Origin of the sequence: Kitasatospora mediocidica KCTC 9733 (assembly GCF_000744225.1) — a bacterium.
Classification (GTDB): Bacteria; Actinomycetota; Actinomycetes; order Streptomycetales; family Streptomycetaceae; genus Kitasatospora; species Kitasatospora mediocidica.
In genome coordinates this window covers 288,358-346,028 of record NZ_JQLN01000005.1, presented here as the reverse complement: position 1 = coordinate 346,028, position 57,671 = coordinate 288,358, and the positions used below count along the sequence as shown (strand labels likewise).

General features: G+C 70.9%; 46 protein-coding genes (2 of these 46 only partly in view). 18 read left to right on the top strand and 28 right to left on the bottom strand.

Features of this window, described 5'->3' with window-relative positions; genetic code table 11:
- Together BS80_RS15630 and mce are read right to left on the bottom strand one after the other, a co-directional pair.
- Nucleotides 1–2,522: the 5' portion of a hypothetical protein gene (locus BS80_RS15630; protein ID WP_035797916.1), read on the bottom strand. 2,383 nt of this gene lie to the left of the window's left edge; only the first 2,522 of its 4,905 coding nucleotides appear in the window; it begins with the start codon at nucleotides 2,520–2,522; its stop codon lies beyond the left edge, outside the window.
- A 449-nt stretch (nucleotides 2,523–2,971) separates the two neighbouring features.
- Nucleotides 2,972–3,409, bottom strand: coding sequence for a methylmalonyl-CoA epimerase (mce, locus tag BS80_RS15625; protein WP_035797913.1), 438 nt, complete (start codon nucleotides 3,407–3,409; stop codon nucleotides 2,972–2,974).
- A 207-nt stretch (nucleotides 3,410–3,616) separates the two neighbouring features.
- Here mce and BS80_RS15620 point away from each other — a divergent pair, with 207 nt between their 5' ends.
- Nucleotides 3,617–4,822 (top strand): acetyl-CoA C-acetyltransferase, encoded by a 1,206-nt coding sequence (locus BS80_RS15620; RefSeq protein WP_035797910.1) that lies wholly within the window; start codon nucleotides 3,617–3,619, stop codon nucleotides 4,820–4,822.
- 73 nt (nucleotides 4,823–4,895) lie between these two features.
- Complete coding sequence (meaB, locus tag BS80_RS15615; RefSeq protein ID WP_035797908.1) at nucleotides 4,896–5,858, top strand: methylmalonyl Co-A mutase-associated GTPase MeaB; 963 nt, start codon at nucleotides 4,896–4,898, stop codon at nucleotides 5,856–5,858.
- 39 nt (nucleotides 5,859–5,897) lie between these two features.
- Here meaB and BS80_RS15610 read toward each other — a convergent pair whose 3' ends face one another.
- The 5 genes from BS80_RS15610 to BS80_RS15590 form a co-directional block, all read right to left on the bottom strand.
- Entirely contained in the window at nucleotides 5,898–6,422 is a 525-nt protein-coding gene (locus BS80_RS15610) for a MarR family winged helix-turn-helix transcriptional regulator (protein ID WP_051966656.1), read from the bottom strand.
- A 39-nt stretch (nucleotides 6,423–6,461) separates the two neighbouring features.
- A complete protein-coding gene (locus BS80_RS15605) occupies nucleotides 6,462–7,310 on the bottom strand; it encodes an AIM24 family protein (RefSeq protein ID WP_051966655.1) in 849 nt (282 codons plus the stop codon).
- Nucleotides 7,310–7,960: an AIM24 family protein gene (locus tag BS80_RS15600; RefSeq protein ID WP_035797906.1), complete on the bottom strand. Its 651-nt coding sequence runs from the start codon at nucleotides 7,958–7,960 to the stop codon at nucleotides 7,310–7,312. The genes BS80_RS15605 and BS80_RS15600 overlap by 1 nt, the downstream gene beginning before the upstream one ends.
- The gene (locus BS80_RS15595) at nucleotides 7,960–8,598 is read right to left on the bottom strand and encodes an AIM24 family protein (protein WP_035797904.1); all 639 of its coding nucleotides are present in this window, start codon (nucleotides 8,596–8,598) and stop codon (nucleotides 7,960–7,962) included. Before BS80_RS15595 ends, BS80_RS15600 begins: the two co-directional genes overlap by 1 nt.
- Before the next feature lie 71 nt (nucleotides 8,599–8,669).
- Nucleotides 8,670–9,434 carry a DUF2127 domain-containing protein gene (locus BS80_RS15590; RefSeq protein WP_035797902.1) on the bottom strand — a complete coding sequence of 255 codons (765 nt, stop codon included), beginning with the start codon at nucleotides 9,432–9,434 and terminating at the stop codon, nucleotides 8,670–8,672.
- Nucleotides 9,435–9,649: 215 nt separating this feature from the next.
- Here BS80_RS15590 and BS80_RS15585 point away from each other — a divergent pair, with 215 nt between their 5' ends.
- The 4 genes from BS80_RS15585 to BS80_RS15570 all read left to right on the top strand — a co-directional run bounded on the left by BS80_RS15585 (nucleotide 9,650) and on the right by BS80_RS15570 (nucleotide 12,802).
- The gene (locus BS80_RS15585; RefSeq protein WP_051966654.1) at nucleotides 9,650–9,976 is read left to right on the top strand and encodes a DUF3817 domain-containing protein; all 327 of its coding nucleotides are present in this window, start codon (nucleotides 9,650–9,652) and stop codon (nucleotides 9,974–9,976) included.
- A gap of 61 nt (nucleotides 9,977–10,037) precedes the next feature.
- Nucleotides 10,038–10,556, top strand: coding sequence for a MarR family winged helix-turn-helix transcriptional regulator (locus BS80_RS15580; protein ID WP_035797898.1), 519 nt, complete (start codon nucleotides 10,038–10,040; stop codon nucleotides 10,554–10,556).
- 78 nt (nucleotides 10,557–10,634) lie between these two features.
- Complete coding sequence (locus BS80_RS15575) at nucleotides 10,635–10,970, top strand: DUF3817 domain-containing protein (protein ID WP_157536296.1); 336 nt, start codon at nucleotides 10,635–10,637, stop codon at nucleotides 10,968–10,970.
- Between the two features lie 128 nt (nucleotides 10,971–11,098).
- A complete protein-coding gene (locus BS80_RS15570; RefSeq protein WP_035797896.1) occupies nucleotides 11,099–12,802 on the top strand; it encodes an acyl-CoA mutase large subunit family protein in 1,704 nt (567 codons plus the stop codon).
- A gap of 58 nt (nucleotides 12,803–12,860) precedes the next feature.
- Here BS80_RS15570 and BS80_RS15565 read toward each other — a convergent pair whose 3' ends face one another.
- Nucleotides 12,861–13,487, bottom strand: coding sequence for a TetR/AcrR family transcriptional regulator (locus tag BS80_RS15565; protein WP_035797893.1), 627 nt, complete (start codon nucleotides 13,485–13,487; stop codon nucleotides 12,861–12,863).
- Between the two features lie 366 nt (nucleotides 13,488–13,853).
- Between BS80_RS15565 and BS80_RS15560 the strand changes: the two genes are divergently transcribed.
- From BS80_RS15560 to BS80_RS15545, 4 genes are all read left to right on the top strand, one after another.
- Nucleotides 13,854–14,846, top strand: coding sequence for a tetratricopeptide repeat protein (locus BS80_RS15560; protein WP_035797892.1), 993 nt, complete (start codon nucleotides 13,854–13,856; stop codon nucleotides 14,844–14,846).
- A 623-nt stretch (nucleotides 14,847–15,469) separates the two neighbouring features.
- Nucleotides 15,470–16,114, top strand: coding sequence for a DUF6230 family protein (locus BS80_RS15555; protein ID WP_035797889.1), 645 nt, complete (start codon nucleotides 15,470–15,472; stop codon nucleotides 16,112–16,114).
- Nucleotides 16,115–16,282: 168 nt separating this feature from the next.
- The gene (locus BS80_RS15550) at nucleotides 16,283–16,873 is read left to right on the top strand and encodes a DUF6114 domain-containing protein (RefSeq protein ID WP_035797888.1); all 591 of its coding nucleotides are present in this window, start codon (nucleotides 16,283–16,285) and stop codon (nucleotides 16,871–16,873) included.
- A complete protein-coding gene (locus BS80_RS15545) occupies nucleotides 16,870–18,282 on the top strand; it encodes a hypothetical protein (RefSeq protein WP_035797886.1) in 1,413 nt (470 codons plus the stop codon). Before BS80_RS15550 ends, BS80_RS15545 begins: the two co-directional genes overlap by 4 nt.
- Nucleotides 18,283–18,345: 63 nt before the next feature.
- Here BS80_RS15545 and pyk read toward each other — a convergent pair whose 3' ends face one another.
- The 7 genes from pyk to BS80_RS15510 form a co-directional block, all read right to left on the bottom strand.
- A complete protein-coding gene (pyk, locus tag BS80_RS15540; RefSeq protein ID WP_035797884.1) occupies nucleotides 18,346–19,776 on the bottom strand; it encodes a pyruvate kinase in 1,431 nt (476 codons plus the stop codon).
- Nucleotides 19,777–19,839: 63 nt separating this feature from the next.
- Nucleotides 19,840–21,045: an acetate kinase gene (locus BS80_RS15535; protein WP_035797882.1), complete on the bottom strand. Its 1,206-nt coding sequence runs from the start codon at nucleotides 21,043–21,045 to the stop codon at nucleotides 19,840–19,842.
- Nucleotides 21,042–23,165, bottom strand: coding sequence for a phosphate acetyltransferase (pta, locus tag BS80_RS15530; RefSeq protein WP_035797881.1), 2,124 nt, complete (start codon nucleotides 23,163–23,165; stop codon nucleotides 21,042–21,044). Before pta ends, BS80_RS15535 begins: the two co-directional genes overlap by 4 nt.
- Nucleotides 23,166–23,315: 150 nt before the next feature.
- Nucleotides 23,316–25,694: a 1,4-alpha-glucan branching protein GlgB gene (gene glgB, locus BS80_RS15525; RefSeq protein ID WP_083974764.1), complete on the bottom strand. Its 2,379-nt coding sequence runs from the start codon at nucleotides 25,692–25,694 to the stop codon at nucleotides 23,316–23,318.
- Between the two features lie 84 nt (nucleotides 25,695–25,778).
- A complete protein-coding gene (locus BS80_RS15520) occupies nucleotides 25,779–27,302 on the bottom strand; it encodes a maltokinase N-terminal cap-like domain-containing protein (protein WP_198045539.1) in 1,524 nt (507 codons plus the stop codon).
- A 230-nt stretch (nucleotides 27,303–27,532) separates the two neighbouring features.
- Nucleotides 27,533–29,236: a maltose alpha-D-glucosyltransferase gene (gene treS, locus BS80_RS15515; RefSeq protein WP_035797880.1), complete on the bottom strand. Its 1,704-nt coding sequence runs from the start codon at nucleotides 29,234–29,236 to the stop codon at nucleotides 27,533–27,535.
- Nucleotides 29,233–31,158 (bottom strand): alpha-1,4-glucan--maltose-1-phosphate maltosyltransferase, encoded by a 1,926-nt coding sequence (locus BS80_RS15510; protein WP_035797879.1) that lies wholly within the window; start codon nucleotides 31,156–31,158, stop codon nucleotides 29,233–29,235. The genes treS and BS80_RS15510 overlap by 4 nt, the downstream gene beginning before the upstream one ends.
- A 981-nt stretch (nucleotides 31,159–32,139) precedes the next feature.
- Here BS80_RS15510 and glgP point away from each other — a divergent pair.
- The 3 genes from glgP to BS80_RS15490 all read left to right on the top strand — a co-directional run bounded on the left by glgP (nucleotide 32,140) and on the right by BS80_RS15490 (nucleotide 37,655).
- Nucleotides 32,140–34,815 (top strand): alpha-glucan family phosphorylase, encoded by a 2,676-nt coding sequence (glgP, locus tag BS80_RS15500; RefSeq protein ID WP_035797877.1) that lies wholly within the window; start codon nucleotides 32,140–32,142, stop codon nucleotides 34,813–34,815.
- A gap of 136 nt (nucleotides 34,816–34,951) precedes the next feature.
- A complete protein-coding gene (locus BS80_RS15495; protein WP_035797876.1) occupies nucleotides 34,952–35,380 on the top strand; it encodes a WXG100 family type VII secretion target in 429 nt (142 codons plus the stop codon).
- A gap of 10 nt (nucleotides 35,381–35,390) precedes the next feature.
- Entirely contained in the window at nucleotides 35,391–37,655 is a 2,265-nt protein-coding gene (locus BS80_RS15490) for a DUF6571 family protein (RefSeq protein WP_035797873.1), read from the top strand.
- Between the two features lie 369 nt (nucleotides 37,656–38,024).
- Here the strand turns inward: BS80_RS15490 and BS80_RS15485 are convergent, their stop codons facing one another.
- The 8 genes from BS80_RS15485 to glgX all read right to left on the bottom strand — a co-directional run bounded on the left by BS80_RS15485 (nucleotide 38,025) and on the right by glgX (nucleotide 47,542).
- Nucleotides 38,025–39,155, bottom strand: coding sequence for a YCF48-related protein (locus tag BS80_RS15485; RefSeq protein ID WP_232246608.1), 1,131 nt, complete (start codon nucleotides 39,153–39,155; stop codon nucleotides 38,025–38,027).
- Nucleotides 39,156–39,547: 392 nt separating this feature from the next.
- Nucleotides 39,548–39,682, bottom strand: a complete 135-nt coding sequence (locus BS80_RS43540; protein ID WP_269676104.1) for a hypothetical protein — start codon at nucleotides 39,680–39,682, stop codon at nucleotides 39,548–39,550.
- Complete coding sequence (locus BS80_RS15480) at nucleotides 39,679–39,882, bottom strand: hypothetical protein (RefSeq protein ID WP_035797871.1); 204 nt, start codon at nucleotides 39,880–39,882, stop codon at nucleotides 39,679–39,681. The genes BS80_RS43540 and BS80_RS15480 overlap by 4 nt, the downstream gene beginning before the upstream one ends.
- Nucleotides 39,879–40,025, bottom strand: coding sequence for a hypothetical protein (locus BS80_RS40795; RefSeq protein WP_157536292.1), 147 nt, complete (start codon nucleotides 40,023–40,025; stop codon nucleotides 39,879–39,881). The genes BS80_RS15480 and BS80_RS40795 overlap by 4 nt, the downstream gene beginning before the upstream one ends.
- Before the next feature lie 565 nt (nucleotides 40,026–40,590).
- Nucleotides 40,591–41,544 carry a helix-turn-helix domain-containing protein gene (locus BS80_RS15470; RefSeq protein ID WP_051966653.1) on the bottom strand — a complete coding sequence of 318 codons (954 nt, stop codon included), beginning with the start codon at nucleotides 41,542–41,544 and terminating at the stop codon, nucleotides 40,591–40,593.
- A gap of 128 nt (nucleotides 41,545–41,672) precedes the next feature.
- Nucleotides 41,673–43,481, bottom strand: a complete 1,809-nt coding sequence (locus BS80_RS15465; protein WP_035797869.1) for an ABC transporter ATP-binding protein — start codon at nucleotides 43,479–43,481, stop codon at nucleotides 41,673–41,675.
- Nucleotides 43,478–45,280, bottom strand: a complete 1,803-nt coding sequence (locus BS80_RS15460; protein ID WP_035797868.1) for an ABC transporter ATP-binding protein — start codon at nucleotides 45,278–45,280, stop codon at nucleotides 43,478–43,480. The genes BS80_RS15465 and BS80_RS15460 overlap by 4 nt, the downstream gene beginning before the upstream one ends.
- 81 nt (nucleotides 45,281–45,361) lie before the next feature.
- Nucleotides 45,362–47,542, bottom strand: a complete 2,181-nt coding sequence (gene glgX / locus BS80_RS15455; protein ID WP_051966652.1) for a glycogen debranching protein GlgX — start codon at nucleotides 47,540–47,542, stop codon at nucleotides 45,362–45,364.
- A gap of 689 nt (nucleotides 47,543–48,231) precedes the next feature.
- Here glgX and BS80_RS15450 point away from each other — a divergent pair.
- From BS80_RS15450 to BS80_RS15440, 3 genes are all read left to right on the top strand, one after another.
- Nucleotides 48,232–49,467: a L,D-transpeptidase gene (locus tag BS80_RS15450; RefSeq protein ID WP_269676103.1), complete on the top strand. Its 1,236-nt coding sequence runs from the start codon at nucleotides 48,232–48,234 to the stop codon at nucleotides 49,465–49,467.
- A 223-nt stretch (nucleotides 49,468–49,690) separates the two neighbouring features.
- Nucleotides 49,691–50,920, top strand: coding sequence for a L,D-transpeptidase (locus BS80_RS15445; protein WP_035797867.1), 1,230 nt, complete (start codon nucleotides 49,691–49,693; stop codon nucleotides 50,918–50,920).
- Nucleotides 50,921–51,032: 112 nt separating this feature from the next.
- Complete coding sequence (locus tag BS80_RS15440) at nucleotides 51,033–51,554, top strand: ATP-binding protein (RefSeq protein ID WP_232246496.1); 522 nt, start codon at nucleotides 51,033–51,035, stop codon at nucleotides 51,552–51,554.
- 108 nt (nucleotides 51,555–51,662) lie between these two features.
- Here the strand turns inward: BS80_RS15440 and BS80_RS15435 are convergent, their stop codons facing one another.
- Nucleotides 51,663–51,932, bottom strand: coding sequence for a type II toxin-antitoxin system Phd/YefM family antitoxin (locus tag BS80_RS15435; protein ID WP_035797863.1), 270 nt, complete (start codon nucleotides 51,930–51,932; stop codon nucleotides 51,663–51,665).
- A 92-nt stretch (nucleotides 51,933–52,024) separates the two neighbouring features.
- Between BS80_RS15435 and BS80_RS15430 the strand changes: the two genes are divergently transcribed.
- Both BS80_RS15430 and BS80_RS15425 read left to right on the top strand, forming a co-directional pair.
- Complete coding sequence (locus BS80_RS15430) at nucleotides 52,025–52,483, top strand: helix-turn-helix domain-containing protein (protein ID WP_051966649.1); 459 nt, start codon at nucleotides 52,025–52,027, stop codon at nucleotides 52,481–52,483.
- Between the two features lie 3 nt (nucleotides 52,484–52,486).
- A complete protein-coding gene (locus BS80_RS15425; RefSeq protein ID WP_035797862.1) occupies nucleotides 52,487–53,038 on the top strand; it encodes a PIN domain-containing protein in 552 nt (183 codons plus the stop codon).
- A 177-nt stretch (nucleotides 53,039–53,215) separates the two neighbouring features.
- On the opposite strand, the gene BS80_RS15420 is transcribed toward BS80_RS15425, so the two are convergent.
- The 4 genes from BS80_RS15420 to gcvT form a co-directional block, all read right to left on the bottom strand.
- Complete coding sequence (locus tag BS80_RS15420) at nucleotides 53,216–54,583, bottom strand: L-serine ammonia-lyase (protein WP_035801307.1); 1,368 nt, start codon at nucleotides 54,581–54,583, stop codon at nucleotides 53,216–53,218.
- Nucleotides 54,584–54,748: 165 nt separating this feature from the next.
- Nucleotides 54,749–56,017 carry a serine hydroxymethyltransferase gene (gene glyA, locus BS80_RS15415; protein ID WP_035797861.1) on the bottom strand — a complete coding sequence of 423 codons (1,269 nt, stop codon included), beginning with the start codon at nucleotides 56,015–56,017 and terminating at the stop codon, nucleotides 54,749–54,751.
- Between the two features lie 82 nt (nucleotides 56,018–56,099).
- Complete coding sequence (gene gcvH, locus BS80_RS15410) at nucleotides 56,100–56,477, bottom strand: glycine cleavage system protein GcvH (RefSeq protein ID WP_035797860.1); 378 nt, start codon at nucleotides 56,475–56,477, stop codon at nucleotides 56,100–56,102.
- 76 nt (nucleotides 56,478–56,553) lie between these two features.
- A protein-coding gene (gcvT, locus tag BS80_RS15405) for a glycine cleavage system aminomethyltransferase GcvT (RefSeq protein WP_035797859.1) crosses the window boundary here: on the bottom strand, nucleotides 56,554–57,671 show its 3' portion. 4 nt of this gene lie beyond the right edge of the window; 1,118 of the gene's 1,122 nt are visible here — the last part of the coding sequence; the start codon falls outside the window, past its right edge; the stop codon is at nucleotides 56,554–56,556.

Sequence of the window (57,671 nt, the reverse complement as noted above, 5' to 3'; positions counted from 1 at the left end):
TGCGCCTGGGTGCGCAGCGCCAGCGCCTCGGTCTCCGCCTCGCTGCGGGCGGCCTCGGCTGCCGCGTCGGCCAGCTCCAGCTGCTCGGCGGCCTGGGTGCGCAGGGCCAGCGCCTCGGCCTCGGCCTCGGTGCGGATCCGGGCGGCCTCGGCCTCGGTGCTCTCGCGCAGCGCCTGGGTCTCGGCGGCCGTGCGCTCGGTCAGTTCGGTGGATGCGATCCGGGCGGACTCACGGGCGGCCTGGGCGGCCCGCAGCTGCTCGGCGACCTCCTCCCGCTCGCGCAGCAGCGCGGCGGCGGACTCCTCGGCGGCCCGGCGGCTCTCCTCGCGCAGCGCGTTCGCGGTCGCCTCGGCCTCGGCGCGCAGCTGCTCGGCGGCGGCCTGGGCCCGCTCGGTCAGGGCCTCGGCGGTGGCCCGCGACTCGGCCTCCCTGGCCTCTGCGGCGGCCTGTGCCTCGGCCTGCAGGGCGGTCGCCTCGGCCTGTGCCTCGGCCCGCACCCGCTGGTCGAACTCACTTGCCTCGCGGCGCAGTTCGGCGGTCTCCCGCTCGGCGGCAGCGCGGTTCTCGGCGGCCGCGGCCTTGGCGGCGGCGAGCGCGTCGCGCTGCTGCTGCTCGGCAGCGACGGTCAGCTTCTCGGCCTCGGAACGGGCCCGGACGAGCATCTGCTCGGCCCTGGCCTGCATCTGCCCGACCTGCTCCTTGGCCTCGGCGCGCAGCCGCTCGACCTCGACACCGGCCCCGGCCCGCAGCTCGTCCGAGTCGGCCTTGGCCTTGGTCAGCAGCTCCTCGGCGTTCTTCGCCGACTCCTCTATCTGGACCACGGCCTGCCGGCGGGCCTCGCCGCGTACCTTCTCGGCGTCGGCCGAAGCCTGTGCCCGCAGCTCCTCGGCCTCGGCGCGCAGCCGGGCGGCCTCGTCCTGCATCTGCTCCATGCGGGCCCGGATCCCGGCGGCGTCGTCCAGCGCGGCGTTCTGCGCCTGCTCGACGGACTCCTGGGCCTGCTCGCGCAGCCGCTCGGCCTCCGCGCCGGCCTCGCTGCGGATCCGCTCGGCCTCGGCGGCGGCCTCGGCGCGGGTCGCCTCGGCGTCCTGGCCGGCCCGGGCGAGTGCCTCCTCGGCGCTCTTGGCCGCCTTGGCGAGGTGCATGGTGGCGTCCTTGGCGCCCTCGGCCCGGCCCTGCTCACGGGCGTCGGCGCGCAGCGCCTCGGCGGCGGCCTCGGCCTGCGCCCGCATCTCGGCGGCCTCGGCCTGCGCGGCGGCCCGCAGCTCGGCGATCGAGACCTCGGCCTCCTGGCGCAGCTGGGCGGCGACGGACTGGGCCGCGCCGGTCAGCCGCTCGCTCTCCTCGGCGGCGGCGGCCTTGGCGGCCTCCGCCTCGGCCTGCGCGTTGTGGGCGCGGGCCTCGGCCTCGGCGGCGGTGGCCTTGATCCGCTCGGCCTCCTTGGTGGCGTTGGCGACCATCCGGGCCACCTCGGCCTTGGCGGTCTGCGAACGCTGCTCGCCCTTGGCCTCGCCGTCCGCCACCCGCTGCTCGGCGACGGCGGCCGCGTCGGCCTGCAGCTGCTCGGCGGCCCGTGCGGCCTGCGCCCGCAGCTCGTTCGCCTCCAGGCGGGCCCGCTCGGCCTCCGCGCGGACCTCCTCGCGCAGCCGCTCGACCTCGGCCTGGGCCTGGGCCTGCGCGGCCTCGGCCTGCTGCTGCGCCTCGGCGGCCTGCTGCTTGAGCCGGGCGATCTCGCGCTGGGCGGCGGCCAGCTGCTGCTCGGCGGCGGCCTGCGCGCCGGCCAGCTGCTGCTGGGCCTCGTTGGCGGCGCTGCCGCGCAGCTCCTGGGCCTCCGCGTTGGCCTGCTGGGCCTGCTGGGAGGCGGCCCGGAGCAGTCGTTCGGCGTCCTGCTGGGCGCGCAGCAGCGCGGCCTCGGCGGCGGCCTGGGCCTCGCCGCGGGCGGCGTCCACGTCGGCGGCGGTCTGCGCACGGGCCTGGTCGGCCAGCGCGGCGGCGGAGGCGCGGGCGGCGGCGACCAGCCGCTCGGCCTCGACCTGGGCGTCCTGGAGCAGGCGCTGGGCCTCCTGCTCGGTGCCGGCCCGGGTCTGCTCGGCCCAGTTGACGTTCTCCTTGACGTGCCGCTCGGCGCTGCGGCGCAGCTCTGCGAGCTCGTCGTCCATCTGCCGACGGCGGGCCTGGAGCTCGGCCTCGATGCGGGCGGTGCGCTCGGCGGCCTCGGCCATCAGCCGCTGGGTGGCCGCCTGGGACTCGCGCAACTGCCGCTCGGCGTCCGCGCGCAGCTGCTGGGCCTGGAGTTCGGCGGTGCGCAGGAGCTGCTCGGCCTGGCCGGAGACGGCGTCGAAGGCGCGCGGCTGCGCAAGCTGCCGACGAGATTCGTGCAGCTTGGCCCGGAGCACCTCCACCTGGTAGGCGAGGTCCTCGGCATGCTCGGCGGTCTTGTCCCGCTCCTTGCGAAGCCGGTCCATCTCGGCCTCGAACTGGGAGAGGTGATCGTCAACCTCGTAGCGGTCGTTGCCCCGCACTGCGCGGTCCCATCCATCTCCTGGTCGCGTCCTCGACCCGCGCGGCCCGAACACCGGCCTCGGGAGAGGCCGGCCGCGCTGGTCCTTGCATCCGCGCCCAGTCCCGAACGGGACCGGGTTCGGACGCCCCCGCCGTCGGGGGCGTCCGCCACGGTCGGAGCCCTGGCGGGTGGCGCGCGGCCGTGACCGCGCTCCGCCGACCGGGTGGACTCCTGGGCGAACTCTTGCCTTCTGGAGAATGGTGACAGATCCGAACACCGGCTTGCTCAGCCGTGCCCCGGATACGGACTCCCCTACGACCGGGACCGACTGTCACTGGTCAGTCGTCCCCGCCCTTGGCCGTGCCTTCCGGTCCCTCCTCGCGGAGGCCGTCACGCACCTGGGCATTGTAGTGGGCCGAAGCGGGACTTTGACCGCCGAGTCCGGCACTCGCGCAGGTTACCGGCCGGTCAGTGCGCTGCCCCGGGGTCGGCGGAGGTGACCAGCTCGGTCAGCACGCCACCGCAGTCCTTGGGGTGCAGGAACGTGATCCGCGATCCCATCGACCCGATCCGCGGCTCCTCGTAGAGCACCCGGACGCCCTTGGCCTTGATGTCAGCGGCATCGCCGTCGACGTCGGCGGTGCCGAAGGCGATGTGGTGGACGCCCTCGCCGTTCTTCGCCAGCCACTTGGCGACCGTGGAGTCCTCGCGGGTCGGCTCCAGCAGCTGGAGGTAGGAGGCACCGCCGTCGCCGGTGTCGTTGATCTTCAGCATCGCCTCGCGGACGCCCTGCTCCTCGTTGACCTCGCTGTGGTACACCTCGAAGCCGTACGTGGCACGGTAGAACTCGACGGTCTTGTCGAGGTCGAAGCAGGCGATGCCGATGTGGTCGATCCGGGTCAACACAGAAGCCTCCAGGGGTCGGTTGCAGTCAGTGCAGCGCACAACCGGCCCGCCGCGCCACTGGGCCTTGTGCGAGCCTGATCACACCGTTGCTCCGGTGACGCCCGGGTTACGGGTCAGTACATTGAGCTGCATCCCTCTCCCCGGGCCCTGCTGCCGTTAGACGCTCGGCAGGTCTCGCTGGCCAAGACGTGCGAAGGGGCTCGTTTCATGCCTACCGCTTCCACCGCTACAACTTCCGTCATCGTCGCCGGCGCCCGCACCCCGATGGGCCGGCTGCTCGGCTCGCTCAAGGGGTTCTCGGGTGCCGAGCTCGGCGGCTTCGCCATCAAGGCCGCCCTCCAGCGGGCGGGTGTGACCGGCGACCAGGTGCAGTACGTGATCATGGGCCAGGTGCTGCAGGCCGGCGCGGGCCAGATCCCCGCCCGCCAGGCCGCCGTCAAGGCCGGTATCCCGCTGAACGTCCCGGCGCTGACCATCAACAAGGTCTGCCTCTCCGGCTTGGACGCCATCGCGCTGGCCGACCAGCTGATCCGCGCGGGCGAGTTCGACATCGTGGTGGCCGGTGGCCAGGAGTCGATGACCAACGCTCCGCACCTGCTGCCCAAGTCCCGTGAGGGCTACAAGTACGGCTCGATCGAGCTGCTCGACGCGATGGCCCACGACGGCCTGACCGACGCGTACGAGAACATCCCGATGGGCGAGTCCACCGAGAAGCACAACACCCGCCTGGGCATCGCCCGCGAGGTGCAGGACCACATCGCGGCCCTCTCGCACCAGCGCGCCGCGGCCGCCCAGAAGAACGGTGTCTTCGACGCCGAGATCACCCCGGTCGAGATCCCGCAGCGCAAGGGCGACCCGGTGCTCTTCTCGCAGGACGAGGGCATCCGCGCCGAGACCACCGAGGAGACGCTGGCCAAGCTGCGCCCGGCCTTCGACAAGGCCGGCACCATCACGGCCGGCACCTCCTCGCAGATCTCCGACGGCGCTGCCGCGGTGGTCGTGATGAGCAAGGCGAAGGCCGAGGAGCTGGGCCTGAGCTGGATCGCCGAGATCGGCGCGCACGGCAACGTCGCGGGCCCGGACAACTCGCTGCAGTCGCAGCCGTCCAACGCGATCAAGCACGCGCTCTCCAAGGAGGGCCTGGGCGTCGAGGACCTCGACCTGATCGAGATCAACGAGGCCTTCGCCGCGGTCGCGTACCAGTCGATGAAGGACCTCGGTGTCGGCGAGGACAAGGTCAACGTCAACGGCGGCGCGATCGCGCTCGGCCACCCGATCGGGATGTCCGGCGCCCGGGTCGTGCTGCACCTGGCGCTGGAGCTCCAGCGCCGCGGCGGTGGCGTCGGCGCGGCCGCGCTGTGCGGCGGCGGCGGCCAGGGCGACGCCCTGATCGTCCGGGTCCCCAAGGCCTGACCCGTCCCGTAGCTCAACGAGCCGGTGCCTCGAACGCGAGGCACCGGCTTTGGACCGAGGAGACCCAAGCGCCATGATCGATGTGCCGACCCTGGTCGAGCAGGCCCGCGAGGGGCGCCCGCGCGCGGTGGCCCGGCTGATCTCGCTGGTCGAGAACGCCGCCCCGCAGCTGCGCGAGGTGATGGCCGCGCTCGCCCCGCACACCGGACGGGCGTACACGGTGGGCCTGACCGGCTCGCCGGGTGTGGGCAAGTCGACCTCGACCTCCGCGCTGGTGACCGCCTACCGGCGGCTGGGCAAGCGGGTCGCGGTGCTGGCGGTGGACCCGTCCTCGCCGTTCTCCGGCGGTGCGCTGCTGGGCGACCGGGTGCGGATGCAGGACCACGCCACCGACCCGGACGTCTTCATCCGCTCGATGGCCACCCGCGGCCACCTGGGCGGGCTCTCCTGGGCCGCCCCGCAGGCGCTGCGGGTGCTGGACGCGGCGGGCTGCGACGTGATCCTGGTGGAGACCGTCGGGGTCGGGCAGTCCGAGGTCGAGGTGGCCGCGCAGGCGGACACCACGGTCGTCCTGCTGGCGCCCGGGATGGGCGACGGGATCCAGGCCGCCAAGGCGGGAATCCTGGAGATCGGCGACGTCTTCGTGGTCAACAAGGCCGACCGGGACGGCGCGGACGCCACCGCCCGGGAGCTGGGCCACATGCTCGGCCTCGGCGAGTCCCGCGAGCCGGGGGACTGGCGTCCGCCGATCCTCAAGACGGTGGCGGCCCGCGGCGAGGGCGTCGACGAGGTGGTCGAGGCGCTGGAGAAGCACCGCGCCTGGCTGGAGGCGGGCGGCGAGCTGACCCTGCGCCGGCGGCGTCGGGCGGCCGAGGAGATCGAGGCGATCGCCCTGGCCTCGCTGCGCTCGCGGATCGGCGACCTGCGGGGCGACCGGCACCTGGACGCGCTGGCCGAGCGGGTGGCCGCCGGGCAGCTGGACCCGTACGGCGCGGCGGACGCGCTGGTGGCGGGCCTGACGGACGGCGGGTCCTGAGGGCGGCGGGGCCTGACGGACGGCGGGTCCTGAGGGCGGTCAGCCGCGTCCGCGCAGCCCGCGCAGGTGCTCGGCGATCGGCGCGAGCGCCTCGTACATGGCGTCCAGCTGGTCGCTGTCGAACAGGTCGATGAAGTGCGCGCGCACGCTGCGCACATGGTCCGGCGCGACCTTCTGCATGGTCTCCCAGCCCTGGTCGGTCAGGTGGGCGTAGAGGCCCCGGCGGTCGCCCGGACACTCCTGGCGGAGCACCAGTCCGGCGGTCTCCATCCGGGTGATCTGGTGCGAGAGCCGGCTCTTGGACTGCAGGGTGGCGGTGGCCAGATCGGTCATCCGCATCCGCCGCTTGGGGGACTCGGAGAGCACGACCAGGATCTCGTAGTCGTTGTTCGCCAGCCCGTGCGGCTGGAGCTCACGGCCGAGTTGGTACATCAGCAGCTGGCTGACCTCCAGATGGGCACGCCAGAGCCGCTGCTCCCGGGCGTTCAGCCAGGGGGTGTCGTCCGGAGCGGGGACGGCCTCGGGGGCCTGGGCTTCGGTCGGCTCAGTGGCGTGCGTGTCCATACCGACCATGATACGCAATATTGTTCAATATTCTACAAATCAGAGTCCGAACCTGCGCCCCAGGTCACCGAGGTTGCCCAGGCCCGGGACCTGAAGGTTCGGCAGCTGCTGGCCGCCGCCCTGGTGGCCGCCCTGGTAGCCCTGCTGCGGCAGCCCGCCGCCCGGCACGCCCGGCTCCGCGTCCACCTGCCCCACCGACCGCTCGGGCATCAGGGCCTCGCTCGACTGCAGCAGCACCTGCCCGGCCCCGACGAACTCGAACTGGTGCTCCTCGCCCGAGGCGCCGCCCAGCCCGGTCAGCCGCCGCAGCCCGCCCAGCACGCCCTGCATGTAGTGGTGGTCGTAGTGGTGGCAGGGCGCCGGGCAGTCGGCCCAGCCGACCAGTGCCTGCGGATCCACTCGAACGGGTGGCTCCATGAAGTGGACCGGGCCGTTCGACGCCGCCACGAACTTCCCGGTGCCCAGCAGGGTGAGGAAGCCGGGGATGATCGACTGCTTCAACGCCAGGGTCGGCTCGAACGCCAGCAGGTTGCCGGAGCGGACCGTGAGGTTGCCCTGGTCCAGGTCGTAGGAGTTCAGGTCGAAGGCCCGGTCGGCCAGCACCATCTTGCCGCGCCCCTGCGCGACCACCCAGTCCGACGCGTGCAGCGGGGAGTTGAACTGCTGCCCGAGCAGCCGGTCGAGCGCGCCGTGGCCGACGCCCTGGAAGCTGATGTCGCCGTAGTAGGCGACCATCTTGCCCTTCTGCAGGAAGTAGCTGCCGTTCAGCTCGACCGAGAAGGCGTACGGGTTGACGTTGTCGTTGACCGGCAGGCTGTACGCGTCGTACGTCACCGGGCCCTGGCCGGCCGTGGACCACGGCAGCGTCGGCTGGGGAGGGTAGGACATCAGAGCTTCTCCTCGCTCGCCTGCACGTAGACGGTGCCCTGCCCGGACAGCTCCAACTGGAACGCCTCGCCCGAGCCCCGCCCGATCATGTCGCGCCAACCCAGCGCACTGGACAGCCGGTTGGTGACCTCGCCGCGGTGCGCGACGTACGCCTGCGGGTCGACGTGCACCGGTTGGCCCGGGGTGATGGGCAGTTCGAAGACACCGCCGTGCGCCATCACCGCCACCGAGCCGTGGCCGGACAGCCGGGTGGTGAAGAGCCCCTGGCCGGTCACCTGGCCCCGGACGATGCCCATCACGCCGCCCTGCGAGCCCATGAACAGGGTGGACTGCTGGAGCGTCCCGTCGAAGGCCAGTAGCCGGTCCGCCTCGACGCACAGCGTGTCGCCGACCAGGTCGACCACGTGGACGTGGTGCCCGCCGTGGCCGAACAGCACGGTGCCGCGGCCCTCGACGGTCATCAGCGGGGTGTCCTCGTTGGCCACCCGGCGTCCGATCATTGACATCACGCCGCCCTGGCCGCCGGTGAGGTTCGGCGTGAAGCTGACCTCGCCGCGGTAGCCGAGCATCGCGCCGCGCTGGCTGAACATCCGCTGGCCGGGCTGGACCGGCGCCTCGACCATCTTCCCGTTGATCTTGTGAAACGGCATCAGACGTCGCCCCCGAAGGTGATCTTCTCGGAGGGCTGCACATAGACCAGGCCCTCGCCGGTGAACTCCGCCTGGACCGCCTCGCCGCCGCCCTCGCCCATCAGCGTGGTCCAGCCCGCGCCGGACTTCAGGCTGCGGTTCAGGTTGCCGGTGTGCGCGACGTACGCGCCCGGGTCCACCCGCAGCGGCATCCCCTGCGAGACCCGCAGGATCACCGCCGGCCCGTTCGAGGTCACCGCGGCCCAGCCCGAGCCCTCCACCTTGGTGGTGAAGAGGCCGTCGCCGGAGGCCATCCCGTTCAGGCCGGTGAACGTGGTGCCGGTGCGCAGGCCCGCCTCGGTGCAGAGCAGGTTGTCCGCCTCGACGAACAGCGTCTCGCCGTTCAGCCGCACGAGATTGATCTCGGTGGCCTGGGCGGCGAAGAAGCAGGTGCCCTTGCCCTGGACCTCCATCACCGTCATCTGCTCACCGGTCAGCCGGCGCGTGACCATGCCGCGCAGGCCGTCACCGCCGCCGCTGAGCTTCTTGAACGTCATCTGCCCGGTGTAGGCGACCATCGAGCCGTTGCGGGCCTTGACGGCGTCACCCGCCAGATCGACGGCGAGTACCCGGGACCCCTGGAGTCGGAACTGTGCCACGAGGTGAAGATAGCCGCCCGGCCGGGCGGCTATCGACCGCCCGGCCAGGATCGGTGCAGTACCGCGACACTTCAGACGGTGCCGGCGGAGGTCTCGACCTCCAGGAAGGAGGCGGAATGCCGCTCGGCCTCGAACGCCTCGACCCCGCCGCGCAGGCCGAAGAGCCGCTTGGACACCAGGATCCAGAGCACCGCGAGGACGTTGAGCGCGAGGGTGCCGATCTTGAAGGCGGTGACGTGTTCGGTCAGTTCGTAGCCCTCCAGCGGGAGGAAGGCGGCGGTGGCGATCACGGTCAGGTACTCGGCCCAGCGCCGCCCCAGCCACAGGCCGACGCCCTCGACCAGCTCGATCAGCGCGTAGGCGAGCAGCGCCACGGCGACGATCACCAGGGTGTTGTGCTTGTAGTCGAAGGTCTTGCGGATGGTGTCGACCACCGGCGAGTGGTCGAGGTCGTAGTGGAAGTGGTCGGCGACCGGCTTGAAGGTCGTCAGGTCCTGGTCGAACAGGTCGCGCACGGCGTTCTGGCTGTTGGAGAACTTCCACACCGCCCAGGCCGCCAGGATGATCAGCACACCGCGCAGCACCCGCTCGACGGCGAGGAAGCGCAGGATGAAGAGGTCGCGCAGGGCCTTGCCGCGCGGGACCAGCGGGGCGTTCTCGGCCGGCCCCGAACCGTCCGGGTCGCCGAGCGCGAAGTCGCCGCAGCGCAGGCAGCGCCAGGCGTCGCCGAGGGCGGTGGCGGCGTGCAGCCGCTCGCGCAGGTCCGGCTCGGACGGGGCGTAGGTGGTGTGGCCGCGCTTGGCGCAGGTCCGACGGTCCCAGTCCCGCTTGAACATGGTGGTGCTCCCCCTGGTCGGTGCGCGGTCGGCGCTCGGCCGCGCGGGAAGCAGGATAGCGAGCTGATCGTCGGGGGGCGCGCGGATGTGACCTCGGGCACGAGCGGGCCCCCGGCGCACGCTCCGCCGGACGGGCCTGCCCATAATGGGCAGCGGTTTGTGCGTCCGTTCACAAGCCGACCCCGTCGCCCCCGCCCGCAGTGAGGTCCCCCGTCATGAAGAACAGCGCCGCCCACCGCCTGCGTCTCGTCTCCGGCCCGGAGGGTCTGTCCTTCCTCCTGCTGCTGGTCGGCATGGTGTTCAAGTACAACACCAGCTTCAACCCGGTCCCGGTGCTCGGCATGATCCACGGGATGCTCTTCCTGGCGTACGTCGCGTTCTGGGCCCTGGCCTGGCAGAAGCAGGGCTGGGACCTCAAGCGCGCGGTGCTGCTGCTGATCCTCTCGGTGCTCCCGACCGGCGGCTTCTTCGCCGAGCGGATGCTGGCCAAGGAGGAGCGCGGCGGCGTTCCGGCGGCCGAGCCGGCCCGCGCCGCGGCCTGAGCGGGTCCCATCATGCGGTCGTACCGGCAGGCCCCGGTGGGCCCGCCGGTACGGTGAGGGCGTGGCCAAACCTCTCGCACTCGACTTCGACCCGATCGCCCGCGCCGACGAACTCTGGGCCCGTCGCTGGGGCGCCGTGCCGTCCATGGCGGCGATCACCTCGGTGATGCGCGCGCACCAGATCCTGCTGGCCCGGGTCGACGCGGTGGTCAAGCCGTACGGGCTGACCTTCGCGCGCTACGAGGCGCTGGTGCTGCTGACCTTCAGCCGCACCGGGGAGCTGTCGCTCTCGAAGATCGGCGAGCGGCTGATGGTGCATCCCACCAGCGTCACCAACACGGTGGACCGGTTGGAGAAGGCGGGCCTGGTCTCCCGGCGTCCCAATCCGGACGACGGCCGGGGCGTGCTGGCCTCGATCACCCCGCTCGGCCGCAGCGCGGTCGAGCAGGCCACCCGGGAGCTGATGGCCGCCGAGTTCGGCCTGGAATCCTACGACCAGGAGCAGTGCCGACAGGTGTTCGAGCTGCTCAGGCCGCTGCGGGTGGCGGCCGGGGACTTCACCGAGCCCCCGGAGCAGTGATCGTCGATACGGCGGTTACCCTCGGATGAGCTTCACCCCCCTTGTCGACCCCCTGTCGAGCGCGAAGGCTGCCCCACTATGAAGTCCACCCCTCTGCTGGCCTGGTACCGGGCGCTGGCCATCGCGACCGGCTGCGCGCTGCTGATCTTCTGCGGCTTCATGATCGCGAAGTACGGCTTCGGCGCGGCCAAGGACGCCACGATGTACGTGGCGATGCTGCACGGCTACCTCTACATCGGCTACTTCGTGGTGACCTTCCTGCTCGGCCAGAAGCTCAAGTGGCCGATGGGCCGGCTGCTCTTCACGCTGGCCGCCGGCTGCATCCCGTTCGCCTCGTTCGTCGCCGAGCGCCGAGTGGTCCGTGAGGCCTCCGCCGCGGCCGCGCCCGCTGCCCCGCAGCCGGTCGGCGCCTGAGCACGATCCGCGACACGCCGGGCCCCCTCCACCGGAGGGGGCCTTTTCGCGGTCTGCCATCATCGACAAGTAGTAGGACGTCCGAGTAAATTTCAAGGACGTCCTTCCAACGAGCGGGAGTGGGTCGCATGGACGCCGAAGAGATCGAGCGGGGCCGGCAGCGCTGGCAGCAGCGGTACGACAAGGCCCGCAAGCGCGACGCCGACTTCACCACCCTCTCGGGCGACGACGTGGAGCCGGTCTACGGGCCGCCCGCCGGTGTCCCGTACGAGGGCTTCGAGCGGATCGGCTGGCCGGGCGAGTACCCGTTCACCCGCGGCCTGCACCCCACCGGCTACCGCGGCCGGACCTGGACGATCCGGCAGTTCGCCGGCTTCGGCAACGCCCAGCAGACCAACGAGCGCTACAAGATGATCCTGGAGGCCGGCGGCGGCGGCCTCTCGGTCGCCTTCGACATGCCGACCCTGATGGGCTACGACTCGGACGACCCCAAGTCGCTCGGCGAGGTCGGGCACTGCGGCGTGGCCATCGACTCGGCCGCCGACATGGAGGTGCTGTTCGACAGCATCCCGCTCGGCGACGTCACCACCTCGATGACGATCAGCGGGCCGGCCGTCCCGGTCTTCTGCATGTACCTGGTGGCGGCCGAGCGTCAGGGGATCGACCCGGCGGTGCTCAACGGGACCCTGCAGACCGACATCTTCAAGGAGTACATCGCCCAGAAGGAGTGGCTCTTCGCGCCGGAGCCGCACCTGCGCCTGATCGGCGACCTGATGGAGTACTGCGCGAACGGCATCCCGGCCTACAAGCCGCTCTCGGTCTCCGGCTACCACATCCGCGAGGCCGGTACGACGGCCGCGCAGGAGCTGGCGTACACCCTCGCCGACGGCTTCGGCTACGTGGAGCTGGGCCTGTCCCGCGGCATGGACGTGGACGTCTTCGCGCCCGGTCTGTCGTTCTTCTTCGACGCCCACCTGGACTTCTTCGAGGAGATCGCCAAGTTCCGCGCGGCGCGCCGGATCTGGGCCCGCTGGATGCGCGACACCTACGGCGCCAAGACCGACAAGGCGCAGTGGCTGCGGTTCCACACGCAGACCGCCGGCGTCTCGCTGACCGCGCAGCAGCCGTACAACAACGTGGTCCGCACCGCTGTGGAGGCCCTCTCGGCGATCCTGGGCGGCACCAACTCGCTGCACACCAACGCCCTGGACGAGACCCTGGCGCTGCCCTCCGAGCTGGCCGCCGAGATCGCGCTGCGCACCCAGCAGGTGCTGATGGAGGAGACCGGGGTGGCCAACGTGGCCGACCCGCTGGGCGGTTCCTGGTACGTCGAGGCGCTCACCGACCGGATCGAGGCGCAGGCCGAGGAGATCTTCGCCAAGATCCTGGCCAAGGGCGCCAAGGCCTCCCAGGACTCGCAGAGCCACGCGATCGGCCCGATGACCGCGGGCATCCTGCGCGGTATCGAGGAGGGCTGGTTCATGAGCGAGACCGCCGAGGCGGCCTTCGCGTACCAGCAGGCGCTGGAGAAGGGCGAGAAGCGGGTGGTCGGCGTCAACTGCCACCCCAAGTCGGTCACTCCGCCGCTGGAGATCCTGCGGGTCAGCCACGAGGTCGAGCGCGAGCAGGTCCGGGTGCTGGCCGAGCGCAAGGCGGGCCGCGACGAGGCCGCCGTCAAGGCCGGTCTGGACGCGATGCTGGCCGCCGCCCGCGACGGCGGCAACATGATCCCGCCGATGCTGGAGGCGGTCCGCGCCGAGGCGACGCTGGGCGAGATCTGCAACACCTTGCGCGCCGAGTGGGGCATCTACCGCGAGCCCGCCGGGTTCTGATCGCTGCACCGCGAGCCCCGGAAGTCGGCCGGACCGACTTTCCGGGGCTCGCCTGCGTTCAGGCGCGGAAGCCCGGCAGCGGGTTGAGCAGCAGGGTGGTGAACCGGGAGATCCACTCGGGGGTGACCGGCTCGCCGCTGACCAGCATCCGGTGCTCCACGGTGCCCGCGATGGTGTCGAAGATGATGTCGATCTCCTCGGCCGCCGCGGCCTCGTCGCGGTCCGGGTCGAGCTCCCCGCGGGCCTGGGCGTTGGCCCGGCCCTGGCGCACCAGGCGCTTCTGCGGGTCGACGATGGTCTCCCGGATCCGCTTGCGCAGCTGCGCGTCGCGGGTGCCCTCGGCGAACAGCGCGAGCAGCGCGGCCTGCGTCTCCGGGCGGGAGAGCAGCGCGGCGAACTGTCCCACCACGTCCTCGATGTCCGCCCGCAGGCTGCCCAGGTCGGTCACCTCCAGCTCCTCCAGCTGGGTGGCCACGGCGTCCATCACCAGCTCGTTCTTGGACGGCCAGCGGCGGTAGAGGGTGGTCTTGGCGACGCCGGCCCGCAGCGCGACCTGGCCGATGCTGAGCCCGCCCCAGCCGACTTCGGCCAGAGCTTCGCGGGTGGCGGCGAGGATCGCGCGGTCGGCGGTCGCGCTGCGCGGTCGGCCCTTCGCGCGGTGCGGTGCGGGTGGAGGGGTGGCCACCAGGGCTCCTTGCGATCTGTACTGATGAGTAGCTTGGGTGGGGGAGGCCACCGTATCCGCAGTTGCGCGGTGGCGAAAGGCACGGCGGAAAGTGGGGGACGTCACGTTCCCCACGGGCCGGGCGGGCTTGCGGCGAGGGGGCGGTAGGCAGATACGCTACGACTCGTAGCGAAAGAGCGGCAACCACGTGCCGGCCCTGTGGGAGGGGCGACGGCGCGGGGCGCGGGTGGGGATCCGCGCCGCAGCGAGAACGGCTACAGGGGAGAGGGGCTCCGTCCGGAGCGGCGTCCGGCGCGCGCACCAGCCCGCGGCGGACTTTCCGGCGGATGGTGCCCGGCATTCGCGCGGACGGGGGAGGATAGTGACATGCAGCCACGGAACACGCATCTGAACAGCGCCGCCCTGCGCGGCGCGGTCGACCTCGCCGCGGTGAAGGCGGCCGGGGAGGCCGCGCAGAAGGCCGAGCAGGCCCGCGCCGAGCGCGCCCGCCAGGCGGCCGCCGCCGAGGAGTCCGGCGTCGAGCTCCCGGGCCCGGCCTACCCGCTCGTCATCGACGTCAGCGAGGAGACCTTCGAGGCCGAGGTCGTCCAGCGGTCCGCCGAGGTCCCGGTCGTCGTCGACTTCTGGGCCGAGTGGTGTGGCCCCTGCAAGCAGCTCAGCCCGATCCTGGAGCGCCTGGCCGAGGAGTACGCCGGCCGGATCGTGCTCGCCCGTATCGACGTGGACGCCAACCAGCTGATCGCCGAGCAGTTCGGCATCCAGGGCATCCCGGCCGTGATGGCCGTGGTGGCCGGCCAGCTGGTGCCGCTCTTCCAGGGCGCCGAGAACGAGGCGAACGTCCGCAAGATCCTCGACCAGCTGATCGCGGTGGCCGAGCAGCGCTTCGGCATCGTCGGCGGTTCGGGCGCGGCCCCCGTCGAGGGCGCCGGTGCGCCGGGCCGCCCGGAGGACCCCGCGCTCTCCGCCGCGCACGACGCGCTGGACCGCGGCGACCTGGGCGGCGCCATCCAGGCCTACCAGAACGTGCTGGCCGACCAGCCCGGCAACGTCGAGGCCCAGCTCGGCCTGGCCCAGGCGCAGTTGCTGCGCCGGGTGGAGGCGCTGGACCCGCAGGCCGTCCGCGCCGCGGCCGCGTCCGACCCGGCCTCGGTGTCGGCCCAGCTGGACGCGGCGGACCTGGATCTGGTGGGCGGTCACGTCGAGGACGCCTTCGGGCGCCTGGTGCAGACCGTCGGCCGCACCTTCGGCGCCGACCGGGACACCGTGCGGCTGCGGCTGCTGGAACTCTTCGAGGTGATCGGACCGGACGACCCGCGGGTGACCGCGGCCCGTTCCGCGCTGGCCCGCGTGCTCTTCTGAGACGCCGTCGACAGGCGCTTGATGGCACGGTAGATGACCTGCGGTGTCGTCGGAGATTTGGCGACAATCTGGTGAATCCGCTGAGGTTTATCAAATCTTGACACCACCCGCGGGTGGTCACCTCAGGTGACCACCCGCGGGTGTTTCCATCGTGTTTCCACGGGATTTCGCTGGTGCCAACGCCGCATCTCATCACTCTGGGTCGATGTCATGGTCACTTCATGATCGACACCCTCGGCTGTTGGATTACCCGTCAGTAATGCACCTCTTGTGCTTCGGCCTGGATTCCAGCACGATCGGCCACGCCTGGTCCCTCACTTCACTCCCCGGCAGTCAGTCGGACATGTGCGGTGCGGGATCCCCACCGGGTAGTCGTCGGATTCGTCCGGCGGTTGGGAGGACAGGGGGGTATCCGCAGCCCACGGCGGATCCTGTGCTTCCTCCGGTCGCGCACCCCGCGCGGCCGTTTGGTTGTCGCTCGGGGGTGATCGCCGGTCGTTCGGCTCTGCCCGCGATGGCGCTCTCCGTTACCGAGGACGTAGTTCGTCTCCCATCCCAGGACGGGACCAGCGCTCCCTGCGCCGGACCTGCCCGGAGATGTACGTCCGAGAAGGAGGACACGCATGTCCCAGACTTTTGGCAAGACCCGCTGGAAGCGCTTCGCCCTGGTGATGCTGCCCAGCATCGCCGCCACCGCCGCGATCGGCATCAGCCTCGCGGACAGCGCGCTGGCCGCCTCGTTCAGCGTTTCCGGGCAGAGCTTCAAGGTCACCACCTCTGACCTCAAGGGCACCAACTTCGCCCAGTTCGGCTCGGTCGACGTGGAGACCAACGGCACCCCGCACGTGGTCGCCGTCTCCGCCTTCGACAAGGCCACCATCCAGAACCTCTGCCAGTCCGTGGTCACCGACCTCGGCCCGCTCGGCAAGTGGACCCTGGTGCTGAACGCCGGTCAGGACGCGGCCAAGCCGGTCCAGGCCAGCAACCTGCTGATCGACCTGAACCAGCTGAAGGCCGACGCGACGTTCACCAACATCAACATCGGCCAGGACGCCTCCACCCTCGGTGGCACCGCCACCCAGGGCTGGAAGGACAAGATGGGCCACGGCCTGCCCACCGGCGCTCAGGGCTTCGCCCAGGCGGCCGACGCGGCCGAGCTCAGCAACGTCCAGCAGACGGCGTACGCCACCTCGGCGGGCACCTTCGTGCTGAACGGCCTGAACCTGAACATCAAGCAGGGTTCCGGCGCGGGCGTCGAGTGCTACTGAGCCGTCGCTGACGGTCCACCGGGTCACCAGCTGACCCGATGACCCGTGGGGACGGCCCGAGGCCGGCGAGAGCCGGTCCGGGCGGTCGGGGGGTGGCGCGTACGAGCCGCCCCCCGCCGCACAACCAAGACTTCTTGCCCTCGGACATCACCATCGAGGAGTTCCATCGTGACCAGTGCAACCGCCGAAGCTTGGCCCGAGCCTGCGGACGGCTTCACCAGACTGCGGCTGCGGTTCCGGGCCTGGCGCCGCACCCGGCCGTTCTGGGGCGGCCTGCTGGCCATGATCGCCGGCGTGCCGATCCTCTACTTCCCCTACGCGCACCTGACGCTCGGCGGCCTGACCGTCGCGATGTCGACGACCGCGGGGGCCGGATCGCTGATCATCGGCCTGCTGATGATGGTGCTCGGCGTCAGCGCGTGGTTCCAGCCGCTGGTCCGGGTGTTCTGCGGCGTGGGCGTCACCATCCTCGCGCTCATCTCCATCCCGGTCTCCAACCTGGGCGGCTTCCTGATGGGGCTGATCCTGGGCCTGGTCGCCGGCGGACTGCTCTGCTCGTGGGCCCCGCTGAAGGAGCCGGCGATCGTCGCGGCGTCCGAGCCGGGCACCGCCGCGGAGGCGCCCGTCGCCCTCACCGTCGCGACCGAGGAGGACCCGGTCGGCTACCAGGTGGTGCCGTACCAGGCCGAGTCGCCCGAGGCCGCGCCCGCGCAGTTCGAGGAGACCGGCCCGACCCCGCAGCAGGGGGACCTCCGGTGAACGGCGGGGACGAGCAGCCGACCGCAGGTGTTCCCGCCCAGCGCCGCACGGGCGGTCCCCGGCACGCGGCCCCGCGGGTGAGCGGACGCAACCGCGCCCGCTTCCTGGCCCTCGCCGCCGTGCCGACCGCCCTGCTGATGAGCAGCAGCGTCGTCCCGAACCTCGCCGCGGCCGCCACCACCAGCGGCAAGGCCTGCGCGAGCGCTCCGGACACCGCCCCGGTCACGGTGAGCGCGGTCCCCAAGAGCCAGCTCACGCCCGTCCCCGACCCGACCCGGGCCTCGACCACCGGCACGGCGGGTGGCACGGCGGTCAGCGCGGCCTTCGTCACGCCGACCACCCCGGTGCAGGTCGCCCCGACCGCGACCACCGCGCAGAAGACCGCCGCCGCGACCCAGGTGGTCCAGGCCGCCGCCGTCCAGCCGGATCACGGTCAGGACGTCATCGGCAGCATCATCAACGGCATCACCGGGATCTTCGACCCGAACCACCAGAACAGCACGGACGCGCCGAACAGCACCAACGCCCCCACCGCGACCCCGAAGGCGACGCCCACCCCGCCGCCGGCCGGCCACACGCCGACGTCCGCGCCGACCCAGCCGAGTGCCGCACCGAGTGCGTCCCCGAGCGCGGCGCCCAGCGCGCAGCCGTCGTCCGCCGCCCCGAGCACGGCGCCGTCCCAGCCCGCCGCGGCGCCCTCGTCCGCCCCGGCGGCCGGGCCGTCCTCGTCGAGCGCGGCGCCCGCCGCCGGCGGTTCGCACACCGCGCAGCCGTCCGCCTCCGGCACGCCGCTGCCGACCGGCACCGCCGCGCCCGCGGCCGCCGCCCACGAGCTGGCGGCCGGCAACGCCGCCCCGAACTGCGCCGTGGACTCCAGCCGGGTGGCCGCCGCGGCCGCGCAGTCCGGCCAGGTGGTCCCCGACCAGAACTGGACGCTCGGCACCAGCCGGCTGTCGCTCTACGGCGCCGTCTTCGGCGGCGTCTACGAGGTGAAGACCCCGACCACCACCAAGCGGGTGCTGAAGTTCACCGTCAGCTCGGTGGACATCGAGAATCTCGACATGTCGACGATCGAGAACACCGCGATCAACGGCCACGCCGAGACCTTCCACGTCAAGGGCGCCCCCGGCAGCACCTCGACCATGCGGCAGGGTCCGATCGTGATGTACGTGGAGAGCCTGAGCGGCGACCTCGCCTCGCTCTACGGCATCCCGCTGCCCGACCTCGGGGCGATCACCATCACCCCCGACACGCTGCCCACCTGGCTCTACAACCTGATCGGCGCGATCCCGATCCCGATCGACATGGCGCTGACCAAGGTGACCGCGATCCAGGCCGGCCAGTTCGGCGGCACGCTGCACATCCCCGGCATGCAGCTCTACAACGACAACACGCCGTACGGCGGTTGATCCCCCGGTAGCGATGCGAGAGGGCCCCCGCCACGTGGCAGGGGCCCTCTCGCGTCGTGCGGGTCAGCGACCGGCGCGCTGTCCCAGGTGGTGCACCTGGACCATGTTGGTGTTGCCGGGCACGCCAGGGGGCGAACCGGCGGTGACGATCACGGTGTCACCCTCGTTCAGCTGCTTCAGGGCCAGCAGCTCCTGGTCGACCTGGAGCACCATCGCGTCGGTCGAGCCCACCTGCTCGGTCACGTACGCCTCGACGCCCCAGCTCAGCGCGAGCTGGTTGCGGGTCGCGACGTCCGGGGTGAACGCGATCACCGGGATCGGCGAGCGGTAGCGGGAGAGCCGGCGGGCGGTGTCACCGGACTTGGTGAAGGCCACCAGCGCCTCGGCGTTCAGGAAGTCGCCCAACTCGCAGGCGGCGCGGGCGATCGAGCCGCCCTGGGTGCGCGGCTTGCGGCCCGGGTTGAGCGGCTGCAGGCCCTGGCGGACCAGCTCCTCCTCGGCCGTCTCACAGATCCGGCTCATCGTCTTGACCGTCTCGACCGGGAACTTGCCCACGCTGGACTCGGCGGAGAGCATGACCGCGTCGGCGCCGTCCAGGATGGCGTTGGCGACGTCCGAGGCCTCGGCGCGGGTGGGCCGCGAGGCGTGGATCATCGACTCCATCATCTGGGTGGCGACGATGACCGGCTTGGCGTTGCGCCGGGCCAGCGTGATCAGCTGCTTCTGGACCAGCGGCACCCGCTCCAGCGGGTACTCCACGGCGAGGTCGCCACGGGCCACCATGATGGCGTCGAAGGCGAGGACGATCTCCTCCATCGCCTCGACGGCCTGCGGCTTCTCGATCTTGGCGATGACCGGGACGCGGATGCCGACCTCGTCCATCACCTTGTGCACGTCGTCGATGTCGCCGGCGTTGCGGACGAAGGAGAGCGCGACCATGTCGACGCCCAGACGGAGCGCGAAGCGCAGGTCGTCCTTGTCCTTCTCGGAGAGCGCGGGCACGTTGACCGCGGCGCCCGGCAGGTTGATGCCCTTGTTGTTCGAGAGCACGCCGCCCTCGATGACCACGGTCTTCACCCGCGGGCCGTCGACGCTGACGACCTCCAGGGCGATGACGCCGTCGTTGATCAGAACCGGGTCGCCGGGCTTCACGTCGCCGGGCAGGCCCTTGTAGGTGGTGCCGCAGATGTGCTGGTCACCGGGGACGTCTTCGGTGGTGATGGTGAACGTGTCGCCGTTGTCCACGGTCACCGGGCCGTTGGCGAAGGTCGCCAGACGGATCTTGGGGCCCTGCAGGTCGGCCAGCACACCGATGGTGCGGCCGGTGTCCTCGGACACCTGGCGGACCTTGCGGTACCGCTCCTCGTGCTCCGCGGGGGAGCCGTGGCTCATGTTGAGACGGGCGACGTTCATGCCCGCTTCGACGATGGCCTTCAACTGTTCGTAGGAGTCCGTCGCGGGACCCAGGGTGCAGACAATTTTCGCTCGGCGCATATCGATGATCCTATCCGTACGAGTTATTCCCGGGGATTGGGACGAACCTCCGATTCCGGGCCGCTAGCTCCTGCGGACCAGCGCGAAGGCCTGCTGGGCGATCTCCAACTCCTCGTCGGTGGGCACCACGGCGACCGTGACCCGGGCGTACGCGGGCGAGATCACCCGGGCCTCGCCGGAGCGGACCGAGTTCAGCTCGGGGTCCACGGCGATGCCCAGGCTCTCCAGCTCCGCGGTCGCAGCCTCTCGCACGGGCGCCGCGTTCTCGCCGACCCCGGCCGTGAAGGCGATCGCGTCCACCCGCCCGAGCACCGCGTAGTAGGCGCCGATGTACTTGCGCAGCCGGTGCACGTACGCCTGGAACGCCAGCTCCGCGTCCGCGTCGCCCTCTCCCGCGCGGCGCAGCACCTCGCGCATGTCGTTGTCGCCGCACAGGCCCAGCAGGCCGCTGCGGCGGTTCAGCAGGTCGTCGATCTCGTCCACGCTCAGGCCGCCCACCCGGTGCAGGTGGAAGATCACGCCCGGGTCGACGTCGCCCGACCGGGTGCCCATCACCAGACCCTCCAGCGGGGTCAGGCCCATCGAGGTGTCCACACAGACGCCGCCGGCCACCGCCGAGGCCGAGGCGCCGTTGCCCAGGTGCAGCACGATCACGTTGACCTCGGCGGGGTCCTTGCCGAGCAGCTGCGCGGTGGCCCGTGAGACGTACTGGTGCGAGGTGCCGTGGAAGCCGTAGCGGCGCACCCGGTGCTCGTCGGCGACCGTGCGGTCGATCGCGTAGCGGGCCGCGAACTCGGGCACGGTGGTGTGGAACGCGGTGTCGAAGACGGCGACCTGCGGCAGGTCGGGGCGCAGCGCCCGGGCGACCTCGATGCCGATGATGTTGGCCGGATTGTGCAGCGGCGCCACCGGGACCAGCCGGCGGATCTCGGTCAGCACCTCGTCGGTGACCACGGTCGGCGCGGTGAACCGCCGCCCGCCGTGCACCACCCGGTGGCCGATCGCGGCGAGCTCGGGGGAGTCCAGTCCGACGCCGTCCGCGGCCAGCTCCTCGGCCATCGCCTTGAGGCCGCTGGAGTGGTCCGGGAAGGCCTGCGCCGACTCGCGGCGCGCTCCGCCGTGCGGGGAGTGCACCAGGCGCCCCTCGCTCTCGCCGATCCGCTCCACCAGGCCGGCCGCCAGCCGTTCGCCGTCGACCATGTCGATCAGCTGATACTTCACCGAGGAGGAGCCGGCGTTGAGCACCAGCACCCGGGTCGCCTCGCTCATGCGGATTCCTTCGAGGGCTGGGACTGGATGGCGGTGATCGCCACGGTGTTCACGATGTCCTGCACCAGGGCGCCCCGGGACAGGTCGTTGACGGGCTTGCGCAGGCCCTGCAGCACCGGGCCGACCGCCACCGCGCCGGCCGAGCGCTGGACGGCCTTGTAGGTGTTGTTGCCGGTGTTCAGGTCGGGGAAGATCAGCACGGTCGCCCGGCCGGCCACCTCCGAGCCCGGCAGTTTGGTGGCCGCCACCCGGGCGTCCACCGCCGCGTCGTACTGGATCGGGCCGTCCACCAGCAGGTCCGGGCGCAGCGCCCGGACCAGCTCGGTGGCCTTGCGCACCTTGTCCACGTCCGCGCCGGAGCCCGAGGTGCCGGTGGAGTAGGAGAGCATCGCGATCCGCGGCTCGACGCCGAACTGCGCGGCCGTCTCGGCGGACTGGATCGCGATGTCGGCCAGCTGCTGGGCGTCCGGGTCGGGGTTGACCGCGCAGTCGCCGTAGACCAGCACCTTGTCCGCCAGGCACATGAAGAAGACCGAGGAGACGATCGCCGCGCCCGGCGCGGTCTTGATCACCTCGAACGCCGGACGGATGGTGGCCGCGGTGGAGTGCACGGCGCCGGAGACCATGCCGTCGGCGATGCCCTCCTGGACCATCAGGGTGCCGAAGTAGCTGACGTCGGTGACCAGGTCCAGGGCCAGTTCGACGGTCATCCCCTTGTGCGCGCGCAACTCGGCGTAGAGCTCGGCGAACCGCTGGCGCAGCGGGCTGGTGGCCGGGTCGACGATCCTGAGCCGGGACCGGTCGGCGGCGTCCTCCTGCGGCAGCGCGATGCCCAGGCTCGCGGCCTTGCGGCGGACCGCGTCCACCTCGCCGAGCAGCGTGAGGTCGCAGATGTTGCGGCGCATCAGGATCTCGGCGGCCCGCAGCACCCGTTCCTCGGTGCCCTCCGGCAGCACCACGTGCTGCCGATGCGCGCGGGCCCGCTCCAACAGCTCGTGCTCGAACATCATCGGGGTCACCCGCTCGGACCGGCTCAGCTCGATCCGGCTGGTCAACTCGGCGGTGTCGACGTGCAGTTCGAACAGGCCGAGGGCGATTTCGGCCTTCCGCGGGCTGGCCGGGGTGAGCCGGCCCTCCAGGTGCGTCAGGGTCGCGGCGGTCGGCCAGCTGCCCTCGGGGACGACGGCCACCGGGGTGCCGGGGGCGAGCCGGGCGGCCAGCGCCATGACGTTCGGGCCGGGGTGCTGGCCGAGCGTCAGCAGCACGCCGGCGATCGGCGGTGCGCCGGCCGAGTGCGCGGCCAGCGAGCCGATCAGCAGGTCGGCCCGGTCCCCGGGGGTGACCACCAGCGCGCCCTCGGTCAGCGCGGTGAGGAAGGACGGCAGCATCGCGCCGCCGAAGACGAAGCCGCGCACGTCCCGGGCCAGTCCGGCCGCGTCGCCGAGCAGCACCTCGGCGGCGGTCGCCTCGACCAGCTGGGCGACCGTCGGCGCGGCGAGGGCGGGCTCCTCGGGCAGGACGTAGGCGGGGATCGGCAGCTTCCCGACGAGCCCGCGCAGCACCTGCTGCTTGGCGCCCGGCGCCACCCGGTTGGCGACCATGGCCAGCGCCGAGCAGCCGAGGTCGGTGTAGGCGCGGTGGGCGTTGCGGACCTCGGCCACCACGGTCGCCGGCTCCTGGTCGTGACCGCCGACCACCGGCAGCACCCAGGCGCCGAACTCGTTGGCCAGCCGGGCGTTGAAGGCCAGCTCGTCGGGGATGTTGGTGTCCGCGAAGTCCGTCCCGAGCACCAGCACCGCCTGGCAGGAGCGCTCTACCGCGCGGAACCGGTCGACGAGCGTGCCGACCAGCTCGTCCTGCCCCTGCGCGGCCTGCAGCGCGGCCGCCTCCTCGTAGGTGAGGCCGTAGAGATCGGTGGCCGGCAGCTCCAGCCGGTAGCGGGCCCGGAGCAGTTCGACCACGTGGTCGGTGCCCGGCTCACCCGGCGCGGCGGCGTGCACCAGCGGCCGGAACACCCCGACCCGGTCCACCTGACGGGTGAGCAGCTCCATCACGCCGAGCTCCACCGCCTGTCGGCCGTCGCCGCGGTCGATCCCGGTCACGTACACGCTGCGGGCCACGCGCGTCTCTCCGTTCGCTCCAGACCGCCCGACGTCCTGCGGGCTCGGCATCGCCCCGACCATACCCTCGCACCGCGCTCACCCGGACGCATGCGGATGGAGCCACCAGGGGCAAGGGACGAAGGTCCCGCAGGAGTCGTGGACGGCGGGTCAGACCGGGCGCAGCCAGAGCGTCGCCAGCGGGGGCAGCACCAGTTCGGCGCTGCGGGCCTGGCCGTTCCACTCGACGGCCTCGGCCTTGACGGGGTGGGAGTTGCCGACGCCGCTGCCGCCGTAGGACTCGGCGTCGGTGTTGAGCACCTCCGCCCAGAGCTGGTCGGCGGTGCCGAGCGTGGGCAGGCCGACCCGGTAGGCGTGCCGGACCACCGGGGAGAAGTTGCAGACCGCGACCAGCGGCGAGCCGTCGGCGGCGTACCGGACGAAGGAGAGCAGGTTGTCGTCGGCCGCGCCGCCGTCCAGCCAGCGGAAGCCGTCCGGCGTGGTGTCCTGCTCCCAGAGCGCCGGGCTGGCCAGGTAGACCCGGTTGAGGTCACCGACCAGGCGCTGCGCGCCGCGGTGCTCCTCGGCGGCCGGCCAGCCCCGGTCGAGCACCCACCACTGCGGGCCGCTCTCGTGGTCCCATTCGGCACCCTGGGCGAACTCCTGTCCCATGAACAGCAGTTGCTTGCCGGGGTGGGCCCACATGAAGCCCAGGTAGGCACGGTGGTTGGCGCGCTGCTGCCACCAGTCGCCGGGCATCTTGGAGACCAGCGACTGCTTGCCGTGCACCACCTCGTCGTGCGAGATCGGCAGGACGTAGTTCTCCGAGTAGGCGTACACCATCGAGAAGGTGATCTCGTTGTGGTGGAACTTGCGGTGCACCGGCTCCTTGGAGATGTAGACCAGCGAGTCGTGCATCCAGCCCATGTTCCACTTCAGGCCGAAGCCCAGGCCGCCGCTGCTGGTGGGCCGGGTGACGCCGTCCCAGGCGGTGGACTCCTCGGCGATGGTGACCACGCCGGGGCAGCGGCGGTAGACGGTGGCGTTCATCTCCTGGAGGAACGAGGCCGCGTCCAGGTTCTCCCGGCCGCCGTACTGGTTGGGCGTCCAGGCGCCGCCCTCGCGCGAGTAGTCGAGGTAGAGCATCGAGGCGACCGCGTCGACCCGCAGGCCGTCGATGTGGAACTCCTCGCACCAGTACACCGCGTTGGCGACCAGGAAGTTGCGCACCTCGGTGCGGCCGTAGTCGAACTCCAGGGTGCCCCAGTCGGGGTGTTCGGCGCGCAGCGGGTCGGCCGGCTCGTAGAGCGGCTCGCCGTCGAAGCGGGCCAGCGCGAAGTCGTCCTTGGGGAAGTGCGCGGGCACCCAGTCGACGATCACCCCGATGCCGGCCCGGTGCAGCGTGTCGATCAGGTGCCGGAAGTCGTCCGGGCTGCCGAGCCGGGCGGTGGGGGCGTAGAAGCCGGAGACCTGGTAGCCCCACGAGCCACCGAAGGGGTGCTCCATCACCGGCATGAACTCCACATGGGTGAAGTTCAACTCGGCCAGGTATCCGGGCAGTTCGTCGGCGATCTGCCGGTAGGTGGTCAAGTCGGGGCGCCAGGAGGCGAGATGCAGCTCGTAGACCGACATCGGCGACCGGTGGTGGTGCACCCGGGAGCGGCGGTCCATCCAGTCGCCGTCCCCCCACTGGTAGTCGGAGGTGTACACCCGGGAGGCGGTCTCCGGCGGACACTGCGCGGCCCGCGCCATCGGGTCGGCCTTCTGGATCAACCGGCCGTCCCGGGTGCGCAGTTCGTACTTGTAGACGGCGCCGTCGACCACCCCGGGCACGAACAGCTCCCAGACGCCGGAGGAGCCGAGCGAGCGCATCGGGCAGCCGGTGCCGTCCCAGTGGTTGAAGTCGCCGACCAGCCGCACCCCGACCGCGTTCGGCGCCCACAGCGCGAACGCGGTTCCGGTGACCCCCTCGACCGTCCGCACGTGCGAGCCGAGCGCCTGCCAGAGCTGCTCGTGCCGGCCCTCGCGGATCAGGTGCAGGTCCAACTCGCCCAGGGTGGGCGGCATCCGGTAGCCGTCGTCCTGGGTCATCGGCTCGCAGCCGGGGTAGCTCACCCGCAGCCGGTAGGCCGGGATCGCCGTGCCGGGCAGCATGCCGGTGAAGAGCCCGGCCTGCTGGTGCGTCAACTCAGCCGGTCCGTAGGCCGTTTCCAGGGTGACCCGGTCGGCCAGTGGACGCAGCACCCGGATCGCGGTGCCACCGGTGACGGGGTGCGCGCCGAGCAGGGCGTGCGGGTCGTGGTGCGCGCCGCAGACCAGCCGGTCGATCTCGGCCGGCGGCAGCGGTGCCTCGGCCAGCCGCAGCGGGTGCGCGACGGCGGCGGTGGCGGCGGCCGTCGCCGGCTCGTCGGGCTCCGGTACGGCGGGGGCGGGCAGCACGGGCGCGGCCTGGGGAGCGCTCTGCCGGGGGCTCTGCGCGCGCGGCCGGGGACCGCCCTCCGGGAGGAAGGTGGCGGGCACGGTCGGGGTGGTGCGGTCGAGCGGGGCCACGGCGGGGTCCTCCAGGCAGGGTGCAGGCGATCGGGCGGTGCGGGGTCGGGCGGTTCCGGTCCGGTCGGTGGTGGGCGGCGAGGGTCAGGGAGCGGTGGCGAGGCGGTGGATCGCGGTGAGCGGGATCGGCAGCCAGCCGGGCCGGTGCCGTGCCTCGTAGACCACCTCGTACACCGCCTTGTCGATCTCCAGCGCCCGCAGCAGCTCCGGCGAACTCGCCGGATCGCTCCCCCCTGCGGCGGTGTAGCCGGCGCAGTACGCCGTCCGGTTGCGCGCCGCCCAGCCGGCCGCGAGGTGCGCCAGCTCCGGGTCCGGCTCGGCGCCGGCCAACAGGTGCGCGGCCGCGTAGTCGAACGAGCGCAGCATCGCCGCGACGTCCCGCAGCGCGGGCTGCGGCAGCCGGCGCTCCGCGACCGACTTGGCCGGCTCGCCCTCGAAGTCGAGCAGCACCCAGCCGTGCGGGGTGCGCATCGCCTGGCCGAGGTGCAGGTCGCCGTGGATCCGCTGGACGGTCAGGCCGGTGAGGTGATCGGCCGTCAGCTGGCGGAAGGCGGTGTGCAGCGCGGGCCGGTAGCGGCGCAGCGCCGGGACGGCCGCCGCCGCCACGTCGAGCCGCTCGGCCATCGCGGTGGCCAGCCGGCCGGTCTGCTCGCGGTCCAGCCGGGCGACCGGCAGGGCGCGGGCCAGCACCCGGTGCACCTCGGCGGTGGCCCGCCCCAGCCGGTGCGCCTCGACCGCGAAGTTGCCCGGGCTCGGGTCGCCCTTGAGCCTGGCCACCTGGTCCAGCGCCAGCTCCCAGCCGTCCTCCGCATCCGGCAGGAAGCGCTGGAGCAGGCCCAGGGTGGCCGGTTCGGTGGCTTCCATCCGGCTCTCGAACCAGGCCGCCACCCGGGGGATCCGGGTGCTGCCGGCCCGCGAGAGGGCGAGCGAGAGCTCCAGGTCCGGGTTGGTGCCGGGGCTGATCCGGCGGAAGAGCTTGAGGATGAAGGAGCTGCCGAAGATGACCGAGGTGTTGCTCTGTTCGGCGGTGCCCGCGCGGCCCGGCAGGTCGCTGGGCAGCCCGGGGCCCGGGGTGCGGCGGAACGCCAGCGGTCCGAACCGGTCGGCGGTGGCCAGATGGCCGAGCAGCCGTCCGGTCAGCTCCGGGTCGTGCACCGCGTCGTACAGCGCGGCGCCGTCGTACGGGCCGTGCGTGAGGCCGCCGAGCAGCGCGTCCGGGCCGATTCCGGCCGGGGCCTCGGCGCGCAGGCCGAGCAGCAGTTGGTAGATGTCCGCGTTGCTGCCGTGCTCGACGCGCAGCAGCAGGTGCACCATCGCCGGGTCGCCGGTGAGCAGCGGCGTGGCGGAGAGCGGGTGCAACGCGGTGATCGCCTGCCCCTTCCCGGCGTACCAGCGTTGGCCGGGCAGCCAGGCGGCGATCAGTGGCAGGGCGGCTTGGACCAGTTCTCCGACCGCGAGCGAGCTGCTGCTGCGCGGTCTGCTGCCGTACGTACCGGGGGCATATGCCCCGGCACCGCGGGGCGCGGCACCGTGCGGCCCGCCCGGACCGCGTGGCGCGGTACCCGCGTCGCGGTGGACGTGGGCTTGAGAACGGGAGATTTCCGACATGGCTCCCTTTCCCCGGAAGCGGGCTGACGACCCGACGGGTCTGGCCGGGCCCGCCAGTCTTCCGGATTTCGGCGGTGCTGCTGCGGCGGCACGCGAGACGGACTCGGGTGTCACGCCTGAGAGTGGGTACTCGTTGGGCTGTTCTCCGTACCTGGTGGCGCGCGGCCCGCTGGGGGCGTGCGACGGGACTCGCGCGCCCCCAGGGTGGATCATCGGCGCCTGGTGGATCGTTACTGCGCTCCGGGCTTGCGCAGCTGGAACCAGTAGAAGCCGTGGCCCGCGAGGGTGAGCAGGTACGGCCACTCGCCGATCGACGGGAAGCGCACCCCGCCGATCAGCTCGACCGGGTAGCGGCCCCCGTACTGCCGGAGGTCGAGTTCGGTCGGCTGAGCGAACCGGGAGAAGTTGTTCACACACATCACGAGGTCCCCCTCGTGCTCGCGCACGAAGGCCAGCACGGCCGGGTTGCTCGACGGGAGTTCCGTGTAACTGCCCAGGCCGAAGGCCGGGTTGAGCTTACGGATCTCGATCATCCGACGTGTCCAGTGCAGCAGCGAGGACGAACTGCTCTGCTGCGCTTCGACGTTGGTCACCTGGTAGCCGTACACCGGATCCATGATGGGCGGCAGACTGAGCCTGCCCGGGTCGGCGGAAGAGAAACCCGCGTTGCGATCGGGCGTCCACTGCATGGGTGTGCGAACGCCGTCCCGGTCGCCCAGCCAGATGTTGTCGCCCATCCCGATCTCGTCCCCGTAGTAGAGGACCGGCGAGCCGGGCAGCGACAGCAGCAGGGCGGTGAACAGCTCGATCTGGTTGCGGTCGTTCTCCAGCAGCGGCGCGAGCCGGCGGCGGATGCCCACGTTGGCCCGCATCCGCGGGTCCTTCGCGTACTCCGCGTACATGTAGTCGCGCTCCTCGTCGGTGACCATCTCCAGGGTCAGCTCGTCGTGGTTGCGCAGGAAGATGCCCCATTGGCAGCCGGACGGGATGGTCGGCGTCTTGGCGAGGATTTCCGAGACCGGGTAGCGGCTCTCCCGGCGCACCGCCATGAAGATCCGCGGCATCACCGGGAAGTGGAACGCCATGTGGCACTCGTCGCCGCCCGAGGCGAAGTCGCCGAAGTAGTCGACCACGTCCTCCGGCCACTGATTGGCCTCGGCGAGCAGCACGGTGTCCGGGTAGTCCGCGTCGATCTCCTTGCGGACCCGGGCCAGGAACTCGTGGGTTTCCGGGAGGTTCTCGCAGTTGGTCCCCTCGCGTGCGAAGAGGTACGGCACCGCGTCCAGCCGGAACCCGTCGATGCCCAGGTCCAGCCAGAACCGCAGGCCGGCGATCATCTCCTCCTGGACCCGGGGGTTGTCGTAGTTCAGGTCCGGCTGGTGGGAGAAGAACCGGTGCCAGAAGTACTGCTTGCGGACCGGGTCGTAGGTCCAGTTGGAGGTCTCGGTGTCGACGAAGATGATCCGCGCGTCCGGGTACTGCTTGTCGTCGTCGGCCCACATGTAGAAGTCGCCGTACGGGCCGTCCGGGTCGTTGCGCGAGGCCTGGAACCACGGGTGCTGGTCGCTGGTGTGGTTCATCACGAAGTCGATGATCACGCGCATGCCGCGCTTGTGGGCGGCGTCCACGAACTCCACGAAGTCGGCCAGGTCGCCGAACTCGGGCAGCACCGATTTGTAGTCGGACACGTCGTAGCCGCCGTCGCGCAGCGGGGAGGCGAAGAAGGGGGGGATCCAGAGGCAGTCGACGCCCAGCCACTGGAGGTAGTCGAGCTTCGAGGTGAGCCCCTTCAGGTCTCCGACACCGTCGCCGTTGCTGTCCTGGAAGGACCGCACCAGCACCTCGTAGAAGACCGCACGCTTGAACCACTCCGGGTCCAAGTCCTTCTTCTCGGTGTCCGCGAAGGTGTCGTGGACGGGCTCATTCACAATCACTGAGGGTTCCTCCGAACCGTGAGGAGGTGGGCCGGCGCCGTCGAGGGGTCGAGCCGGACGTAGTTGTGGCGGTGCCAGGTGTAGGTCGCGCCGGTCAGTTCGTCGTGCACGGACAGGGGATCGTCGTGGTCGAGGGTGACGGTCGTCTCCTGCGGATTGCTCGGGTCGAGGTTGACCACGCAGATCACGTGGTCCTCGCCGGTCCGCTTGGAGTAGGCGATCACCTGGTCGTTGTCGGTGGGGTGGAAGCGCAGGTTGCGCAGTTCCTGGAGGGCCGGATGGCGCCGGCGCAGCCGGTTGAGCGTGGTCAGCAGCGGGGCGAGCGAGTCGGGACGGGTCCAGTCACGCGGGCGCAGCTCGTACTTCTCGGAGCGGGCGTACTCCTCCGAGCCCTCGCCGGCGGGGGCGTTCTCGCACAGCTCGTAGCCGGCGTAGACGCCGTAGCTGGGCGAGAGAGTGGCGGCCAGCACGGCGCGCAGCGCGAAGGCGGCGGGCCCGGCGTGCTGGAGGTGGCGGGGCAGGATGTCGGGGGTGTTGGCGAAGAAGTTGGGCCGCATGTAGGCCGCGGTCTCGCCGGACAGCTCGGTCAGGTACTCCGTCAGCTCCTGCTTGCCGGTGCGCCAGGTGAAGTACGTGTAGGACTGCTGGAAGCCGATCTTCGCCAGCGTGCGCATCATCGCGGGCCGGGTGAAGGCCTCGGCCAGGAAGATCACGTCCGGGTCGGTCCGGTTGACGTCGGCGATCACCTTCTCCCAGAAGACCACCGGCTTGGTGTGCGGGTTGTCGACCCGGAAGATCCTCACACCGTGGTCCATCCAGTACCGCAGTAGCCGGAGGGTCTCCTTGACGATCCCGTCGAAGTCCTGGTCGAAGTTGATCGGGTAGATGTCCTGGTATTTCTTCGGCGGGTTCTCGGCGTACGCGATGCTGCCGTCGACGCGGTGGCTGAACCACTCCGGGTGCTTGTTGACCCACGGGTGGTCGGGGGAGGCCTGGAGGGCGAAGTCCAGGGCGATCTCCAGGCGCAGCTCGGTGGCCCGGGCGACGAAGGCGTCGAAGTCCTCGATGGTGCCGAGGTCGGGGTGGACCGCGTCGTGGCCGCCTTCGGGCGAGCCGATCGCCCACGGGGAGCCGACGTCCTGCGGACCCGCCGTCAGGGTGTTCTCCGGGCCCTTGCGGTACGCCAGTCCGATCGGGTGAATCGGCGGCAGGTAGAGCACGTCGAAGCCCATCGCGGCGACCGCCGGGAGCCGCTTTGCCGCGGTGCGGAAGGTGCCCGAGCGCCGGGGTTCGAGCGTTGCACCCTCGGAGCGCGGGAAGAACTCGTACCAGGAGCCGTACAGCGCCCGCTGCCGCTCCACCTGCAGGGCCAGCGGACGGGAGGCGCTCACCAGTTCGCGCAGCGGGTGGCGCGCCAGCAGCTCGGTGACCTCGGGGGCCAGCGCCGCGGCCAGCCGGGAGAGCGGGGGCAGCGCCGGGTCGCGCAGCGCGTCCACGGCGGCCAGCACGTGCGCCCGGCCGTCCTTCTTGGGCACCCCGGCCGCCGCGCGCTCCAGCAGCAGGGCGCCCTCCTCCAGGACGAGCGCGGTGTCCAGGCCGGCCGGCAGCTTGACGGCGGCGGTGTGCCGCCAGGTGGCGACCGGGTCGCTCCAGGCCTCGACGGTGTACGTCCAGCGGCCGGCGGCGGTCGGGGTGACGTCCGCGCCCCAGCGGTCGCTGCCCTCGGACAGCTCGTGCATCGGCGTCCACTGGCCGCCGCGGCCCTTGGGGTCGCGCAGCACCACGTTGGCGTTGACCGCGTCGTGGCCCTCGCGGAAGACGGTCGCGCTGACCTGGAAGGTCTCGCCGACCACCGCGCGGGCGGGGCGGCGCCCGGCGTCCACCACCGGGGCGACGTCCAGGACGGGGATGCGGCCGATCATCGTGTCGCTCTCTTTCGTCCGGCGCGGGGTGGCGGTCCGGCGCGGGGCGGCGGTCTTGGCGGTCGTGGTCGTCGTGGTGGTCTTGGTGGCGCCCTCGCGCGCGGCGCTGCGCGCGCGTGGGGAGGAGGTCGCGGACGTCGCGGACGTCGTCGCGGCGGGGGCCCGGCGCGGCTTCGTCGATTTCTTCGGAGCGGATTCGGCCGTTCGGGGGGCGCGCAGCGCGGATGCCCCCGTTATGGCCGAATCGCGTAGTGGGTCGCCGGTCGGCTCCAACCCCTCGGTCACCAGTGCGGACTGATCCCGTGTGTCGCCGTGCATGCCAAACTCCTGCCCGAATTCGGCGGCAGCTCCCACGACGGTTCCAGGGCCGGGGAGTACCGGGAGGACTGCTGGGTGGGGGACTGACAAGCAATCGGAGCCTGCCCGCACCACCGTGTTCGGGGGACCGGTCGACATCCGGGTGCCCACGACGATGGTTCGGGGCGTGCGAGACGGCGCACGTCCCGGCGCGCGGCCTCGCGGCACGCCCTAAGGGCGATCCGACCCACCCCGGAAACGATCCGGGCAGGTTTGAGGACACGCATTGGCACACGCGGGAGGACGCCGCGTCGGCCGAGTGGGCTAATGGGGGGTCAAAGGGGAGGATTTTCGAGCGCAGGGCACCGGCCGCGCCGCACGAGTTTCGCCACCCATGCCGCACCCGCTTCGACAGCGGCCTGTGCCCATCCTCGCACTGTTCGTAGCTCTTACCACTCGGTCGGGGCTCAGTTCCGGACGGAGCGGGGGAGCAGACAGGCCATCATCGGCCGTGAAAGGGCGGGGGGGTTGCGCGCTGGTCGTGCGCTGGCAGCGCACGGCGCGCCGCGTGCGCCCCCAGTGCACCCATGTGCGCTACACGCGACCTAGTCCGTCGCTCGAATGGCGCTCGGATACGAGAGTTGACGCCCCATCACGGCTTTCTTTCGGTCTACGCTTCGGGCCGTGAAGGCCATCCGCAGATTCACCGTCCGCACCGTCCTGCCCGAACAACTCCAGCCGTTGCACGAACTCGCGCTCAACCTGCGCTGGTCCTGGCATCCCGAGACCCGGGAGCTGTTCCGCTCGGTCGATCCCGGTGTCTGGGAAGCCGTCGGCGAGGACCCGGTCCGGTTGCTCGGCGAGGTCCCGGCGGCCCGACTGGCGGCACTCGCCGCCGACCGGCGGTTCCTGCGCAGGCTCGGCGACCTCGCCGACGACCTGCACGACTACCTGAGCGCCCCGCGCTGGTACCAGAGCGCGCAATCCGGCTCCGACGGCCTCGGCCCGCTGCCCGGCGCCATCGCCTACTTCTCGCCCGAGTACGGCATCACCGCGGCCCTGCCGCAGTACTCCGGCGGTCTGGGCATCCTGGCCGGCGACCATCTCAAGGCCGCCAGCGACCTCGGCGTCCCGATCATCGGCGTCGGGCTCTTCTACCGGCACGGTTACTTCCGCCAGTCGCTCAACCGGGACGGCTGGCAGCAGGAGCGCTACCCGCTGCTCGACCCCGACGAGCTCGCCGTCAGCCTGCTGCGCGAGGCGGACGGCACGCCGTGCCGGGTCGACCTCGCGCTGCCGGCCGGCCGCACGCTGGCCGCCCAGATCTGGAAGGCCCAGGTCGGGCGGGTCCCGCTGCTGCTGCTCGACTCCGACATCGAGGCCAACGCCGCCGCCGAACGCGACGTCACCGACCGCCTCTACGGCGGCGGCAGCGAGCACCGGCTGCTCCAGGAGATGCTGCTGGGCATCGGCGGGGTGCGCGCCGTGCGCACCTTCTGCCGGCTCACCGGGCACGTCGCCCCCGAGGTGTTCCACAGCAACGAGGGCCACGCCGGGTTCCTCGGCATCGAGCGGATCCGTGAGCTGGTCGCGGGTGACGCCGCCGGGAACGGTGCTGGTGGCGCGTCCGCTGCCGCGGCGCCGGACTTCGCCGTCGCGCTGGAGGCCGTCCGGGCGGGCACCCTGTTCACCACCCACACCCCCGTCCCGGCCGGGATCGACCGCTTCGACCGCGAGCTGGTGGCCCGCCACTTCACGGGTGACGCGGCGCTGCCCGGCGTCCCGGTCGACCAGGTGCTCGCGCTGGGCGTGGAGACCTGGCCGGGCGGCGACCCCAAGCTCTTCAACATGGCCGCGATGGGCCTGCGACTGGCCCAGCGCGCCAACGGGGTGAGCACGCTGCACGGCGAGGTCAGCCGGTCCATGTTCAGCGCGCTCTGGCCGGGCTTCGACGCCACCGAGGTGCCGATCACCTCGATCACCAACGGTGTGCACGCCCCGACCTGGATCGACCCGGCCGTGGTCCGGCTCGCGGCCGCCCGGGTCGGCGCGGAGCGCGCCGAGGACGCCATGATCACCGGCACCGACCAGCGCTGGACCGGTGTCGAGACGATCGGCGACGGCGAGATCTGGGAGGTCCGGCGGGCGCTGCGCGCCCAGCTGGTCGACGAGGCCCGTCGCCGGGTCCGCGCCTCCTGGCTCCAGCGCGGAGCCGGCGACGCCGAACTCGGCTGGACCGAGTCGGTGCTCGACCCCGACGTGCTGACCATCGGCTTCGCCCGCCGGGTGCCCTCCTACAAGCGGCTCACCCTGATGCTGCGCGACCAGGACCGGCTGCGCTCCCTGCTGCTGCACCCGACCAGGCCGGTGCAGATCGTGGTGGCCGGCAAGGCCCACCCGGCCGACGACGGCGGCAAGCGGCTGATCCAGCAGCTGGTGGCCTTCGCGGACGACCCGGCGGTGCGCCACCGGATCGTCTTCCTGCCGGACTACGACATGGCGATGGCCAAGCACCTCTACCCCGGCTGCGACGTCTGGCTCAACAACCCGCTGCGCCCACTGGAGGCGTGCGGCACCTCGGGGATGAAGGCCGCGCTCAACGGCTGCCTCAACCTCTCGGTGCTGGACGGCTGGTGGGACGAGTGGTACGACGGCCGCAACGGCTGGGCGATTCCCACCGCCGACGGCGCGGGCTTCGACGAGGACCACCGGGACGACGTCGAGGCCTCCGCGCTCTACGACCTGATCGAGCATCAGGTCGCGGCCCGGTACTACGACCGCGGTGCGGACGACCTGCCGCACGGCTGGATCTCGATGGTCCGGCACACCCTGGTCACCCTCGGTCCCAAGGTGCTGGCGGGCCGCATGGTCCGCGAGTACGTGGAGAAGCTCTACACGCCGGCCGCCCTGGCCCAGCGCGAGCTGGCCGACGACGGCGCGCAGGTGCTCGCCCGCTGGAAGGCCAAGGTCCGCGAGGCCTGGCCGGCCGTCCGGGTCGAGCACGTGGACGCGGCCTGCCCGGCCGAGACCCAGGAGCTCGGCAGTGCGCTGGCGCTGCGGGTCCAGGTGGCGCTGGGCAGTCTGGAGGCGGTGGACGTGGACGTCCAGGTGGTCTCCGGCGCGGTGGACGAGACGGACCGGATCGGCGAGGCGGAGGTGCAGACCCTCAAGCCGGTCGGCGGCCCCGACCTGGAGGGCCGTCAGCGCTACGAGGGCACCCTGGAGTTGAGTCGCACCGGCCCGTTCGGCTACACCGTCCGGATCCTGCCGACCCACCCACTGCTGGCCTCGGCGGCCGAACTCGGCCTCGTCGTCCTCCCCGCGGAGGCGACCGGAATGGACGCGGGGCTGCTGCGCTGAGTCCTTGCCCGTACTACCGCTGCCCGGGAAGTCGGCCCCGTCGACTTCCCGGGCAGAGTGCTGTCAGTGGATCTTAGATAACCCTATGTAGCTATAATCCTTGGACTATCCGGATCAACAGCTCGTGGGGGGCTCGATGACCGACCTGGACTTCGAACGCAGGATGAATCCCGGACTCTTCGACAGCACCGGAACCCTCACCGACCAGGCGAGGAAGCAGTTCCCGGACCTCGGGTCGGACCCTGCACCGATCGCCTTCGGGGCATCCGGCGCCGTCCTGTCGGTGCAGCCCGCCGTGCTGGTGCAGGCGAGCGGGCAGGCACTCGACCTGGCCGCCCGGGTCCGGACGGAGTGCGGTCAGCCCGAACTGAACGCCACGGCGGCCGTCACCGCGTTGACCGGCTGGGACACCAGCGCCGCGCTGAACACCGCGTGGAGCGTGTGGTCGCAGCAGGTCCAGAACCTTGCCGGAGCCGTCGGCCAGATAGGCCAGAACCTCCAGGGCAACGCCACCAACTACACCAACGGCGAGCAGCACAACCAGCGCCGCTTCGCGGGGGAGTGAGAAGTCGGCCATGGTGACCTTTGATCAGCTTCACAGCGTCGACCTCAGCAGCCTGGACGCGGTGGCCACCGACTTCGAGCAGCTGGTGCAGAAGTGGGACCTGTCGTCCGCACTGGCCACCGACGTGATCGCGCCGCTACAGGGCTCCGGTTGGAGCGGTCCCGCCTCGGATGCCGCCGCGGGTGTCCTCACCCGCACCCGTACGCAGTTGGACCTCGGCTTCGACGAGGCCGGCGCACTGGCTCGCGCCCTGCGCGACGCGCACACCCAGTTCGCCGCCGCCCAGCAGGCGTTGCAGGCCGTTCTCGACGACGCCGGAAAGCAGAGCCTGACGGTGGACGCGACCGGCGCCGTTCACTGGCCGCCCGCGGTGGCCCAGGCGGACAAGCACGATCCGGACTATGCCAGTACCTACCAGGACAAGGCGCAGGCGATCGTCCAGCGGATCGCCGCCGTGCTCACCACGGCCACCGAAGCCGACGCCGCCGCGGCCGCCGCCCTGGCGGCCGACACCGGGAGCAGCACCAGCGGCTTCAACAGCACTCCGCTGGGCGGCATACCCGAGGAGGAGGCGAAGCAGGCCACCGACCTGCTGAGCCTGGGCGGCAAGGCGACAGATGCCCAAGTCGCCCAACTCGACGCACTGCTGAAGGACCACGCGGGCGACCCTCGGTTCACCACCGCCTTCTACGGCTCGCAGGACCCGAGCACCTTCCTCAGCAACTACGCGGCGCTGGCCCAGCGCCGACCGGACTCGCTCCAGGACCTGGACGCCAACCTCGGCCTCGCCCTGGCCAACGCCACCAACACGGCGAACCAGCCGCACGTCACCGACACCTGGGAAGCCGCCCTGCGCAAGGCCGGCGCGAGCCACCTGCCGATGTACCCCGGCCAGCCGGTGGAGGGGCAGCCGTACGGCTACCAGATCCTCTCCAACCTCCTGCGCACCGGGACCTACGACCCGCACTTCCTCGACCCGGTCGCCGAGCACATCACCCAACTCACCATGGCCAACCCGACCATGTGGGACTTCGTTACCGTCCACAACTCCTATCCGTACCAGGACCTGCGGACCCCTCCGTTCCAGGACATCCAGTTCCTGACGACGGACCACACGGGCTTCAACCCGATGTCGGGAGTCCTGGAGGCACTGGGCCACAGCCCCGACGCGTCCGTCCACTATTTCCACGATCCGGCCACGCTGTACAACCCCGACGGTACGGTCCGGGGGACGGATTCGTCGTTGAAGTACCTTGACGTGCTGACGGCTACCGGCAACCACTCGGTGCTGATGGACCGCGATTCCAGCCTCGACCTGTCCCCGACCGCCGGGACAGCCGGTTCGGCGGAGGCCACGTCCCTGGGCCACGCGCTCGAAGCGGCCACGATCGGCGTCCTGTATGACGCGACGGGAGCGGCACTGCCGCAGCACACGGACGCGATGAGCGCGGTGATGAGCGATGTGGTGACCAAGTTCGGGCACGGGGATGGGCCGACGCTGCTGTACGGGGACGGGGCGTTGTTCTCGAACATGAACGGCAGTCTGGGGAACATGACAGCGGCTTACATCGGTGACGTGCAGACGGCAGTCGCGGGCGGATCGTCGCCCATGCCCAGCTTCGGGGCGCCGGCCAACCTGAAGTCGGGTGACGCCATCAAGCTGTTGGCCACACTCGGCCGGAGTCCGGACGCCTACGGCAGCATCGTCCAGGCACAGCAGGCGTACACGACGGCACAGGTCCAGGACGTCATACAGCACCGGGCCCTTCACGGGGATCTGACGTCCGCCGTCAACAACGCCGTGCGACCGGGCGGGATCGTTGAAGGAGTGCTGAACGGCGGCCGTGCGAACGAGGTGTTCCAGAACCAGCAGGTGAGTGATGCCGCCTACAACGCCAAGATCGACCAGAAGGGAGAGTGGGCCACCAAGGTGTGGGGCATGACGGGTGGGAAGGCTGTCGACGCGATTCCGGTGGCAGGCGGCTACCTCAACGACAAGATGGGCGAGGACATCCAGAACGTCGCAGGTGGCTACAAGGTCGACAACTCGGGGTCTGCGGTCGACGAAGCCCTCATCGACCTCTCGGCAGGCGCTGGGAAGTCGGCCTTTCAGGCTGTCCAGGCAGCGGCTGTCGGTACGTCGATGAGCCCGATGGATGTCAACGATCTGGCCAACTCGGCGGTGGGCAGTACGCAGCTCGGGTTCAGCTACGGCAGCGGGACGCTCTTCGTGGAGGGAGTCAATGGTGGAACCCTCACTGGAAACAAGGGCTGACGCGATGCCGTCGGCGGACGTCTCCGGCGGCGTCGGCCCGCGCTGTGGGCGCTGGTTCTGACAGCGGCCGTCGGGCTGGTTGTCGGCGGATCTGCCGGAGGGCGCGTGTTGGTCAACCCTCACGAAGGCTGACTGCAGACCCCTGCGGGGGCGAGTTCAGTGCCGCGCTGATCCTGCGAGGGTCAGGATCGCCTCGGCCGTGGTGGCCGGGGCGATCGATGCAACACGGTGGAGCGTCAGTTCTCGGTCAGGATGGCCGCGAAGCCGGACAGTGCGCTCGACGTCACTTACGCTCGAGTAACAGTAGCTCGCAGTACACCAAGTGACGGAGAAGCAGGCATTTCACATGCTGTAATCCTCGTGTCGTACTCAGCCTGCCGAGACGTTGAGCTGCGACCAGTTCTGGCCGCCGTCGCTGGTGGTCCACATGGTGTTGCCTTGGTGGTTCACGATTTCGCCGATGTCGCTGCCGTTGAAGCCGTACAGGCCGAAGGCGCTGTCGGAGAAGTCTGCTTGAAGGGCTTCGACGGGCTGCCAGCTTGTGCCATCGTCCGTCGATGTCCACACCGTGGACTTGGTCACGGCGATCATGGTCGAGCCGGTAAGCGCGACCGCGGTGGTGATGCCGCCATGTTCGGGCAGCGAGCGCGGTGCTCCCCAGGTCTTCCCGTTGTCGGTGGACGTCGCAACGAACTTGTAGAGGGAGTCATCGATCCCACTGCATAGCACCGCCAGGCGGTCGCCTGGCCCCGTCGCCAGTCGCCCGGCTATGCCGCGACGGGAATCGCACGGATCGGGTATCGGCTCCCAGCTCTTGCCGGCGTCGGCGCTGCGGTAGATGAAGCTGGCGATATGGCTGTCAGGGCCGACCACTGCGGAGAGGAAGGCGCCGTAGGCGACGTGGTCGTTCTGCCATACGACCTGCCCGTAGCTCGCGCTGTGCGAGAGCGGCGGGAGTACCGTGTGCCAGGTGTCCGACCCTGTAGTCGCCATCTGGATCTCGTCGCCGCAGTCTCCCGTGTTCGAGCACGCCGGATCGTTCTGATGGGCCGCGCGCAGCACGGTGCCGCCTTGGGAGGCCAGGTCGAGAGTCTGGACGGCCCCGCTGGGCTGTGCGGCATCCGGCGGGGCGTTCCAGGTCCGGCCACCGTCCGAGGTCGCCAGGGTGGTGCCGTGCGGGGGACCGGTGTAGTCCGCTACGTAGCCGGCGGAGGCATTGGCCAGCCAGACGCTGGTCTGCTCCCCGTCCTTCTCCTTGTTCATGTACACGCGCGTCCAGCTGTGACCGGCGTCGGTGGTGTGGAGTAGTGCCTCGCAGCCGTCTTGCCCGCATGGCCGTGTCACGAGCAGCCAGCCAGTGTCCGGGCTGATCCAGCTGGTCGCGTCGAGATGGTTGAACAGCCCGGGACTCGGGTCAGTGCGGCTGCCGTGGCCGCTGGAACATGCCGCAGCACTCAGCACGAGCGCGGCCGCGGCTGCGCTCGCAGTTATCGCTCGCATCCGGATCACGGACCGAAGCCTACGCAATCCTCCGAGCCCGTTCGCCAGGATTGCGGACACTGATCGACCTCGGCCGGTCGCGCTGACAGGTGCCGGGCGTCGGCAACGGGTGAAATGAGGTTCTGGATGGCGGATCAAAAGCAGGCCACGTGGGACCTCTTGATCATCTATCCGCTCGCGCTCGCGCCGCACAGCCAGCTGACGATGCGGGGCTTACGCCGGGCGGCAGGTTCGGCAGGATCGCGCCGACATCGCATGGTAGGTGGCCAAAGCGATTGCGCACCGCCTGCCTTGTTCGAACACTGTCCGGTTCGCGGATGCGTCGCCGACTGTTCCAACATCGTGACCGCTGATGTCAGGGGAAGTCGGCATGGCCGACTTCCCCGGCGGGTCTACCGGTGGCTCAGGGCGAGCAGGATGGCCGTCACGGTCAGGACTCCGGTGGCGGAGACCGCGTAGGCCAGGGCGCGGGCGGGTGGTGGCTCGGGAGTTGTGAGTGGGGGTTGCTCGGTGGGGTCGGCGGTCACCGCTGGTCCGCCGATGCCCGTAGGGCCTGCGCGAGTTGGGTGATCTCGGCGGGGTGGAGGGGGCGGAGCTGGATGAGGAGGGTGCCGGTCTCGGTCAGCTGCCAGCCGGCGCCGAGGTCGGTGGCGTCGAGGTCCGCATGAGTGAAGGCCTCTGTCAACTCCGCCAGGGAGGCGGCGGCTTGGCGACGGATGCTGGTCATGACGCGTCGGGGGTGGGCGGCTGGGTCAGCCAGCGCTGGTCGACGTCCCACTCGAAGCCGCCGCCGGGCGGGCGGAGGTAGACGAGGGTGCCGATGCGGCCCATGAAGGCGCCGGTCCGGCGGTTGAGGCTGTCGTGGACCAACTCGCCGCGCTGGGTGGGGGTTTAGGGCGCGGCGGGCGGCTTGATACCCATCTCGCTGACCTGCGAGTAGGCCGCTGTCAGGCGAAGCAGGGCCTCGGGTCTGCCGCCGCAGTCGGCTGGGCACTGGCACTCGGGGAAGGTGCGGTCGGAGGTCGGCTGAGGGGGGTGGTGGGGGGCTTCTGCGATGACCTGATTGTCCGTCATGGCCTGCACTCCGCGCGTTCGCTGCCCATCGCACGGGGGGCGGTGGGTCCTTGCGGGCTGCGGCGGGTGTCGTTGACGCGGGTGCGGGCATGGCAGAGCACACCTTCGCGTCGGCGGTAATCGCCGCTGGCTGGAGTGGTTACGGTAAATCTACGCAGCGTTATGTGGCAAGCGTTGCACGAATGAAGGGTGCACGAATGTAGGGGTCTGGTAGGGCCCCAAAGGAAGGCAGGGTGGGGGTTGAAGTGGTCGAATCCCCCGCGCTTGATGTCTTCGGCCTACAGTGCGAACTTCTTGGGAGAGGCGGCGATGGTCGAGTCCGGCTCGTTGGGCTCTCGATGTTCGACCATTCCAGCGTCGCTCACGGCGACCTCAACGGAATTTCCGACGCCCTGCTTGCTGGGAATTCCTGCCTTCCCATTTCAAGGCTGCTGTTCTTGACGTGCTGAACTATTCCCCACGAGTCCCGCTCCGAGTCGGGTTGTGTGGAGATCTGCGCATTGCCGGATCGGAGCGCCAGTCTGCTGAGGTCGGCGAACCTCTTCCCGTACTCCTTCACGGCCTCTGGGGCATCCGCGAATCCGGGCATGCCGGGGTGGTCGATCATTACGGTGGACAGCCCTTGGGGCCCAGGATCGGCGATCATGAAGGGGCCAGTGTATGGAGGTGTGGCTTGGACGCTGAACGGAAAGATCTGAATCTCTACGTGCGGTAGTTCCCAGATTTTCAGGAGATATGCGAGTTGCCGATGCATGACTTCGGTGCCGGCAAACGACATCAGCAGTGCGGCTTCATGGATCACAAAGGAGAACTGGGTGGAGTTCGAGCCGGTGAGGACCACCTGTCGATCCAGTCGAAACCGGGAGGCATCCTCGATCTGCTCTGGTGAGAGTAAGATATCGCTGTTAACGAATAGTTGTCGCATGTACTCCTCGGTCTGGAGGAGTCCGGGTACGAAAAATGTCTCGTAGTTGAGATGGCGGCTTAGCCCTCCGCCCTCCAGCTCTGCCAGGTCGAGTGAAAAGTCCGGCACCTTGTTCTTGTAGGCGCTCCACCAGCCTTTTCCGTCGCTCGCACCCATCGCCACAAGCGCATCGAGATAGGTTTCATCCGTGCAGCCGTAGAGTTCGGCCAGGGCGCGCAGGCGGATCTCGTCCAATCCCGTGCGGGCGGCCTCGATGTGGTTGAGCTGCGGTCCGCGCATGGTGATGTGCGCCGCTGCATCCTGCACTGCCAGGCCGGCGCTGAGGCGGAGGCGGCGGAGCTCGATGCCGAATCGCCGCTGACGCTCGCTGATGTGGGCTCGCAGTGCCAAGGCTGGGTCCTTCCCTTTGAGGGCAGGGGAAGTCTTGCGTGGTGGGGAGTGTCGGCGCCACTCGGATGAATGGAAGCGGAGTTGCCGACCAGGTGCGGTCGGCGGCTCCGGCGCGGGCGATGTGAGGGTCAGACCAGGCTTTCGCGCCAGGCTGTGTGGAGGGTGGCGAAGCGGCCGGTGGCGGTGATGAGGTCGGTGGGGGTGCCGTCCTCGACGATGCGGCCCTGGTCCATGACGAGGACGCGGTCGGCGATCTCGACGGTGGAGAGGCGGTGGGCGATGATCACCGCGGTGCGGCCGGCCAGGACGGTCTGCATGGCGCGCTGGACGGCCTGTTCGCCGGGGACGTCCAGGGAGGAGGTCGCCTCGTCCAGGATCAGTACGGCGGGGTCGGCCAGCAGGGCGCGGGCGAAGGCGACCAGTTGGCGCTGGCCGGCCGAGATGCGGCCGCCGCGTTTGCGGACGTCGGTGTCGTAGCCGTCCGGGAGGGCCTCGATGAAGTCGTGGGCGCCGATCGCGCGGGCGGCGTCCTCGATCTCGGCGCGGGAGGCGTCGGGGCGGCCGACGGCGATGTTCTCGGCCACCGTGCCCGAGAAGAGGAAGGACTCCTGGGTGACCATGACGACGCCGCGCCGCAGTTCGGTGCCGGCCAGCTCGCGCAGGTCGACGCCGTCCAGGGTGATCCGGCCCGAGGTCGGGTCGTAGAACCGGGCCAGCAGCTTGGCCAGGGTGGACTTGCCGGCGCCGGTGGCGCCGACCACGGCGGTGGTCCGCCCGGAGGCGAGCACCAGGTCGAACGGCGGCAGCACCTCCTTTCCGGTCCGGTAGGCGAAGCGGACGTCGTCGAAGACCACCTCGCGGCCCTTGTCGGTGGTGGCCGGCAGCGTGACCGGGTCGGTGGGTTCGGTGATCGAGGGCTGGTGGGCGAGCAGACCGGCGATCTTCTCCAGGGCCGCCTGCGCGGACTGGTAGCTGTTCAGGAACATCGCCAGCTGGTCAATCGGGTCGTACAGCCGGCGCAGGTAGAGCACGAAGCCGGTGAGGATGCCCAGTTCGAGGCTGCCGTCGGTCACCAGGTAGGCACCGACCAGCACCACGCCGGTGATCCACACGTTGGCGGCGGCCCGGGAGAACGCCACGTAGCGGGCCATCTCCAGCAGGCCGTCCGCGTTGGAGACGGCGTACTGCCGGTTGACCTCGTTGAAGGCCGCGGTGTTGGCGGCCTCGCGGCGGAAGGCCTGCACCGGGCGGATGCCGTTCATGGTCTCGGTGAAGCGGACGATCACCGAGGCGACCGCAGTGCGCCCCCGCCGGTAGACCCGGCCGCTGCGCCGGCGGAACATCCGCACCAGCAGGTACATCGGCAGGAAGGAGGCGAGCGAGATCAGGCCGAGGCGCCAGTCCATCACCAGCAGAATAACTGCGATGTAGAAGACCGAGAGGGCGACCGAGAGCAGCTCCTGGAGGCCCTCGTTGAGCAGCTCGCGCAGGGCGTCCACGTCGCTGGTGGCCCGCGAGATGATCCGGCCGGAGGTGTAGCGCTCGTGGAAGTCCAGGCCGAGCAGCTGGGCGTGCCGGAAGATCCGGGTGCGCAGCTCCAGCAGGATGTCCTGGTTGAGCAGGCCGGTGACCCGGATGAACGCGCGCTGCAGCAGCGTGCTGAGCGCCGCGCAGCCGAGGTAGCCGGCGGTGACGGCGATCAGCGGGCCGCTGTCGTGGCGGCGCAGGGCGGGGATGCCCTGGTCGATGGCGACGGCCACCAGCAGCGGGCCGGACTGCAGCGCGGCCTGCTGGACCAGGATCATCAGCATCGAGACGATCACCCGGCGCCGGTGCGGCCCGAGCAGTTCGCGCAGCAGGACCCGGGCCGCGCCCGGTGGGACGGGGATGTCCTCCCCGTCGGTCGTGATCGTTTCTTCCAGTACGGCGGTGGTCATCGGGCCACGCTCTCTTCCAGGGCGCTGTGACCCGACATCAGTTCCCGGTAGGCCGGGCAGGATTCCAGCAGGTCGTGGTGGGTACCGACGGCCAGGATCCGGCCCTCGTCCAGCACGGCCACCCGGTCGGCGAGCAGCACGGTGCTCGGGCGGTGGGCCACCACCAGGGCGGTGCTGGATCCCAGCACCTGGCGCAGCGCCTGTTCGACCAGCGCCTCGGTGTGCACGTCCAGCGCGGAGAGCGGGTCGTCCAGGACGAGGAACTCGGGGTCGCCGACGACCGCCCGGGCCAGCGCCAGGCGCTGGCGCTGGCCGCCGGACAGGCTCAGTCCCTGCTCGCCGACCTCGGTGTCCACACCGTGCGGCAGTTGCTGGACGAAGCCGGCCTGCGCGGTGCTCAGCGCCCGGTCCAGCGCGGCCTGGGGTGCGTCGGGTGAGCCCATCAGGACGTTCTCGCGGACCGTGGCCGAGAACAGCGTCGGCTCCTCGAAGGCCACCGCGACCACCTCGCGCAGCCGGGCCCGGGACAGCGTGCGGATGTCCTGGCCGGCCACCGTGATGGTGCCGGCGGTCGCGTCGTAGAGCCGGGGGAGCAGGGCGGTCAGGGTGGTCTTGCCGCTGCCGGTCGCGCCGACCAGGGCCATCGTCTCGCCGCGCCGGATGTGCAGGTCGACGCCCCGCAGCAGGTCGGGGCTGTCGGCCGGGGCGTCGGGGTAGCGGAACCGCACGCCGGTGAAGCGGATGCCGTCGTCGTTCGGCTCGACGGTCGAGGTGGGGGTGTCGTCCTCCTCCGGGGTGTCCATCACCTCGAAGAAGCGGTCAGCGGCGGTGCCGGCCTCGTTGCTGTAGGCGAGCAGCCAGCCCATCGACTCGACCGGCCAGCGCAGCGCCAGCGCGGTGGAGAGGAAGGCGACCAGGGTGCCCGCGGTCATCTCGTCGTGCGCGACCAGGACGGCGCCGACCGCCAGCGAGCAGCCGAGCGCGACCTCGGGCAGGCCGACGATCACCGCCCAGAGGTTGGCGAGCATCCGGGCCTTGTGCAGCTCGGTGCCGCGCAGCCGCTCGGCCTGCGCGCCGAAGCGCTGGGCCATCGTGCGCTGGCGGCCGAAGGACTTGAGGATCCGGATGCCGAGCACCGACTCCTCCAGCACGGTGGCCAGGTCGCCGTTCTGGTCCTGCGCGGTGCGAGCGGCCGAGGAGTAGCGCGACTCGAAGTAGTGGCACAGCACGATCAGCGGCACGGCCGGCCCCATCGCGATCAACCCGAGCCGCCAGTCCAGCGCGAACATCAGCGCCGTGCCGGCCACGAACATCAGCGAGTTGACGACCAGGAAGACCAGCGGGAAGGCCAGGAAGAGCCGCAGGGTGTACATGTCCGAGGTGGCCCGGGAGAGCAGCTGTCCGGACGGCCAGCGGTCGTGGAAGGCGACCGGAAGCCGCTGCAGCTTGCCGTAGAGGTCGCCGCGCATGGTGGCCTCGACGCGGGAGAGCGGACGGGCGACCAGGACCCGGCGCAGCCCGAAGAGGCCGGCCTCGGCGAGCCCGAGCACGAGCAGCAGCCCGACCAGCGGCCACAGCGCGCCGATGTCGTGGTGGGCGATCGGCCCGTCCACGATCCGGCCCAGCACGAGCGGGACCACCAGCACGGTGGAGGAGGCCACCATCGCGGCGGTGACCGAGCCCGCCAGGTACCAGCGGATCGGGCGCGCGTACGTCCGGAGCCTGAGCAGCGACCGTACCGTGGACCTTTTGGGTGCGACGGCGGGCGCGGGCGAGGGGGTGTTCTGGTTCTCGTCCATCGCCGTGAGGGTAGGCCGGGGGACCGACATTTCTCACCAGGTTTTTGGCTCCCGACGGACAGAACCGGCCACTCCCTCCCGTCACTCGCCCCCTGACATTCGCAGCAGCCTCAGCGAACGGGCCGCCAGGGCACCGGTTTCCTGGTCCGCGGTGTCCAGCAGCGTCTCGTACGGACCGCCCTGCGGCAGCACGAACTCGACCGGCCCGGCCGAGGCGTTCAGCAGCAGCAGGAAGCTGTCGTCGCGCAGCGGGCAGCCGTGCTGGTCGCGTTCGGACATCGCGCTGCCGGAGAGCAGCATGCCGAGCACGGCGGTCGGGGCGAACCAGTCGCCCTCGGTCATCTCCTCGCCCTGCGCCGTGAACCAGGTCAGGTCGCGCCGCCCGCCGGGCACCGCGGCGCGTCCCGAGAAGAAGGCGCGCTGACGCAGCACGGGATGCGCGCGGCGCAGCCGGATCAGCCGCGCGGTCAGCTCCTGCAACTCGCGCCAGCCGGGCTGTTCCAGCAGCGACCAGTCCACCCAGCTGGTCTCGTTGTCCTGGCAGTAGGCGTTGTTGTTGCCGCCCTGGGTGCGGCCGAACTCGTCACCGGCGGTGAGCATCGGGACGCCGGAGGCCAGCAGCAGGGTCGCCATCAGGTTGCGCAGCTGGCGCATCCGCAGGTCCAGGACGGCGGGGTCGGTGCTCTCGCCCTCGGCACCGCAGTTCCACGAGCGGTTGTCACCGGTGCCGTCCCGGCCGTCCTCGCCGTTGGCCGCGTTGTGCTTCTCGTTGTACGAGACCAGGTCGCGCAGTGTGAAGCCGTCGTGGGCGGTGACGAAGTTGACCGAGGCGTAGGGGCGGCGGCCGGCCTGCTGGTAGAGGTCGGAGGAGCCGGAGAGCCGGTAGCCGAGTTCGCGCACGTCGGGCCGGGCGCCGCGCCAGAAGTCGCGCACGGTGTCGCGGAACTTGTCGTTCCACTCGGCCCAGAGCGGCGGGAAACCTCCGACCTGGTAGCCGCCGTAGCCGACGTCCCAGGGCTCGGCGATCAGCTTCACCCGGCTGAGCAGCGGGTCCTGGGAGACCGCGGCCAGGAACGGGTGGTGCATCTCGACGCCGTCGCTGCCGCGGGCCAGTGCGGCGGCCAGGTCGAAGCGGAAGCCGTCCACGCCCATCTCGGTGACCCAGTAGCGCAGCGAGTCGGTGATCAGCCGGACCACCTGCGGCTGGCGGGTGTCCAGGGTGTTGCCGCAGCCGGTGAAGTCGGAGTAGCCGCGGCTGCCGCGGCCCAGCCGGTAGTAGCCGGCGTTGTCGATGCCGCGCAGCGAGAGGCTGGGGCCGTTCTCGTTGCCCTCGGCGGTGTGGTTGTAGACCACGTCGAGGATCACCTCGATGCCGGCCCGGTGCAGGGCGCGGACCATCCGCTTGAACTCGCCGACCTGCTGGCCGCGGGTGCCGGAGGAGGAGTAGGCGCCGTGCGGGGCGAAGTAGCCGATCGAGTTGTAGCCCCAGTAGTTGCTCAGGCCGCCCCGGATCAGGTGGTCCTCGTCGGCGAACTGGTGGACCGGCAGCAGCTCGACGGCGGTGACGCCGAGCCCGCGCAGGTAGTCGACGGCGGCCGGGTGGGCCAGGCCCGCGTAGGTGCCGCGCAGTTCGGCGGGGATGCCGGGGTGGCGCATGGTGAAGCCCCGGACGTGCAGTTCGTAGATCACGGTCTCGGCCCACGGGGTCTTCGGGCGCCGGTCGTCGGACCAGTCGTCGTCGTCGTGCACCACCACCGCCTTGGCGACGTACGGCGCGGAGTCGCGGTTGTCCCGGACGGTGTCGGCCACCTCCGGCTCGGGCCAGTCGCGCACCGAGCCGCCGCAGGCGTCGTGTCCGGTGAAGTCGCCGTCCACCGCGCGGGCGTACGGGTCGAGCAGCAGCTTGGCCGGGTTCCAGCGGGCGCCGGTCCACGGGTCCCAGCGGCCGTGCACCCGGTAGCCGTAGCGCTGGCCCGGGCGGACGCCGGGCAGGTAGCCGTGCCAGGTCTGGAAGGTCTGCTCGGTCAGCGGGTGTCTGGTCTCCCGGCCCTCGTCGTCGAAGAGGCAGAGTTCGACGGCCTCGGCGCCGCCGGCCCAGAGCGCGAAGTTGGTGCCGTCGGTGCCCGAGGGGTCGTGCCGGTAGCGGGCGCCGAGCGGTTGCCAGCTGCCTGGCCAGGGGGCTTCCGGCGGCAGGTGGGCTGCGGCGTTGGCGGGCGCCGGGGAGTGCCCGGGACCGGTCCTCAGTTCCTGCCCTGCCGTCATGGCCGCACCCTCCGATGGCTTCTGCGGGCTGCCCGGCTCGGCAGTCGCGACGTACTGGTGTCCACTGGGTGAAATCGTTCCCTCGTGCTCCACGCGGAATCCGATCGTTGGCGTGAGACCTGATCAGTCGGAGCCACGTATACATCCCGCCCCTGGAGTCACGGGGGAGGCCGGGGACGCGTCCCGCGGGCGAGGGCCCGGCCGCCCGGCTCGCCGTCGGCCACCCGCCCTGCCCTGCTGCCGCACCGGTTCTGGCCTGGTCCGGCCCTGCTCGCCGTAGCCGTCCCTTCACTGAACGGGCACTCCCCTCCCGCCGAGGATTCACTCATTCGGCCCCGTTATCCTGACGCTCGCGCGGCTCCGAAGAGTCCGCCAGGAGCACGTTTCGCCCGCTGCAACCGCGCTGGGCGGGCAGGCGTGTATGCAGCGTGGACAACGGGAGGGGGCAAGCCGAGTGAAATCGGTGGAGGCGGTCGACGCCGCGAGACGGACGGATGCGCGCCGGGGGGCGCGTCGGGTGGTGGCCGGCGCCGGCTGGATGACGAGCTGGAGCGCCTGGTAGCGCCGTGGCGATGCGGTGGCTCGGCCCTCTGGCGGCAAGGGGCCGGGCCGTCCTGCGTTCGAGGTGCAACCGAATTGGCCGTCACAAGGCGTTGTTTGAGCTGGGATCAAGAAGGCGGAGGCGACTCATGAAGTCGATACGGGTGGTTATGGCGGTCGGTGGTCTGCTGCTGGCGACCGCGTGCAGCAGCGGCGGGGGCACCGGCGGCACCGGGGGCACCACCGGTGCCGGCGGTTCGGGGGGCGGCGGCGCGTCCGGTCAGCCGGGGACGGTGGCGTCGGCGGGGCAGAGCAAGGCGTCGACCGCGGTGGTCGACATCGAGCCCAAGGACGGCACCACCGGTGTCGCGCCCAGCGGGGCCCTGAAGGTCTCGGTGGCCAGCGGCAAGCTGACCCAGGTGGCCGTGACGGCCCCGGACGGCAGCGCGGTGGCCGGCACGCTCGCCCCCGACGGGTCGAGCTGGGTGCCGGCGGCGGGCCTGTCGGTCAGCTCGACGTACAAGGTGGCCGCGCAGGCGACCGACGCCAACGGCGTGGCGTCGACCACCAACAGCAGCTTCACCACGCTGACCCCGAAGAAGACCTCGGGCAGCCAGGACAACATCACCACCGGCTCCACCTACGGCGTCGGCATGATCATCCAGATCCAGTTCGGCCAGATGGTCAAGAACAAGGACGCGGTGGACAAGGCCGTCACGGTCGTCGCCTCCGACGGCTCGGTCGTCAAGCCGCACTGGTTCAACGAGGACAACTGGCTGGAGCTGCGGCCGCAGACCTTCTGGAAGCCGGGTACCACCGTCCAGGTGCACATCCGGCTGAAGAGCGTCGAGACCTCGCCGGGCGTCTACGGCGGTTCGGACCGCGACGAGTCGTTCACCATCGGCCGCTCGCAGGTCAGCACGGTGGACGCGGCCGCCCACCAGATGACGGTGGTCACCGACGGCCGGGCCAACCGCGTCATCCCGGTCACCACGGGTGCCTCCAACCCGGCGAACTGGGCCACCTACAACGGCACCATGGTCATCGAGCGCAAGGAGGGGACGGTCGAGATGAAGTCGGCGTCCGTTCCGGGCCTCGGCGGCACGCCGTACGACGAGCAGGTGCCGGACTCGATGCGGCTGACCGACTCCGGCACGTACGTGCACGGCAACTACTGGGCGGTCGGCGCCTACGGGCACGAGAACGTCAGCCACGGCTGCGTCGGCCTGCAGGACGTCGAGGGCGGCAGCCCGACTTCGGTCGCCGGGAAGATGTACGCGGACTCGATCGTCGGCGACGTCGTCATCGTCAAGGGCTCGACCGGGCCGCAGGTCGACCCGGGCAACGGTCTGAGCGGTTGGAACATCAACTGGAACAACTGGTAGCCATTCTGTGACCTTTTAAGTGTGACAATCGGTTCGGCCCCTCGCGTTATCAGGGTCGGACCGATTTGTCGTTCCGGACCTCGTCGGCCTTCGTCCGTCCGTATCCGATCTCCCTCGGTGCTGATCGTTCGTGGTCCGACCTGACCGGTGCAACCGATCGGCCGCGCGGGACGTGTGTGGAGTCAGGACTGATCAGGTTGGGACGGGACAGGGACAGATGAGAATGCGCTCGATACGCGTGGGAGCGGCACTGGCACTGGGCAGCACGATGCTGCTGGCCACGGCGTGCAGCGGCAGCGGCACCGGCGGCGGGACGTCCGCCGACGGCAAGCCGGCCGCCGGCGGCCCGGGCGCCCCCTCCGCCGCACCGGCATCCTCGGCCGCACCGAAGACCTCGGCCGCCGTGGTCGACATCCAGCCCAAGGACGGCTCGCAGGACGTCGCCCCGGCCGGCGCCCTGAAGGTCTCGGTGGCCAGCGGCAAGCTCACCCAGGTCGCGGTGACCGACAAGGACGGCAACGCCGTCGCCGGTACCCTCGCCGCGGACGGCCTCAGCTGGCTGCCGGCCGCCGGCCTCGCGGTCTCCTCGACCTACAAGGTGGCCGCGCAGGCGACCGACGCCAACGGCGTGGTGGCCACCTCCGACAGCACCTTCAGCACGCTGACCCCCGCCAAGACCTCCCGCAGCCAGGACAACATCACCACCGGCTCCACCTACGGCGTCGGCATGATCGTCTCGATCAACTTCGGCGCGCCGGTGAAGAACCAGGCCGCGGTGGAGAAGGCGATCACCGTCGAGGCCTCCGACGGCACCCAGGTCAAGGGCCACTGGTTCGGCAACCAGCGCCTGGACCTGCGCCCGCAGGAGTTCTGGAAGCCCGGCACCAAGGTCGCCCTGCACTTCCGGCTGAAGAACGTCGAGACCTCGCCGGGCGTCTACGGCAACTCCGACCGCGACGAGTCCTTCACCATCGGCCGCTCGCAGATCAGCACGGTCAACGACGCCGCCCACGAGATGACCGTCAAGCGCGACGGCCAGCCGGACCAGACCATCGAGATCAGCTCCGGCTCCGCCGAGCACCCGACCTACAACGGCACGATGGTCGTCGAGGCCAAGGAGGGCACCGCCCGGATGACCTCCGCCTCGGTCCCGGGCCTCAAGCCGGGCGAGTACGACCTCCAGGTGCCGCACTCGATGCGACTCACCGACTCGGGCACCTACGTGCACGGCAACAACTGGTCCTCGCACGGCACCTTCGGCTCCGCGAACGTCAGCCACGGCTGCGTCGGCCTGGAGGACACCGCGGGCAACGGCAGCGCCAACTCCTCGGCGGGCAAGTTCTACGACGCCTCACTGGTGGGAGATGTCGTGAAGGTCGTCAACTCCAAGGGAGCCCAGGTCTCGCCCGACAACGGCCTGAGCGGCTGGAACATGCCCTGGGCCACCTGGTAGAGCTACGCCCGTTGCTCGGGTCATATGCCAATTGAATAGTGATCGTTTCGTCATTGTCCGTACGCGGCCGCTTGCAACCAGCAATGATGGGCCCATGGCGGGATGGGGCGAAGTGGATCAGTCATCACATCTCGGGCCCGGTACGGTGGCCGACGCCTTCGCGGGCGGCGGCACGCCGGCACTGACGGCCCTGGAGCGACTCTCCTCGCGGGAGCTGGAACGGGTGGTGCTGCCCCGACTCAGCGACCCGGCATCCGAGGAGGAGGCGCGGCTCCCGTCCCGCCGCTCCTCGGCGCCGGTGGCGCGTCGGCTGGTGCTCTCCGTCCTCCAGTCCTGGGGACTCCACCCGCTGCTGGAGGTGGGCGAGTTACTCACCGGTGAGCTGGTCGCCAACGCCGTGCGGCACACCGGCGGCCGCACCATCGGCCTGCGCCTGCTGCGCCGCCCCGGCTGGCTGCGGGTCGAGGTGCGCGACTCCTCCCGCGCCCTCCCCTGCCGCATCGTCGCCGAACCGGGCGCCGACTGCGGCAACGGCCTCCTCCTGGTCGACACCCTCGCCGACCGCTGGGGCGCCGACCTGCTGCCGCGCGGCAAGGGCGTCTGGTTCGAACTCAAGGTCCGCGAACGGAGCTGACCCGCCCGCGGGCCACCGGTTCAGCGGCCGTGCGGCACCGTGGGACGGGTCGGGTCCACCCGGCGTCGCAGGATCATGACGTCGGTGTCGAGCAGACCCCGCTCATGCTCAACGGGCATCGGGGTCGTCCGTCTCCTCTGTAGCCGTCGCGTCCTGATCCGCCCGGAAGGCATCCAGGGAGATGCCGGGTGTGCTGCGGGACATCGCGGTGAACTCTGCCCGAGGGACGAAGCGCCTGCGGCGCTTGAGTGGGATCAACTCGCCGATGCGGTGGCCGTCACGGGTGACGGTGAACGACTGGCAGGCCTCGACGGCATCCATGATCTCTCTTGACCTGCTGCGCAGGTCCCGCTGGGTGATCTCCGGTTGCGCTGTCATGACACCAGGCTAGTCATCAGCCTTCGAATATTGCGACTGCTTCGATTGTTTCGGATACTGTGGTGATGTAGACAGAGAAGGGAAGGACGGCCATGAAGGGAACCATCGCTGACCGTCAGGCCCAGCCTGACCCTGAGACGGACATCGCGGCCAAGGCTCTGCAGGCAGTCAAGGAATCGCTGGCGCGCCACCCAGGTAGTGCTCCGATCAGGGTGCGAGTACAGGAAGAGGCCGTTGCGGAGCTGGTTCTGCCCAGGGAGGCCGTGGAGCTGTTGGCCAAGGTGCTGGCTCACATGGCGGCAGGGCGGGCAGTCTCCGTCGTGCCGGCCCACGCCGAGCTCACCACCCAGCAGGCTGCTGATCTCCTCAACGTCTCCCGTCCGTTCCTTATCGGGCTGCTCAAGGCCGGTGAGATCGACTATCGGTTGGTCGGCAGTCACCGCCGCATTCGAGCGGACTCGCTCCTCGACTACAGGCGCCGTGACGACCAGTCGAGGCGCGAGGCGGCTGACGAGCTCACATCGCTCAACCAGGAGATGGGGCTGGTCTGATTCATGTCGTTCGTGGTGGTCTATGACGCCTGCGTGCTGTACCCGAGTACGCTCCGCGATCTGTTGATCCGGATAGCGCAGGCGGGGCTGGTCCAGGCGAAGTGGACGGACAAGATCCTGGACGAGGTGTTCGAGAACCTTAAAGAGGACCGGCCCGACCTTGATCCGACACGGCTCGACCGCACTCGGACCCTGATGACTCGGGCGGTCCGTGACTGTCTCGTACTGAAGTACGAGCCGCTGATCAGTGTGCTGGAACTCCCTGATCAAGACGATCGTCACGTGTTGGCCGCCGCGATCAAGGCCAAGGCCCAGCTCATCGTCACTCGAAACGTCAGGGATTTCCCTGCTGACGTTCTCGCGGACTGGGGTATCGAAGCCAAGGCTCCCGACGACTTCGTGCTGGACCAGATCGGACTCGACCAGCAGACCGTTTACGCAGCGGTGCAACAGATCGCCGATTCGTGGCGTCAGCCACCCGGATCCGTGGATGACGTGCTGGCGCGCCTTGAGAAGGACGGCTTGCTGGAGAGTGCCGCGGCGCTGCGTGCCTGATGTCAGGGAGAGCAGGCGCAGACGGGCCGGCTGGGCGACCTCGCCGCTCCAGACACAGTCCTGAAATCCCTGGTCGGTGCTCTGCCGACCAGGGATTCGGCTGGGACTTTCTCCAGGCAAGCAGGGAAGCCAGCGACAGCTCTGAACGGAATAAACCCGCAGGTCAGAGCTATTGTCCTAGCACTCGATGACGTTGACCGCGAGGCCGCCGCGGCTCGTCTCCTTGTACTTGACCTTCATGTCGGCGCCGGTCTCCTTCATCGTCTTGATCGCCTTGTCCAGCGAGACGTGGTGGCGGCCGTCGCCGCGCAGGGCCATCCGGGCCGCGGTGATCGCCTTGACGGAGGCCATGCCGTTGCGCTCGATGCAGGGGATCTGGACCAGGCCGCCGACCGGGTCGCAGGTGAGGCCGAGGTTGTGCTCGATGCCGATCTCGGCGGCGTTCTCCACCTGCTCGGGGGAGCCGCCGAGGACCTCGGCCAGGCCGCCGGCGGCCATCGAGCAGGCCGAGCCGACCTCGCCCTGGCAGCCGACCTCGGCGCCGGAGATCGAGGCGTTCTCCTTGAAGAGCATGCCGATCGCGCCGGCCGCGAGCAGGAAGCGGACGATGCCCTCGTCGTCGGCGCCGGGAATGAAGTTCTGGAAGTAGTGCAGCACGGCGGGGATGATCCCGGCGGCGCCGTTGGTGGGGGCGGTGACGACGCGCTGGCCGGAGGCGTTCTCCTCGTTGACGGCCATCGCGTAGAGGGTCACCCACTCCATGGCGTTGGCCGGGCCGATGCCCTCGGCGCGCATCGCGCGGGCGCCCGCGGCGGCGCGGCGGCGGACCTTCAGGCCGCCCGGCAGGATGCCCTCGCGGGACATGCCGGCGTTGACGCACTCCTTCATCACGGCCCAGATCTCCAGCAGGCCGGCGTGGATCTCGGCCTCGGTGCGCCAGGCCTTCTCGTTCTCCAGCATCAGGCCGGAGATGGACAGGCCGGTCTCCCGGGTGAGGCGCAGCAGCTCCTCGCCGGTGCGGAAGGGGTAGCGCAGCGCGGTGTCGTCCGGCACCACGCGGTCGGCGCCGATCGCGTCCTCGTCCACCACGAAGCCGCCGCCGACCGAGTAGTAGGTCTTCTCCAGCACCACCGCGCCGGCCGCGTCGTGCGCGACCAGGGTCATGCCGTTGGCGTGGTACGGCAGCGAGCGGCGGCGGTGCAGCACCACCTGGGTGTCGAAGTCGAAGTCGATCAGGTGGGTGCCGAGCAGGCTGAGCTGCTTGCTCTCCTTGATCCGCTCGACGTCCAGGTCCGCCTTGGCCACGTCGACGGTGCGCGGGGAGTTGCCCTCCAGGCCCAGCAGGACGGCCTTCGGGGTGCCGTGGCCGTGCCCGGTGGCGCCGAGGGAGCCGAACAGCTCGGCCTTGACGGCGGTCACCTGGCCCAGCAGCTCCTCGGACCGCAGCCGGCGGGCGAACATCCGGGCCGCGCGCATCGGGCCGACCGTGTGCGAGCTGGAGGGGCCGATGCCGATGGAGAAGAGGTCGAAGACGCTGAGGGCCACGGGAGTGACGTCCTTGTCTGGCTCGTGGAGGGTGCTGCCCGGACTCGTGGAGAGGGCGTGCGGGTGCATGGGACGGGGCACCGGCTCACGTTCCAGTGTGCGCGGTGCCCCGTGGAATCGGAGCGGGTCGGCGAGGGTGACGCCGACCACGTCCGGACCGGACTGCTACAGCTCCGGGTAGAGCGGGTACTTCTCGGCGAGCGCGGTGACGCGGGCCTTCAGCGCGGTGGCCTTGGCCTCGTCGAACGAGGGCAGCAGCGCCTCGGCGATGACGTCGGCGACCTCACGGAAGTCCTCGGCCCGGAAGCCGCGGGTGGCCAGCGCGGGGGTGCCGATGCGCAGGCCGGAGGTGACCATCGGGGGCCGCGGGTCGTTCGGGACGGCGTTGCGGTTGACCGTGATGCCGACCTCGTGCAGCCGGTCCTCGGCCTGCTGGCCGTCGAGCTCGCTGTTGCGCAGGTCGACCAGGACCAGGTGGACGTCGGTGCCGCCGGAGAGCACCGAGATGCCCGCTGCGGTGGCGTCGTCCTGCAGGAGGCGGGCGGCCAGGATCTTGGAGCCCTCCAGGGTGCGCTCCTGGCGCTCCTTGAACTCCGGCGAGGCCGCGACCTTGAACGAGACGGCCTTGGCGGCGATCACGTGCTCCAGCGGGCCACCCTGCTGGCCGGGGAAGACCGCGGAGTTGATCTTCTTGGCCAGCGCGGCCGTGGAGAGGATCACGCCACCGCGCGGGCCGCCCAGGGTCTTGTGGGTGGTGGTGGTGACGACGTCCGCGTAGGGCACCGGGTTGGGGTGCAGGCCCGCGGCCACCAGGCCGGCGAAGTGGGCCATGTCCACCATCAGGTAGGCGCCGACCTCGTCCGCGATCCGGCGGAAGGCGGCGAAGTCCAGCTGGCGCGGGTAGGCGGACCAGCCGGCCACGATCAGCTTGGGCTGGTGCTCCTTGGCGAGGCGCTCGACCTCCTCCATGTCGACCAGGTTGGTGCTCTCGTCGACGTGGTACGCCACCACGTTGTAGAGCTTGCCGGAGAAGTTGATCTTCATGCCGTGGGTCAGGTGACCGCCGTGGGCCAGGTTCAGGCCCAGGATGGTGTCGCCCGGCTGGATCAGCGCGAACATCGCGGCGGCGTTGGCCTGCGCGCCGGAGTGCGGCTGCACGTTGGCGGCCTCGGCGCCGAACAGCTCCTTGATCCGGTCGATGGCGATCTGCTCGACCACGTCGACGTGCTCGCAGCCGCCGTAGTAGCGACGGCCCGGGTAGCCCTCGGCGTACTTGTTGGTCAGGACCGACCCCTGGGCCTCCATGACCGCCACCGGGGCGAAGTTCTCGGAGGCGATCATTTCCAGGGTGGTCTGCTGGCGGTGCAGCTCGGCGTCGACCGCGGCGGCGATCTCCGGGTCGAGCGCGTGGAGGGACTGGTTGAGAACAGTCATGGTGTGGTCTTCCCTTGGGGGAGTGCCTGAAGGGGCCGATGGTGGGGGCGACCGCCGCGCTGCGACCGCCCCGTCAGGAGTCTCAGCCGTTGGTCAGCTTGGTGTACTCGTCCGCGCTCATCAGACCGGCCGGCTCCTCGGAGAGCTTGACCTTGAAGAGCCAGGCACCGTCGAAGGGCTCGGCGTTGACCTTGGCCGGGTCGTCGACCACGTCCGAGTTCACCTCGACGACCTCGCCGCTGGCGGGGGAGAACAGGTCGCTGACCGACTTGGTCGACTCCAGCTCGCCGCAGGTCTCACCGGCGGTCACGGTGTCACCGACCTCGGGCAGCTGCACGTAGACGATGTCCCCGAGGGCGTTCGCCGCGTGGGCGGTGATGCCGATGGTGGACACGCCGTCCTCGGCGGCCGTCAGCCACTCGTGGTCTTCGCTGTACTGCAGGTGCTGCGGGTTGCTCATGGTGCTCATTCTCCAGGATGGGAAGTGGGTGGGGCGAAGCCGTCCGCCGAGCGGACCGCGCGGGGGGAGGGGCAGCTCAGCGGGCGCGCTTGTAGAACGGCAGCGCGACGACCTCGACCGGCTCGTGCTTGCCGCGGACGTCCACCGCGACGGCCGTGCCCGGCGCGGCGTGCGCGGCGTCCACGTACGCGATGGCGATCGGCTTGCCCAGCGTCGGGGAGGGGGCGCCGGAGGTGATCCGGCCGATCGGGGTGCCGTCGGCGGAGACCACCGCGTACTCGGCGCGCGGGACGCGCTTGCCCTCGGAGACCAGGCCGACCAGGACCCGCGGCGGGTTGGTCTCGGCATTGGCGGCCGCGGCCTCCAGCGCCTTGCGGCCGACGAAAGCGCCGTCGTTGGTGGTCTTGTCGAAGCGCACCACCCGGCCCAGGCCCGCGTCGAACGGGGTGAGGTCGGTGCTCAGCTCGTGCCCGTACAGCGGCATGCCGGCCTCCAGGCGCAGCGTGTCGCGGCAGGAGAGACCGCACGGGACCAGGCCGCGGTCGGCGCCGGCCTCGGTCAGCGCCTGCCACAGGTGCTCGGCGACGGCCGGGGCGGAGAAGATCTCGAAGCCGTCCTCGCCGGTGTAGCCGGTGCGGGCCAGCAGCACGTCCTTGCCGGCCACCGTGGCGGGCAGGATCGCGTAGTACTTGAGGCCCGCCAGGTCGGCGTCGGTGAGCGAGCCGAGGATGCCGTTCGCCTCCGGGCCCTGGACGGCGATCAGCGCGTAGGCGTCCCGGTCGTCGCGGACCTCGGCGTCGAAGCCGGCCGCGCGGGCGGTCAGTTCGTCCAGCACCAGCTGGGCGTTGGAGGCGTTGGCGACCACCATGAACTCGGACTCGGCGAGCCGGTAGACGATCAGGTCGTCCAGGATGCCGCCGTCCTCACGGCAGATCATGGTGTAGCGGGCGCGCAGCACGCCGAGCGCCGAGACGAAGCCGACCAGCGCGTGGTCCAGCATCTCGCCGGCCTGCGGGCCGCTGACGGTGATCTCGCCCATGTGGGAGAGGTCGAAGAGGCCCGCCTTGGTGCGGACCGCGAGGTGCTCCTCGCGCTCGCTGCCATAGCGCAGCGGCATGTCCCAGCCGGCGAAGTCGGTCATGGTCGCGCCGAGGGCGCGGTGCAGCGCGTCGAGCGCGGTCAGACGAGGGGAGG

Excerpts from the sequence above, each read along its gene's own strand:
- BS80_RS15620 (WP_035797910.1), top strand. The coding sequence starts at position 3,617 with ATGCCTACCGCTTCCACCGCTACAACTTCCGTCATCGTCGCCGGCGCC.
- meaB (WP_035797908.1), top strand. The coding sequence starts at position 4,896 with ATGATCGATGTGCCGACCCTGGTCGAGCAGGCCCGCGAGGGGCGCCCG.
- BS80_RS15610 (WP_051966656.1), bottom strand. The coding sequence starts at position 6,422 with ATGGACACGCACGCCACTGAGCCGACCGAAGCCCAGGCCCCCGAGGCC.
- BS80_RS15605 (WP_051966655.1), bottom strand. The coding sequence starts at position 7,310 with ATGTCCTACCCTCCCCAGCCGACGCTGCCGTGGTCCACGGCCGGCCAG.
- BS80_RS15600 (WP_035797906.1), bottom strand. The coding sequence starts at position 7,960 with ATGCCGTTTCACAAGATCAACGGGAAGATGGTCGAGGCGCCGGTCCAG.
- BS80_RS15590 (WP_035797902.1), bottom strand. The coding sequence starts at position 9,434 with ATGTTCAAGCGGGACTGGGACCGTCGGACCTGCGCCAAGCGCGGCCAC.
- BS80_RS15585 (WP_051966654.1), top strand. The coding sequence starts at position 9,650 with ATGAAGAACAGCGCCGCCCACCGCCTGCGTCTCGTCTCCGGCCCGGAG.
- BS80_RS15575 (WP_157536296.1), top strand. The coding sequence starts at position 10,635 with ATGAAGTCCACCCCTCTGCTGGCCTGGTACCGGGCGCTGGCCATCGCG.
- BS80_RS15570 (WP_035797896.1), top strand. The coding sequence starts at position 11,099 with ATGGACGCCGAAGAGATCGAGCGGGGCCGGCAGCGCTGGCAGCAGCGG.
- BS80_RS15560 (WP_035797892.1), top strand. The coding sequence starts at position 13,854 with ATGCAGCCACGGAACACGCATCTGAACAGCGCCGCCCTGCGCGGCGCG.
- BS80_RS15555 (WP_035797889.1), top strand. The coding sequence starts at position 15,470 with ATGTCCCAGACTTTTGGCAAGACCCGCTGGAAGCGCTTCGCCCTGGTG.
- pyk (WP_035797884.1), bottom strand. The coding sequence starts at position 19,776 with ATGCGCCGAGCGAAAATTGTCTGCACCCTGGGTCCCGCGACGGACTCC.
- BS80_RS15535 (WP_035797882.1), bottom strand. The coding sequence starts at position 21,045 with ATGAGCGAGGCGACCCGGGTGCTGGTGCTCAACGCCGGCTCCTCCTCG.
- BS80_RS15520 (WP_198045539.1), bottom strand. The coding sequence starts at position 27,302 with ATGTCGGAAATCTCCCGTTCTCAAGCCCACGTCCACCGCGACGCGGGT.
- BS80_RS15510 (WP_035797879.1), bottom strand. The coding sequence starts at position 31,158 with ATGATCGGCCGCATCCCCGTCCTGGACGTCGCCCCGGTGGTGGACGCC.
- BS80_RS15495 (WP_035797876.1), top strand. The coding sequence starts at position 34,952 with ATGACCGACCTGGACTTCGAACGCAGGATGAATCCCGGACTCTTCGAC.
- BS80_RS15490 (WP_035797873.1), top strand. The coding sequence starts at position 35,391 with ATGGTGACCTTTGATCAGCTTCACAGCGTCGACCTCAGCAGCCTGGAC.
- BS80_RS15485 (WP_232246608.1), bottom strand. The coding sequence starts at position 39,155 with ATGCGAGCGATAACTGCGAGCGCAGCCGCGGCCGCGCTCGTGCTGAGT.
- BS80_RS15480 (WP_035797871.1), bottom strand. The coding sequence starts at position 39,882 with ATGACCAGCATCCGTCGCCAAGCCGCCGCCTCCCTGGCGGAGTTGACA.
- BS80_RS15465 (WP_035797869.1), bottom strand. The coding sequence starts at position 43,481 with ATGACCACCGCCGTACTGGAAGAAACGATCACGACCGACGGGGAGGAC.
- BS80_RS15460 (WP_035797868.1), bottom strand. The coding sequence starts at position 45,280 with ATGGACGAGAACCAGAACACCCCCTCGCCCGCGCCCGCCGTCGCACCC.
- glgX (WP_051966652.1), bottom strand. The coding sequence starts at position 47,542 with ATGACGGCAGGGCAGGAACTGAGGACCGGTCCCGGGCACTCCCCGGCG.
- BS80_RS15450 (WP_269676103.1), top strand. The coding sequence starts at position 48,232 with ATGAAGTCGATACGGGTGGTTATGGCGGTCGGTGGTCTGCTGCTGGCG.
- BS80_RS15445 (WP_035797867.1), top strand. The coding sequence starts at position 49,691 with ATGCGCTCGATACGCGTGGGAGCGGCACTGGCACTGGGCAGCACGATG.
- BS80_RS15435 (WP_035797863.1), bottom strand. The coding sequence starts at position 51,932 with ATGACAGCGCAACCGGAGATCACCCAGCGGGACCTGCGCAGCAGGTCA.
- BS80_RS15430 (WP_051966649.1), top strand. The coding sequence starts at position 52,025 with ATGAAGGGAACCATCGCTGACCGTCAGGCCCAGCCTGACCCTGAGACG.
- BS80_RS15425 (WP_035797862.1), top strand. The coding sequence starts at position 52,487 with ATGTCGTTCGTGGTGGTCTATGACGCCTGCGTGCTGTACCCGAGTACG.
- glyA (WP_035797861.1), bottom strand. The coding sequence starts at position 56,017 with ATGACTGTTCTCAACCAGTCCCTCCACGCGCTCGACCCGGAGATCGCC.
- gcvH (WP_035797860.1), bottom strand. The coding sequence starts at position 56,477 with ATGAGCAACCCGCAGCACCTGCAGTACAGCGAAGACCACGAGTGGCTG.